This is a genomic window from Pseudomonas sp. MWU16-30316 (assembly GCF_020515645.1).
Classification (GTDB): Bacteria; Pseudomonadota; Gammaproteobacteria; order Pseudomonadales; family Pseudomonadaceae; genus Aquipseudomonas; species Aquipseudomonas cerasi.
In genome coordinates, this window is record NZ_JAIZAZ010000011.1 from 1 (window position 1) to 57,671 (window position 57,671).

Genomic DNA, 57,671 nt, shown 5'->3' on the forward strand with positions numbered 1-57,671 from the left:
TACGCGTTGAGGGTTTTTGTTTAAGTAGAAGTCACCAAAATTCGCTGGAACGTTACCTGCTAACGGATCGGCAACAGAATTTCTTGACGACCATAGAGCATTGGAACCACCTGATCCCATCCCGAACTCAGCAGTGAAACGATGTATCGCCGATGGTAGTGTGGGGTTTCCCCATGTGAGAGTAGGTCATCGTCAAGATTGAATTCCGAAACCCCTCATCGCTTACGCGATGAGGGGTTTTGTCGTTATGGGTTATCAAATAAAAAAGCCCGCTCAGGCATTCGCTCCGAGCGGGCTGTTGTGGTGCAGCATCAGTCAGCCAAACAGGCTGCGCACGTTCCCCATTGCGCCATCTGCAAACCCCTGAAGAAACGCCTCAAATGCATCCCCCTCAGGCCCTCCCTCAACAGGGTCGGCAACAATCGTCCAGCTGGCGAGGCAGGTATCGCCGTCGCCGATAGCGTCAACAGTCATTGCTGCCCACAGATTGCTGACTGGCAAGCTGGTGTGGATCAGTGACCAGGTCACATAAAGCGCTTGATCGTCCCTGGAGTTCAGTTGTTCGATAGCCACGTTGCCATCCTTGAACAGCTTGCTGCGAACCGAGCCCGGACCTTCACCGGTGACCTCAATGCTCTCCAGTGCCGGTATGAATGCCTGGAAGCCACCGAAATTGCCGACAACAGCCCACACGCTGGCCGCATCACCTGGGACTTCCACGGCGGACACCACTCGGCACGTCACCGGGTTCTTGATGAGTGTGTCGGGTTTCAGATTGCTGTGAAATGTGTTCATGTCGTTCTCCATTTATCTCAGTGGGTAGTGGCTCAGATGAAGTCGATTTCTTTCAGGTAATCGCAGCCCCTGCGCAGCAACGCCGGAGTCTTTTGCGGGTATTGCTCGCCCATGCGACGAATGCCGTTCAGGGTGTTGCGGTGCTCGATCATCGAGATATCGCCGATGTCTTCTTCAAACCCATCGAGGTAAAACCCCAGCACGCCAAACAGCGCGTTCTGGCTGTCGACGCGCCGGAGTTGCGCCTGCCATTGCTCGACGCTGACCAGCTCGAACTGACGCCCGGCCTCGCGAAAGGCGTGCACGTAGTCGCTCCAGCTCAAGGGCTCGGGGTTATGCAGATTGAATACCGCATGTTCTGGCTGATAACGGCTGGCATGGAAGCCGATGAAGCGCGCCAGAAAGTCCACCGGCATCAGGTCGAAGTTGATGGCGAACGCCGGAACCTGACCCAATTGCAGCGAACCCTTGAGCATCAGCATCAGGCGGTTTTTCTGTGGCTGACACACGCCGGTCACGCTGTTGAAGGCGATGTTGCCGGGGCGATAGATGTTCACCCAGGCACCTTGGTCCCGGGCACATTGCAGGATGCGCTCAGCCACCCACTTGGAGAGGTTGTAGCCGTTCTTGATGTAGATCGGCGGGGTCGCGGCAGCGGGTCGTTCAAGCACATTGCCAGCGGCATCGATGGCACTGCAGGCAGACAGCGTCGAAACGAAATTGAAGATCTTTTTACTGCGCCCCTCACACAGCTTCAGGCATTCAAAGACCGGGGCCACATTGTCTTTGACCAGGGTTTCGTAATCCTGGACATGGTTCACATTGGCAGCGTTGTGCACCAACGCACCAAACTTGAGATCCAGTCGTTCATACACCGCTTCACTGAGCCCCAGCCTTGGCTTCGTCAGGTCCGCGGGGTAGACCTTTACGCGGCTCAGGTCCAGGTGATCCAGACGGTTTTCCCGCAGGGCATGTTCGAAACGCTGCTGTGCGCTTTGTCCAGAAGTCTCCCGCACCAGGCAGGCGATCTCTGTCGCTCCCCAACTGAGCAGCGCTTGGACGATATGCACACCCAGAAAGCCATTGGCACCCGTGACAATCACCTTATGAACATCACCCAGCCTGCTGACGGGCAATGTAGCCAGTTGAAAGTCCGGGTTGGCATCCCGCAGCGCCTGAGCGCTGAGGACACCCGCCGAAGTGCCGTCGCTGTCGATCAGGCTGGCCAGCGTCAGTACTGTCGGTGCTTCGATAAAACGATTGATAGGAATGCTGCGCCCAAAGCGTTCACGAACCCCCAGCAACAGGCGCGACAGGAGGATCGAGTGGCCTCCGAGATTGAAAAAGCTTTCATCAGTCGAGATGTCGTCTGGCAGCAGCTCCAGCAGCTCGCCCCATAGCTCGAGCAGTGCCTGCTCCTGCGTAGTCTCGGGCAGACGGCGAGTGTGCTGCCCGGTAAAGCTCAGCGGTATTTCCAGAAGCGCTTTACGATCTACCTTGCCGTTGCTGGCGAATGGCATGCCGGGCAACATCGTGTAGACGGCGGGGTGCATGTAATCAGGCAGCAGACGTTGTACATGGGCCTTTAGCGCCTGTTCGTCATGCTCAATATACGGTTGAGCGAGAAACGCCAGAATTCGCCGTTGGTTGTCGATCACCACGGCAACCTGTCGATACAGTCCGCTGTCGCGCAGGCAATGCTCGATCTCCTCGGGCTCGACCCGAAAGCCGCGAATCTTTACCTGATTATCACGACGTCCGCTGAGGACGATGCCGTCAGCCGTCCACTTGGCGATATCGCCGGTGCGATAGGCGCGCATTAGCTGCCCATCCGGTTTCGTCAGCCACACATAACGCTCGGCGGTAAGCTTTGGGTTGTTGACATAGCCCAGGCACACACCGGGTCCGACGATGTACAGCTCCCCCTGAGTCTGCTCGGCCACGGGCTGCAACTGCTCGTCCAGAATCCACGCCTGGCTGTTGGCGATCGGTCGGCCCAGATGGCGGTTGCTGCTGGACGGCCCGAACTCGCAGGCGGTGACCAACACCGTGGCTTCGGTGGGGCCGTACAGGTTGTGGAAATGACATTGCCCGGTGAGTTGCACAATCACATGCGGCTCGCAGACGTCGCCTCCGGTCATGACATGCTCAAGCCCCAGCGGCTGATCCAGCGGCAGGATGCTCAACAGCGCCGGCGGCAGGAATGCATGGGTGATGCCTTGTTGCAGCATGCGGACCAACTGCAACGGATCACGCCGCTGATCCTCATCGGGGACCACCAGTTCGGCGCCGCTGAGCCAGGTGGGGAAAATGTCGATGATCGACGAGTCGAAACTCAGCGTCGAGAACTGCAGCACCCGGCTATGTTCGTTCAGGCTCACATGCTCGGCATACCAGGCGGTGAAGTGGCTGAGATTGCGCTGGCTGAGCAATACGCCTTTCGGCTGCCCGGTGGTACCCGACGTGTACAGCGCCATGCAGGGCGCATCCTGATCGGCAGCGGCGCCTGTATGCGCTGAAGCTACGTCCTCGACAGGCACCGCCGCGATATCCAGCGCCGGAAACTCCGCAGCGGCCAGTGGGTGCGAGCCATCGTGCAGCAACAGCATCGCCCCCGAGTTTTCCAGAATGTACTGCTGACGCTGCACAGGCTGGCCGGCATCAAGCGGCAGGTACACCGCACCGCAACCCAGAATAGCGAGGATGCCCGCGTACAGCTCGGCTGACTTGCTCAGGCAGATACCAATCACCGGAGGTGCGTCGGCTTTTGCGTGCGCCAGCAACGGCTGCAGCAAGCGCTGGATAGCGAGACTGTGCGCGTGCAGTTGCCGATAGCTGAGCGTCTGGTTGCGAACGGACAGTGCCGGGCGTTCGGCAAACGTCAGCAGCGCCTGCTCCAGCCGCTCGGTGATGGGTGTTTCGGCCCGTTTCAGCAGGTGTGGTTGATCTGTCTGATTGAGACGATGCTCGAACAGCAATTGATCAACCGCCTGCAAGCCATGCTGTCGATCACTCTGGGCGGGTGTGACGCTTGTCAGACCGTTGAAATAGTCGTCGTCTCTGGATAACCGGCTGATCTGTAATGCCGTCAGATCAACCATGCCTGCGACAGCCGCATCGCGCAGTACGCGCCCGTTGCCTGATTCCTCGACCGGCAGCCATTCATGAACGATCAAGCGTCCAGCTTCGGCAGCACCATGCCAGCACAGCAGCTCCAGCCGGGGTAACCCGTACTCCAGTTCCCCGCTGATACCGAACCGCAGGCTCAGATGCGTGAAGTGGCCGAACGCAATCAGTTGTTCCTTTGTCAGGTCCAGGCTGCCGTCTTCGATCAGCACGCAGCCATCAGGCATCGTCAGCGCGTCCAGCGCCTGCTGATCGGACAGATGCCGCACGCCATGCCCGTGGTCCTGCAGCTCGGTATTCAGTTCAGTCAGGGTCAGGCTGTGACCCATGAGCACAATCTCCAGGCGCTTCATTGCAGTGTCCCCCGAGTCGGCAGATAGTCCACCAGCGCCCGCTGCACACAAGGATCGTCCAGCATCGAGCTGTTCTTGAAGAAGCGCACGATGTTGGCAACCAGTGGGTGATGGCGGTTGACTGGGAAACTCACAGCCCTGGTTTCGTCCCTGAGCGCCTGCTTGACGGTGTCCGGCACCTGCAGGTGTTCGATCAGGGTGAAGTCGAAGCCATTCTGAAGATCGTTGGTCAGGTATTGAGCGATGAACACCGGCATGATGCGGGCGATGGATTCCCGGTCCTGTTGGGGAGCGGTGTGCCAGTAGATGCGTACCAGCCGCGCCCAGAAGCCCGAGTGGCGCCCCTCGTCCAGCAGGTGGTCGGCCATCAGGCCCTTGACCGATTGCTTGACCGATTCGTCCTTGGCAAACGCCGCCACGTCATTGGTCACGGTGTTCTCCGCGATGGCGACACAGATCAGCTCCACTGCGCTGCGCAGATGCTCCGGGGCCAGAGCCAGTGCGGCGGGAATGGCCCGGCTGAGTTCAATCTCGTCCGGCAACGGGATAGGCGCTATGCCCGTCAGGGCGATGGTCTGTTGCATGAAGTCCATCGCGACCAGTGCGTGATAGTCCTCATCGACCACCACCGTCATCGCGTCATAGCGACAGGCAAACGGGAAGCGAATCGTAAAGTGGTCCTTGGCGATGCTGCGTGCGGTCCTGTCGACGATCTCGGTCTCGAAGATCACCACATCGTTGATGAACTTGTAGAGGCTCTGTACCAAGGCATAATCGCGCAAATGCGCGCACTCGCGGATGAATGTGTCACTGAGCACCAGCGGCTGACGGCTGAGGGGGTAGATCAGTTTTTCATCGTTCTCGACGATCCTGCGTGGACGAGTACGAATGGTGGCGCGACCTTCCCACGCATCGATGAACGACATGTAGTCTTCTGCTTTCATGATGGCTTCCTTGTAAAGGCTTCAGGGTGTTGCGAGCGGGACTTACGCGCTGGCCTGCACCAGCGGCGTTCGCATGCTCAGGCGCAGCGTGTCCCATAGCCGGATCCTGCTTTCCACAGCGGCGATGGCGGTCTGATAAACCTCTCGTTCGCGCTGCGCGTCGCCAGCGACCAGACGAGCCAGCAACTGCTCTGCAGCCGGACCGTGGTCCTCGGCGTCCACTTCGATATGGCGTTCCAGGTAGTAGCGGAAGGTAGGGGCCTGGTCGGCGGTGATGCCCCAGTCATCGAGAATGGTCTGGAACATCTGCGGGATGACACTCTCGCGCCCATGCAGAAAGGCCGCCGCAACGCTGTGTGCTGGCGCATGCAGGGCGATGTCGAGCGTGTGTGTCACGAATGCTGTTGCTGCCTGCCCCGCGTCGACTTGCTGCAGTGCAGTTGTGTAACGCAGGCCCTGTCTCTGCAGTTCGATGAAGCGCTCGATCTGCACCGTACTTGCGCCGATCTCGCGCATCGCATCCAGATAGAGCTCGAAGTGGCTGTAGTGACCCGCGTCCAGTCGGTTATCGGATTCCTCACCCAGGACAATCTCGTTGATCAGGCGGGCAGCGGAAGCATCTGTCGGCGGCAGCCACGGCAATTGGGTGCAGGTCAGCTCCTGTTGCAGACGCTTGGTCAGCGACATGAAATCCCAGACCGCGAATACGTGGGTCTCCATAAAGCGCCGGAGTACATCCAATGTGGTGATTTCTGCAAAGATTGGATGACGGCCAAGTTCAACTTTCTTGTGTGCAAGCAGCGTTTTTTCACAAGGCATGATGACGGTCCTATTGAAAGAGAACGGTAAGTAGCAATGCAGTTATTTGCGATATAAAAGTGTCGGCTGTGCAGCGGTGGAACACAATGAAATACGTGGGAGCAAGGCAAGCGCAGGCCTTAAGTGTGAGGGCCCATTCGCCGCAAACATGCAACGGTTATTTCACATCCAGGCACAATGCAGTGTCGACGTTTCGAGCGCTAGCCCTTATACAGCGAGGGGGCACCCCGGTAAGCCATCAATAGCACCGACGGCGAAGAAAACTTAAAACAAATTTATCAGGGGGTGCAATCATTTTTTAATAATATTTAACTGGCTGTTTTTTTAGCATGTAAGTTGCCATATAAAACGCTCTGAATACGTTTTACAGGCGCGCAGACAACCCTCCCGACTGATAACGTCAGAATTATTAATAATGAGCGAATGCCTCGCCCAGCGTTGCCGATATGCTGAATAATCAGGGTTCTGGATTTTTTAATGGGCGAAGTTGGAAATGACTTCCAATGTCTGTTTGCCCCGTTCAACAACTCCTTATCCATTGAGTTCAGATGAACAGAGAACCGCTCCGATCCTGCGCGAGCCGTTCAGCCGTAGCCAGGGAACACCCTCCGGTTGGTGTCCTCAGCGCCTCGGCCGAGTTTGCCTCATTCCGGCGTTGGGCCATCTGGCAGATCAGGAAAATAGCGATAAAAACGCCATGCCCGGGTTGAGCCTGGCGATACGCTGACGAGATGTGGAGAGGAGGGCGGGAGGTACAAGCGGCCAATCCGCAGACGTTGTGTCATCGCCTGCCGGACAGACCGCCTTGATAATTCAGGCGGGGTTTTTCTTTATTGCGCGGGTCGACTTGGGCTTGGTGGCCTTGGTGGCCTTTTTGCTGTTCAGGTATTGAGTGACGGCCTGAACACCTCGGTTGAGGTGATACTGCAGCGCTTCGACACAGGGTTCGATCGCTTTCTGCTCGGCAAGCCGCAACAGCTGCCAATGGTCATCCTGAGAAAGCTTGCCCAGGCCCATGTCGGAAAGATTGAAACGCAGGAAGCGTTCCTCTTCGTTCAGGCCTTCTTCAACCAGACGCATGAGACGCTTGTTGTGGGTCTTGGCATACAGCGACAGGTGGAACATCCGATTGAGTCTGCCGATCTGGCCGAAATCCGTCTCGACTTCAAGCTGCTCGATATAGCCCTTCGCCGCCGCCAGATCATCGGCGTCCAGCAATGGGATAGACAGGCGCAACGCTTCGGATTCCAGCAGGATGCGCAAGGCATAGGCATCCACCGCGTCTTCGGTGATCAACGGTGCGACCACCGCACCCTTGTGCGTTTCGACACGCAACAGCGACTGCGCCTCGAGCTGGCGCAGTGCCTCGCGTACAGGCATGCGGCTGACGCCAAACAGCGTCGCCAGTTCCTGTTGGCGCAATGCCGTGCCACTTGGCAAGCTGCCATCGATAATGGCGTTTCGCAGCTTTTCTTCAATCACGGTTCTGGCAAGGTGCGCCGGAGGCTGCTCATTGCCCAGTACGGAGCCCAGAAAGGCTTCTCTATCTGATTTGCGCATTGGCCTACTTCTTCATCAACCCTGGCTGGACAACGTCCAATTAATCGCTTTGTAGCCGACAGACTAGCCAAGACTTGCCGGCACGTCGCGAAAATACAAACATCATCCTGTTTAACGGCGAACGCCGGATCGCGCTGCAGCCCGGTGAACTCGATAAGTACGCGCCTATCTTAGCGCTCATCGGCTCTGCGTACCGAGCGCGCGTTCACAGGTAACAGGAGTTTCACATGTTGTTTTTATGACGATGCGCTCTGAAACGACCGTTCCAGAGCGCATCAGGGCTTCGCTCGCGGCATAAGGCCGCAGGCGTGATCCTCTCAGCGCGTCAGGCGGCCGGAGACGAAGTGCTGAACGTCATTGAAACCGGGCGTCGACGCATGGCCGGGTGTCACCAGCGAATCGATGAACGCTTCGTCTTCAGCGGTGATATCCACCGTGAGTGCTTTGGTATAACCGTCCCACTGCTGCTCGGTTCTTGGGCCGACGATGGCTGAGGTCACGGCCTGGTTGTTGAGCACCCAGGCAATGGCGAACTCGACAATGCCGACCCCTTTGTCCTGCACATACGCCTGAACTCGCTGCGCAATACGCAACGACTCCATGCGCCATTCGGTTTCCAGCAGCCGCTTGTCCTGGCGCCCGGCGCGGCTCTCGCTGTCGGGGGCGATGTCCGGAGCGTATTTGCCGCTGAGCACACCGCGTGCGAGCGGGCTGTAGGGCACGACGCCCAAGCCGTGGTACGCGGCCGCAGTGATCTGCTCGACCTCAGCCTGGCGATTGACGATGTTGTACAGCGGCTGGCTGATGACCGGCCTGTCCACACCCAGGCGTTGCGCGACGTTGACGATTTCGGCAATTCGCCAGCCGCGGAAGTTCGACACGCCCCAGTAACGGATCTTGCCCTGCCGGATCAGATCGCCAATCGCCGACACCGTCACTTCCAGCGGCGTGTCGTGATCTTCCTTGTGCAGGTAATAGATATCCACATAGTCGGTATCGAGCCGCCGCAGGCTGTTCTCGATGGCGTTGAAAATATGCTTGCGGTTCAGACCGGCCCGGTTGGGCACGCCGTCGGCCGGGCCGATGGCGACCTTGGTGGCCAGCACCCAGTCACTGCGCTGTGCCGCGATGGCCCGGCCGACGATTTCCTCCGAACGCCCGGCGTTGTAGACATCCGCCGTGTCGATGAAATTGATGCCCTGATCCCTGGCCTTGTCGATGATGCGCAGCGACTCTTCGGCGCCGGTCTGCTCACCGAACATCATCGAGCCGAGTGTCAGTGTGGAAACCTTGAGGCCGGACTGGCCAAGGGTTCGATAATTCATGCTCAGCATCTCCATGTCATTCAGGCGAGCTCAGGTAACCCCCACGCCTTGAGCGGGAAGTCGGCCAGCGAGCCCAGCAGCAGGTCCGCATGCTCGTACTGCTCGACCGGCATGTGCGAGTCCGGCACAGCCACGGCGTACATCCCGGCAGCCTTGGCAGCGGTCACACCGAACGGCGAGTCTTCGAAGACCAGGCAGTCGGCGGGCGAGACGCCGAGACGGCGGGCGGCGACCAGAAAGATGTCCGGGGCCGGCTTTGCGGCGCCTACTTCCGGGTCGTCGGCGGTGACGACGGTGTCGAACAGCTCGAACCATGCGCGGTGCAGGGTAGTCTTGGCCTCGAAGTAATGCACAGACGAGCTGGTGCCCACGGCGATGGGAATATTGTGGGCTGCCAGATGCCGGACCAGCGCCTCGGCTCCGGGCATTGCCGGCGCTTTGGGGAAACGCTCTTCGAGCATAGGTTCACGGGTTTCGAGAAACTCGTCGATCGACATCGGCAGCTCCAGCGCCTTGATCACGTAGTCCGAGAAGTCCCGGGCACCGCGGCCAATGGTGTGCTGCTTGACGGACCAGTCGAAGGTGCGCCCGTGGCGACTGGCAATCAAGTGGGTGACTTCGGTGTAAACCCCCTCGGTGTCCAGCAACAGGCCATCCATGTCGAAAATGACGGCCTTGATCGGGCCTCGTTGTGTTTGCTGCTCGCTCATGTGATCACGTCCTGTTCCCAAATTCGTTTCAGCCTAACGTTTCCGGGAAGGCTGTGGCTAGGGTCTGTTTCAAAACCTTTCCGCGGGATTGGCGTGCGCAACAAAAGGCACAAGGCCATGTCCAACGCGCTTACAGAACGGCTACGCGCCCACAGAAATGGCCATGAAGGCTGGGCTGTCGGGATCTGCCGATGATAGTCTCTCGCGGCTTTCAATCGGCGCTGCCGGTCCCGGTACGACTTTCCCATCATCAGAACGGATATCTTCACGTCACTATGAATAAATCAGCAGGTATAGCGATTGGCGTCATCGTCGTAGCGGGCGCACTGGCTACGGCCGGTGCCTGGTACACCGGCAATCAGCTGGAAGGCGCGCTGAACGACTCGATCAGCAAGGCCAATCAGGAACTGGCGAAGTCGTTCAAAGGCACGGACACCAGTGTCAAACTGGAAATGCTCTCGCTCGACAAGCACTTCTTCAGCAGCACGGCGCACTATCGCGTCGACATCCAGAACCTGTCCGATAGCACCCAGGGCGGCCAGTTTCTGTTCGTCGACCATATTGAGCACGGCCCCATTCCGCTGTCGCATCTGAAGACCCTGAACCTGCTGCCGGTCATGGCCCTGAGCAATTTCCAGATGGAAAAAAGCCCCAGCGCCGAAAAATGGTTTGCCATGAGCAAGGACGTTCCACCGCTCACGGGCCAGGCCAGCATCGGCTATGACCGCGCCACCAAAGGCACGCTGCAGATGGCCCCGCTGGAAATGACCGACGTCGACGGCACGTTCCGTTTTTCAGGTCTGGACCTGAACGCCGAGTCGTCGGCCGACGCGGAAAAATTCAGCCTTGCGGGCAACATGGACAATCTGCAACTCAATGTCGCGTCGCCTGACGGTCCGGTCAGCATCGAGATCAAAGGCATGACCTTCGACACGGGCGGCACCAAAGGCAAGTCCGGTTTCTATCTGGGCCATACCAACATGAAAATCCAGAACGCGGGTTTCCAGGTGGTGGGCAAACCACAGGTGCAGATCCGGGATTTCACCAACACCAACCTGGCGCAGGAAGATGCCGGTAACCTTGCAGCGCAGATCAATTACGATGCCGGCATGATTGCCTACGCTGGCAAGGACGTCGGTTCTGCGCACATGGGCTTCAAGATCGCCAATTTCGATGTGCTGGCGACTCAGGCGCTGTATCAGTTGTATCAGGATAAAATCCTGCCTCAACAGCAACAGGCCGCGCTGGAGAAGCGTCCGTTCCGCCTGGAGCTGAACACGGCTGATCAGGAACTGATGAACACCCAGATGAAAACGCTGCTGGCGGCCAAACCGCACATCGAGCTGGAAAAACTCTCGCTCAAGACCAGCAACGGTGAAAGCCACGTGCGTATCGCCGTGGACCTGGCCGATCCAGGCCCGCTCGATCAGCCTTCCGATGCGCTGCTCATGAAGAGCCTGGGCGAAGTCAACGCCAGGGTCGTCCTGTCCAAGCCGATGATTCGCGATCTCGCGACCCAGCAAGCCATTCGTGAAGGCCAGACCGACCTCAAGGTCATCGCTGATCAGGCCAAGGCCGCTGGCGACATGGCCAGCGCCATGGCCGAGATGATGCAACTGGCCAAGGTCGACGGCGACAACATCGTCTCCGACCTGCATTACGCCAACCAGATGGTCGACTTCAATGGCCAGAAAATGACCGTGCAGCAGTTCATGAGCAACATCATGGGCAAGGTCGGCGTGCTGGGTAACCAGTAAGCCGCCTGCGACACGGTCTGCCGTCAGGACGGGCGATGTGCCGTCCTGACACCAGGCGCCGCTACTGAGTCAGCCCGCGCAGGGTATCCGCCAGTTGCCGGGTACGCTGCGAGGTGCCCGCCGTCATATCGCTGGAGCCTTCCAGTTCCGACAGCAGCCCCGTCAACGTTCCAACCTCAAGGGACTGCTCCTCGATGTGCTGCGCCACCTTGCGAATTTCCTCGGCCAGACGCTCGATATCGGTTCCGATGTCGTTGGCGTTCTGCGACGTCTTCTGCGCAAGCTGGCGCACCTCATCGGCCACCACTGCAAAGCCACGTCCCATTTCGCCCGCCCGCGCAGCCTCGATGGCAGCGTTCAGCGCCAGCAGGTTGGTCTGCCCGGCGATCTGCTGGATCATCTGCACCACCGACTGAATGCGCAGGCTGGACTTGGCCAGCTCCCGCGAGCCGAGCACCACCTCGTCAGCCTGACTGACCAGGCTTTTGACGGTGTTGCCCGCTTTGTCGATAACCGTTTCCTGCTGGGTGATGGTCTGCGACAGCTCATCCATCGAAACATGCAGCTCGCCAGAGTAATGGCGCAATTGAGCGGCGATTTCTTCCTGATCCTGATGGGCCTTGACCAGCACATCGCCCAAGTCGCTCAGGCCACCGAACACCGGACGGATCTGCTCGTCCAGACCGCTCGGGTCAATGGTTTGCACGAAGTTACGCTGCTTGAACTGATCGATCTGCTTGACCACCACATGGCTCAGACCGGCCAGCTTCTTGATCTGCCGACGCAGAAAGAACGCCTTGAACTCGCCGTAATAGGCGATGAAGTTATCGATGTAGTCGTCGCGGAACGGCTGCCCTTCGGGCACCTTGAAGAAGAACACGGCGGTGAGCGTCTGGTTGAGGTTCAACCCGAGAATCTCGCCAAAGGTCGAGAAGCCCACCACCGGCGTCGCACCGAACACATCGTTCATCCGGCCCAGTTCACTGCCGTTGTTCAGGCGCCGCAGGATGCAGTCGCTCAACAGGCCGAGCAGCGGCTTTCCGGACTTGCCCTGCAGAAAGCGCGCGAAGTCCTTGCGCGTGGTGTCGATCATGGACGTTCGTTTGACCATCACCAGCTCTTCGCCGGGTGCCACGTCGCAGAACAGGTGAACCCGCTCGCTTTCATAATCGATGCGCGCAATCGAGCGCACGAACAGCTCTTCGCCTACCCGGATGGCGAACGAGTACTGCGCCAGCTTGCCTTCCAGCTCATGCCGCTCGCACTTCAGCGCGTCACACAGCGCCGCAACCATCGTAGTGATCTCGCCTCTGGGGTTGACCACTTGGCTGATATAACGATCTTCCAGGGAGGCCGTCAGCACACTCAGGCTCAGTGGCGTCGGCGCGAAGTTCTGGCTCTTGAAGACGCCGAAGCGCACGTTTTTCGCGCTCTTGAGAAACACCACCTGAGCATGGTTTTCGTAGCTGCGTTTGCCGTCGTGAATCAAGGTCTTCTTGAAGTCGCCTTTGCCCCCCGCAGAACCGCCCACGAACAGGCACGGAAAGCGGCCCGACTCATACAGCGCTTCCATGAAAAACGACTCCGACGCCGACAGCCCGTCGAACGTGACGTAGGCCAGCGTATCGCGGTGGTCGATGGGGGTGTTGATCTGCGTGCGCTTGATCGAGTCGGTCAGGCGCGCAATGCGCTCACGCATCGACAGTCGCTTGCCCGCGCCGCGAATGTCTTCGCTGTGCAGCGGAATGTGCACCACCTCCGCACTCTTGATGACGCTTGAGTCAAACAGCGCGAGGACGATCCGGTCCCACTGGTTATCCGCCGCGCAGTACAGCGAATCATTGCCCGAGCACAGTTCGCCTGACGTTGTGCACAGGCTGATCTTCGCGTTGGGAAAGCGCGTAGCGACAGACTTGGCCACCTGATCGAAGTCGACGTGCGGCGAAACGAAACCGGTCAGATAGACCGGATCGAAGCTCAGCGCAGACAGCTTGGCGTTCAATTCCCGGGCGGACGTAATGACACTGATGGCGCCTTCGGTCCGCGATGTGCCGGCCCGAAAACGAGATAAAAAGCTCATGGTTAAACCCGTAAAGATAAAAAAGCAGAGGCCACGCGGAATATGGACCGATCCTTATTGATCGGCTGCCAACAGGTTCGGGTGAGCTTGAAGGGCGATGAATTTTGCCTATGCGTGCCGCTCAGGACAGGTGCAGCATCAACGCTCTGATGAGGGCGAGCGTCTGGCGATGCACCGAATCATAATGATCATTGTGGCAATAGGGCCGTACCGACAGGGTGATGGAGTCGGCCGTTGTGGAGGACAGGTGCACATCGACAGCGGGGCTGCTCAGTACATTGGGCAGGCGGGCGATCTGATCCTTGAGGCGCGGGATGATCTTCTGCTCGTCGGCGGTGCCTGGCAATGTCGCGGTCAGTTCGACGCTGCGAAAAGCATTGCTGGAAAAATTGACGATCGTGTCAGAGAAGATCTTGTTGTTGCCCACCAGATTCAGCACGTTTTCCGGCGTGTTGATCGACGTGACGAACAAGCCGATTTCGACCACGGTCCCGGTCACGCCCGCCGCCGAAATCAGATCGCCGACCTTGAAGGGCCGCAGCACGATGATGAAACCACCCGCGGCCAGATTGGCCAGCAAACCCGACCAGGCCATGCCGATCGCCAGCGCCACGGCCGCCAGCAGCGCCGCAAAGCTGGTGGTCTCGATGCCGCAATAGCTCAGAATGGCGATCACCAGAATGATATTCAGCGTCACCGTGATGAACGAGCCGACATAGCGCAGGACCGTCGGATCAAACCGCTGCCGCGTCAGCGAACGCTGTGCCATCCTGACCAGCACGCCGATCAGCCAGCGACCCACTATCCACAACAAGGCTGCGATCACCAGCCTCAGAACAACAGTCGTTCCGTACTGCAGAACGACATTGAACAACGAGTTGATTCCGTCAGTGCCGATATTGATGACATTCAGCGCATCCATCACCGCTACTCCAGACCGCAGGGCTCGCCCGGCAGATGGCCTACGGAGCGGAGCCATACATTGAAGGGCAAAGCAGGGCGGTGGCTACTGGTAGTTTTGACTGGAGGCAAAGGGCCTGCAACTGGTGTTGGGGGCTCAGCAGGTGTTGTGGGCTTTTAGCCTGCTCGTGTCTATTTTTTGTTTTTTGAGATGTAGTCAACTATGTTTTGTACCGTTTTGAATTTTTCAATTTCTTCATCCGGGATATCGATGTTGAATTCTTCTTGTAGAGCCATGCTGAGCTCGACAAGTTCTAAACTGCTACCCTTGAAATCCTTGGTTATGTCAGATGTCGGTTTTACCTCTACTACCGCTGCTTCCAAATGCTCGGCCACCAATTCTTTTACACGTGTCATTACCTCTTCCATGATCATCATCTCCTCGCTTGCGATTTTTACTGACTACTGAAATCCTAAAATTAGGCCTCAACAGAAAAGCTGTCTACTGACATTAATAACAGCTGTTCAACAGTGGGAGGTCTGAGCCGTTTGGCCATGCTCGTATTAAGCCCGTCGATAAATCGCTAAACTCGCCACCTCCCAAGGACGACTCAAGGACCTGGTATGCCGCTCCCTTCTGACACCCTGCGCCGTATGCTGGTGATCTGGCTGTATGCCGTCGCAGTTGCGCATGTGCTGGGCAGTCTGGTGTTCACTTGGGCAGGCTTTTCCGGCTTGCTCGACGGCTACCTGACTACGCTTGAGCAGGCCTTCTGGACCGATGCGGTTCCCGCCGCTGCTCGCGCGCAACAGGTCTGGTGGATGGCGCTGTTTGGCGCAACCTTGCAAACGTATTCCGTGTACATGCTGGCGCTGGTGCACCTGGGCAACCGCCTGAAAAGCACCATGCCCTGGGGCTGGCTGATTGCGGGCCTGCTGCTGTGGGCGCCTCAGGACATCCTGATTTCCGTGCGTGGGGGCGTCTGGTCGCACGTATGGCTCGATCTGGCGGCGTTGCTGGCGTTGTTGCCGCCGCTCATCTGGCTGTATCGCCATGACCGCCGCACTTCGGTTGTTCACGCGTCGAAGGACCCTCGTCATGTCTGACTTGCCGCTGCTGTATCTGCTGGCGGGCAACGGCAGCAGTGCCGAATGGTGGAACGACGCGCTGCCGCATTTTCAGCAGCATCGAGCCGTGCCGCTGGAACTGCCAGGCTTCGGCAATAATCCTCAGCCACCCTGCGAAGACCTCGCCGCCTATGCCGATGCGCTGTTGGCGGCGACCGTGAAGGGCAGCGCCATCGTCGCTGTGGGCGTCAATGCCTTGCTGGTCATGCATGCCTTGCAGCGCCAGCCCGGACACTTCTGCAGAAGCGTGCTGCTGGCCCCGGTGGGGGCTTTTCTGTGGCAGCGGCGCTTGCCTGCGCTGATGTCGCCGCTGCCCATTCGCAAGGCCATTCACTGGCTGCTGGCCAACAAGCCCACGCTGTTTGCGCACAAGTTTTCCAGGCAGACCTGGCCAGCCGAGCACTACCAGCGCATGGGCTCCGGTTACGCCCGCTGCCGTGCTTTCGTGCCGTATTGGGATCTGTTGCGTGCCGACACCGCGCTGCCCCGCTGCTGGAGTGGGTGCAAGATCCGATAGAGCTGGTCTGGGGCGATCAGGACGAGGTCCTGGGTATCGAGCAGGCGGCAGCGTGGTCGGCCATTCTGGCGCGTGCCGACCTGAGCATCAGCCTGAAACCGGGCTGGGGTCACTACCCGTGGATCGACGCGCCGGCCGAGTTTGCGCAGTGGCTGGAGTCGGGCGAGCGCGGCTTCGTTGCGCACACCAAAGGCGGCCGTCTGCGTCTGGCGGCCATCGCCGGGCAACCGGTGCCCGATGCACTGTCTCTGGTGCAGGGCGATGACTCGGCCTTGCCCGGGTTTCTGGCCCGTCAGCCTGACGCTATATGGGCCGTGCGCTCATCCAGCTTCGGTGAGGATCAGGCCGATGCGGCCAATGCTGGTCTGAGTACCACTTTTCTTCGCGAGCCCAGCCACAACGTACCCGTGCGCGTTGCAGAGCTGCACAACGCTGGCGTCGAAGAGGTGGTGGTACAGCGCTTCATCACGCCGGTGCTTTCCGGGATCGCTTTCGTGCGTCACCTGTCGGTCGAGCTGGAGTGGGTGCAAGGGCATCTGGAGTCGCTGGCCGACGGCCAGGCAAGTCCTGAGCGAGCAATCATTTCCCGCCTCGGCGCGGCCTGGAGCAGCGGCGACTTCAAGCCATCCCACGGTTTGACTGAGGAGGTGCTCTGGGACTTCCTGCAGGGCATTCTGCGCGTATTCCACTACGTGCCGGGCGACGTCGAGTGGGCCTGGGATGGCCGCCAGCTGTGGCTGCTGCAGTACCGCCCGATCAGTGACTACGGCTGGCGCCGCCACCTGACCGCCGCCAATATTGCGGAGATCCTGCCGCCACAGCCCAGCAGGCTGGTCGAGTACGCACAGCGGCGTGCCGCAGGCAGCATCCCGGCGATCATGGCGCGTTGGGATTCGCGCGTGTTGCAGGACAACGAGCCATTCACCGCACTGTTTGGCGCAGCTTCCTACATCAACAACGACCTGTTTCTCGCACGTTTGGCTGACTGGGGCATCGCCTCCAGCAGCTACGCCGATGAGGTCGGCGGCGCAGCACCGCATCTACCGTGGCGACCACTGCGTCTGCTGCGCTCATTGCCGGTGTTTCTGCGGATGCAACGTGTCGCGCGTGGCCACTTGTTGACCCTGGAAAAGCAACTGCACCGTTTCGACCGAGAGCTGCATGCCCTGACGGCCCAAGGTGCTGACGGTCAGCAATTGGCTGACTGGTTCACCCGTTTCTACGTATTCGTCGTGCAAGGCAACCTGTGCATCGCCACCTCGCTGGCCAGCAGCGGCGGAGACCTGCTGGGACGTCCACCGACCGCTTACGACGACCTGGAGCACTGCCCGCACCGGCTGCCCTGGGAAACCGACCCCGCGACCCCACGCCCGGCAGCCACTGACCTGCCTTTACAAGCTTTCCCGACCTGGCCGGGTTTCATTCGCATCGCCCACCGCGCAGGCCTGCCGGGCATGCGCGGCTACTACCTGCAAGTACGCGAGTGGTATCGCGACAACCTGATGCGCCTGTTCTTCCGCCTGCATCACGCCATGCCCAGCGCCGACCGGGAACACTGGTTTGCGCCGCATCCAGACATTCGCAGCCGTGCCGGCAGCTTCTGGCAGGACGGTCGAGAGGGCACCGAGCAGGCTAGTGGCTTCATGATCTATCCGGGGCAGGTTCAAGGCATTCTGGGCGACGACATCCTGCTGGAAGACACCCTCGACCCCGGACGCCACGCGCACTACCAAAACGCCCGCGCGGTGATTGCGCGCATGGGCGGACGTCTCTCGCACGGCTCGACCTTGCTGCGTGAACTGCGCAAACCCTCGGCCGTGCTGCCGCAGGTTGATCTGGCGTGGGTGGGGCGTGAAGTGCTGTATGTGGATGGGGAGTTGAGGTTGGTGGAAGGGCAGGCATAAAGCCCGAGGGGAATTATCCACAGCCAACCCGCACGCTCATTGAGCGGTGCGGGTGCTCAGCTGGCTACATCTGCAGGTCAGAGACGCATGCCTTTGAACGGGTTCCAGCCTTGCTCGCCTTTCACTTCCTTGAGGTAGTAGGAGTAGTTGGCCGTCAGGGCGTACATCAGAGAAAACACGACGTTCAAGCCGGTGCCCAATGCTGCCGGAACCTCCATTCCGAGGATCCCGAAGAGCAGAGCTATAACGATGTTGACCGCGATAATGACGCCGATCAGCGCCAGATTTTTCTTCCACAGACCCAGCACGAAGAAGTAAATCGGACCGAAGAAAAACGCGATGATGTTGGTGCAGACAAGCAACTTCTTCTTGAAGTCAGGCAGCGCGTTCACTGCCGGCTTGAAGCGTGGATCGTTCGGCGCACCATACGTCTCGAAAAAATTGAAGCGCTCTTGCCACTTGGCGCTGTGCTGGCCAGTGCTTTGGGTCTGATCTGTTGTGCTCATGGTGCTACTCCTTGTGTTCCGTGGGGTGACGTTTTCTTCCGGGAAATCCTGTGTCTCTGATGTTGCTGCTTTTGTAATCAGCGAGCGATTGTATGAAGTTTCCAGGTGGCGTACTACGCAATTGCGCCCCGAGCTCTTCATGCCGCCTCGACAAGGTATAGCCAAACGCTTACACGCGGTGGAGGGATTTGGCCATTTCCGATCTGGTCCTTCCTCCGTAGTATTGGATCCATCAAGTGGTGAACAGGCGTTCACCAGGATCAAGGATGATCGACCATCGCCTCGGAGGCAGCCGACAGGGAGTCGGGATGGTCTTGGAAAAACCCGCTTCGGCGGGTTTTTTGTTGGGCGCGATAAAGTCCTCGTTGAGCCCGGGCTATTTGCGTAGCGCCTTTCTCTTGCGCAGGCTTTCACGATGCACCTCGAGATCCTTGCGCCGCCGCATCTCCTGACGGATCTCCTTGCGTTCGGATCGAATAATCCTCCATTGCATGCGTAACTCCCGGCCGCGCTCGCTGTTGAGCGATAAAAGGCCCAGCAACGGGAAAAGCAGCCCCAGCACGTAAAGCATCAACTCGAAACGCCGCCAGTGCGCAGGGGCAGTGGGCAACACGGCAAAAAAGCAGCTCACCAGAATGGCCGCCAATATCCACATTCCGCACGCATGCCCGCGACTCATCATGATGCCGCCGAAACTCAAGACCAGTGATACGCCCATCATGAGCATCATTGACTGGCCCGTTCTCTCCGGCTCATTTGGAAAGTACGCATCGACCACCGTGCCTGCGGTAATGGCGAGGGAAAATATGCCCATGAAGATCGGAGTCAGAAAGGACAGCAGATAACGCGAGCGGAAAGCGGCAACGTGACTGCGGTAAATCACCATAGGCTCCTGCGAGGCCCGCTTGCTGCGAGATTGTTTACCCATTTTTCTTCCCTGGTTGGGTGTGGCGGTTAGTTGTCTTCTACGCTGATGGTCTGCTACCTGACTTCATTTGCTGAATGATATTACCCATTTCAAAAACCTACCCAGCCACCAGCGACTGCGTGCTTCACGAAGCTGTTCGATGTACTCGAACGTGTAAGACCGATTGTGCTTCTTTTCCAGCGCCAGGATTTTTTTCAGTATTCGGATGGCGTCCCTGTTCCAGTAAAGAAGGTAAAGATTGCTCAGTGCTATCCAGATACTGACCATAATGATCAGTTCTATAGGCCACACGATCATTGCAGCGATTCCGGCCACAATGACGCCTCCGCTCAGTAAGTTTCCGTTTCTCGTGCTGACATAACCGTGCACTATATAGACCTTGTTATCTCTGGTCTCAAAAGACAGCTGACCTGATCTCGATTTTGTGAAGTAAATAAATAAAAATGAAACAAGCATCAGTAAGGCCGGAATCATCGCCCACGATAAAGCATCTGTCGTCGACGCGCCGTATTCAGATTTTGCTATAAGATAAATAACGCTTGTATTCATGAGTAGAAATGAAGAGAAAAGGCCTGTGAAAGAATGAACTGCGATTGCAGTGAAGCTTTCGCTCAGGTAAATAAAATATATTGTTCGCATGAGCAGGGTAAAGAGACCGAAGCATACCAGCCAGAAAAAATCCGATTTAAACGTCGACATTGTGCCAAATAAGGCAATCAGGAAGAAAGACCCGTAAAGTCCCTTTTTTATTGCGTTGGGTTGTGGTTCGATCATGTGATTAACTCAAGTTTTAGAAGCGAAATATAGCAAAAGTTAATGGCTTGGTCTGAAAGATCATACATCAAATATTTAAGTGTATGGCCAGTCGTCCCACTATTTTAGATGGTTGCATTTGACGTGTGACTTAGTCAAAGCGGCCGGTGCTGAGGTTCAGACGGTTGCCGATGTTGTAATACGGATGGTTAGGTGCTGGTCTACGCGAAGAGGCAGTGAGGTCAAATTGCTGAGTTAATCGTCCTGGCATCCTGCGCTATACAAGTCACGGTCTTTCACATAATGGCCCACAGGTCGTGTGCGAAGTCTGTCTTCTCAGCGGTGACGCCGAGTTTTCTGCCTAGGTCCGTAGGCTTATGTTTGATCGATAGCAGTCGGTCACCGTTGTCGTATGCATAGTCCTGACGCACGTCGTCGTTTAGCTTTGCCAGCAGACTGCAGATTGAAAAAAGAAGGGCTGGCACAAAGTTGACAGCCCCTTTTTTCGATCAAGATTTTAAAGAGCTATATAGTTCAGAAAATTTTGACGGCATCATGGCAGAAAACGAAAACCAATAGCTTGGAGACTAAGCAACGCCCTTAACCAGTGACTGTCCCTTTACCCCACCCCATGGATCATCCATAAGATATTTTGCATCAAGCTCATCATTGGAAGGCACAAACGTGAACTTATAAAAAATTTCATCACCTTCACAAATTTCATAGTAAAGAGCATATTGGCGCTCTTCGACATCTAGAACGACTTTGGCTTTTTCAGCAGCTGAGGCAACCTCTAATTCGTTTTTTTTTGAAACAAAAAAGGGGACTACTATGCAGCGTTGAGTTTGTGTGTCCAAATTAAATTTTGTGTCTAGAGTCAAGCTTATATTTGCACCAAATGCGTCATCTGGTAGGGGGGCAAATATTACGTAGTCTTTATGTATTACAGCGCCTTGATCAATATTTAGCTTGCCCCATTGGCTCGAAGCTTCGTCATAGGCGCGTGACCGAATTTGAATTTGGCTATGAGATATGAGTAAATCTACTACTTGATTAGAATTTGCCATTAGAAAAACTCTACTTTAATTTTAGTTCCATTTGGAAGACCTGAAAGCACATTACCAATACTGGATCCTGCTCCTCGATTATCACTAGGACCGATGTGTCTAGCACTTGCACCGTTCCCTCCCTCTTTAAACATGGCCATAGGCCATTCGTCGCGATCTTTTGACTTCATTGTTTTAACGTCTTTGAGGCTTGTCTTTCTATTTAATTTTGCTGCATCTCTCTGAATGGTTACTATGTACTGCTGCCCGCCATTGATTGCGTCTTGTATGTGACCAAAGGTTTCTGGATATTCGGAGCGTTTTAACCTTAAAAGGTAGTCGTGATCAACGGCATCTGCTTTTATCAAGGTACATCCGGCTAGACCCGTCACGTCAATCCAGCGAATTGGATTTATATTGTACTGGTACAGGTTATACCCTCCAGCCAACCCAATCGGATCCTGCGTTATAAACCGCCCAATCTCCGGGTCATAATACCGAAACGTGTTGTAGTGCAGTCCCGTCTCGACATCAAAATACTGCCCCTGAAACCGCAGGTTCTGCTCAACCTCGTTCACCACCAGCTTTTCCACCGCGCCCCACTCCCGGTATTTGGCCTGCCAGACGATCTGCCCTTCGGCGTCGGTCATTTCCAGCGGTGTACCGATCTGGTCGGTGTGGAAGTAGTAGACCTTGTTCTCGACTTCGCCTTCTTTCTCGTCCACACGGGCCAGATGCACATAGCTGCCGGGCTCGTAAAGGTACAGGCTGCTCTGGCCCGGACTTTCCTCACGCAGCATCCGCAAGCCTTGCCAGAGGAAGCGTTTGTGTTCGGTGTAGCCTTTGATCTCGGACTGTTTGGCGACACGCCTGCCCAGACTGTCGTACTGGTAGCTGCTGGTGCTTTCCACGTGCGTGTCGGCCATGGTTTCGGTTTTGACCAGGCGGTTTTCGCAGTCGTAGGTGAACGTCTGCCAGCGCACGATGCCGACGACTTTTTCGATCAGGTTGCCCTAGGCGTCGTAATTGTATTCGTGGCGCTCCCACTGTTTGAGGCTGTTTCACATACTACCTAATGAATAAGATTAGCTTGCGCACGAGCTAGCAAAGTGAAAAGTCATGACTCTCAACTGATGTAGATGTATCAAGATCAGGCAACTTGCCGACCTGCCTCATGTCAAGCCCATACCCTAAGTTATTATATGGGGGTTTTAAATTGGCGCATCCCCTAATGGTCATGTCATACAAGCCACTTGAAACTTCTATATAGTCATTATTGGAAAGTCTTTGCTCATAATTTTTTTTGTAATTTGTGAAGAACTCAGGATCCCAGTCAAGTAACGCATTTAGGTCGGAAGCTATTAGTATGCCGGATTCAACTTTTAAAGGGAATCCTGCATAAGAAAATTTTACGGTGTAGAGATGCTGCTCTGATGCAGGTGCACCTAACAAAAATATCGAATATTCATTTTCTGGAATTTGATAGATCGGACAAAGAATGCCTTCTTCGATAGCTAGACGCCCTAAGGTGTCATGCTGTAGAAAAAATTCAAAAACGTTAGGTTCTGTTATTTTGTTTTTTTTCAGAAACTCATTCAAAACCTCAGGATCGAATATAACGATACCTGGGCTATATAGCTCAATACTTGCATGATGTTTCATTAGCCGCATCCTCCTGCCGATTTAATGTCTGCAGACTTTCCAATTGATTTGCTGAGGGCTTCGCCTATAGTTACGTTTTTTGCTATAATCTGCCCCGTTCGAGGAACTTTTAGCGTACCCTTCTGAGGAAGCTTTTGATAAGCTTTATCTAGCTTGCTTACTAGTTCTTCGGGTGTGCCGTCAAATTTCTTGTTAAAAGGAACTCCTTCTTTTTTGATGACATCGTGAAATTCTTGATGAAGCTTATCAGACCCATCTACTTCATTTGGAAACCAAGAAGGTGAATCTAGCTTCGTCCCTAATTCAGGAAAACCATGAGTATTAGCATGAGCTCGCGGAAAAGGATGATGCCCCATTCCATCAGGTTTTAGAGGTTTCCAGAATGGCATCCATCCCCATGGATCCACCCAGGATGAAGGATTTGGCGCATATTGATAAAGATTGAACCCACCTGCCAACCCAATCGGATCCTGCGTAATAAACCGGCCAATCTCCGGGTCATAATATCTAAACGTGTTGTAATGCAGCCCCGTCTCGGCATCAAAATACTGCCCCTGAAACCGCAGGTTCTGCTCAACCTCGTTCACCACCAGCTTTTCCACCGCGCCCCACGCCCGGTATTTGGCCTGCCAGACGATCTGCCCTTCGGCGTCGGTCATTTCCAGCGGTGTACCGATCTGGTCGGTGTGGAAGTAGTAGACCTTGTTCTCGACTTCGCCTTCTTTCTCGTCCACACGGGCCAGATGCACATAGCTGCCGGGCTCGTAAAGGTACAGGCTGCTCTGGCCCGGACTTTCCTCACGCAGCATCCGCAAGCCTTGCCAGAGGAAGCGTTTGTGTTCGGTGTAGCCTTTGATCTCGGACTGTTTGGCGACTCTTCGGCCTAGGCTGTCGTACTGTTAGCTACTGGTGCTTTCCACCTGCGTGTCAGCCATGGTCTCGGTTTTGACCAGGCGGTTTTCGCAGTCGTAGGTGAAGGTCTGCCAGCGCACGATGCCGACGACTTTTTCGATCAGGTTGCCCCAGGCGTCGTAGCGGAATTCTTCGCCGTCGACCACGCGGCCGGTGTTGCGCGCCAGCAATTGGCCGTTGGCTTCGTACTCGTACTGGGTTTCGCCGCGCAGCTTGTCGAGGGTGCGGCTCAACTCGTCAGCCGGGTCGTATTCGTAGCGGCGGTGAATGGGGTTGTAGGCGTGTTCGACGTAGCGTTCTGGTTTTATGAGCGGGTTCTGGATCTGCGACAGCTTTTCCGCGGGCAGGGTGGTTGCGTACTGCCACGCTTTGCGGCCCATGCTGCCGTAGCCGAAGCAACTGGTGAGTTTGCCTTGGGTGCGGTAGACCTAGCGGTGCAGGTCGTCGCGCTCCATGTCGCTGATCAGCTGGCCTACAACAAGAGACATGTAGTGCAGGTTCGCCCAGACACCGTTTCTTAAAGCCTCTGACCTCGTTCTTTAAGAAGCGGTAACCGAGCTCAACTGTAAAACCACCAAGTTTTTAAAAAGCAGTAATCCGACATACTCGCCTAGCCGGATAGTACCCACAGGATGTGACACTCTCTTGATAGGTCGTCAGTATTTCAACATCATACCTTCCATCCTGGCCGAGGCCAAAGCAAGCAATGTTTCCTTTGTTTGTTTCAAGTAGCTCATCTTCTGCAATACTCCACCAATCGCAGCTATCTTCCACCCTGTGTTTGAGGGCGTCGAGATCGAATACCGCAAGTGTGACGGTGCCCGTAAAGAAAAAACCATCAGTATAGGCCTTTTAGGAAGGCGTGGTTAGCATGTACGAATATCAAATTCTGACAGTTCAGGTGGGTGAGAGCATAGGCTATCTATTTACGTAAAAGGTAGCCATCACTGTTCAAGCTGTATTAACAAAAAATAAGTCTTGGCAGGAGCCATCGCCTTTTCGAGGATCTCCATCCTTCAGATACGGCTTACGGTGGGAGATAATCACCCGGATCCGCTGTAATCGCGGCAGGAGGCGCCGCGGCGTTCTTTGTTGTAATGAATCTCAAATTTACGCCCAAGCATATCGACTGCCCACGATGTACTCTGTTTGAAGTCGTAACGGCAATCGAAATACTCACTATCGCTTATCCCGTGCTCAACAACGCCAGTCTTGAACGTACGGCGATGAAGATCAATCCACTGAGCTATTCAGTTGTGTACTGCTTATTCAAATAGCTCATATGCTTTTTCTTGTAGTGCTATTCCAATATCTTCGTATCTTTGAGTTTCGCTTTCATCGTAAAAGTCATCCGAGACATTGAAGTTGACATATATGTCAACGAAAGCTAGCGCTATCCTTTTGGGGATAATGTCTTTTTCACTGTAGTAGCTAATTATAAAGTCAATGGCTGAAAATAACTCAGCAACTTCTTTTTCAGAAACTTTGGCCCTAGTTCGTATTTTTACTGGAATAGAGTCTGCTCCCAAGAGTCTTGCATCGATCAGATCAACGGCGATTTCAGCGTTCATATTTATTACCTTAGCAAATAGTGATCTTGCTTGATGGAACATGCCCTTCGACTAATATTTCTCTTGATGCCGCCGCATAGTGAGCGGCTGGACCTTTCAGTCCCGCCGAGGCAGCCTTGTCAGGAGTAGAAATATCTACAATACTTTTGTTACCGTGGCTGTCGTGTACTACATCATCAGTATCAAAGCTTATAGTGGTTTGTCCCGTTCCTTTATACTTATTTATAACTTCCATGTCTGTGGTCGTAGAGACATACTGAGAACCTTTGAAGTTAGGTGAGCTGCCGTTGCGAACATGGCCCGCGGGTGACATGCCTCTTCCAGGATTTTTGGCAGAGATACCGTCGCTTACAAGCTCGTCGGGTCTTAGGTTCCGGTATACCTTTACCCAGCCAATGGGGTCTATCCAGCCTGTAGAGTTTGGAGCGTATATGTATAAATTAAACCCACCCAACAAGCCAATCGGATCCTGCGTAATAAACCGGCCAATCTCCGGGTCATAATATCTAAACGTGTTGTAATGCAGCCCCGTCTCGGCATCAAAATACTGCCCCTGAAACCGCAGGTTCTGCTCAACCTCGTTCACGACCAGCTTTTCCACCGCACCCCACGCCCGGTACTTCGCCTGCCAGACGATCTGACCTTCGGCATCGGTCATTTCCAGCGGTGTACCGATCTGGTCGGTGTGGAAGTAGTAGACCTTGTTCTCGACTTCGCCTTCTTTCTCGTCCACACGGGCCAGCGGCGCATAGCTGCCGGGCTCGTAGAGGTACAGGCTGCTCTGGCCCGGACTTTCCTCACGCAGCATGCGCAAGCCTTGCCAGAGGAAGCGTTTGTGGTCGGTGTGGCCTTTGATCTCGGACTGTTTGGCGACTCTTCGGCCCAGGCTGTCGTACTGATAGCTACTGGTGCTTTCCACCTGCGTGTCGGCCATGGTTTCGGTTTTGACCAAGCGGTTTTCGCAGTCGTAGGTGAAGGTCTGCCAGCGCACGATGCCGACGACTTTTTCGATCAGGTTGCCCCACGCGTCATATTTGTATTCGTGGTTTGCCAACTGTTTTAGGCGGTTGTCTTTGACGTGATCGAAGCGGCTGGTATTGAAGTTGAGGCGGTTGGCCGCAGCGTCGTAGCGGAATTCTTCGCCGTCGACCACGCGGCCGGTGTTGCGCGCCAGCAGCTGGCCGTTGGCTTCGTATTCGTACTGGGTTTCGCCGCGCAGTTTGTCGAGGGTGCGGCTCAGTTCACCGGCCGGGTCGTATTCGTAGCGGCGGTGAATCGGGTTGTAGGCGTGTTCGACGTAGCGCTCTGGTTTTATGAGCGGGTTCTGGATCTGCGACAGTTTCTCTGCAGGCAGGGTGGTTGCGTACTGCCAGGCCTTGCGACCCATGCTGTCGTAACCGAAGCAACTGGTGAGTTTGCCTTGGGTGCGATAGATCTCGCGATGGAGATCGTCGCGCTCCATGTCGCTGATCAGCTGGCCATCGAGATTGAGCTGATGCAGATGACCGCTGCCGTAATACAGGTGGTTCAGGTGCTGGCCGGTAGGAAGCGTCAGCGTGGTCAGGTTGCTCAGTGGATCGTACTCGTAGGCCAGCGCGCCTTGGGGTGTGGTCTCTTTGACGAGGCGGCCCAGCAGGTCGTAGACAAACTCCAGTTTCTCGGCGGTCACGCCGAGTTTTCTGCCGGTGTCCGTCGGTTTGCGCTCGATTGACAGCAGTCGGTCGCCGTCGTCATAGGTGTAGTCCTGACGCGCGTCGTCGTTGAGTTTGGCCAGCAAACGGCCTATCGGGTCGCGCTCCAGATGGGTGCTGCGCCGTGGCTGTTCGCCTTTCTCGCCGTAGCCGATTTCCTCGACCTGTGTCAGGTGCCCGCCGAGGTTGTAGCTGAAACGGCGGGTCAGGTTGTCGATGCGTTTTTCTTCGATCAGACGGTCTGCGTCGTCGTAGGCAAAGCGGTAGGTCGCATCGTTTTCGTTGGTCAGGGCGACGAGGCGAATGGCCTTGTCGTATTCGTAGGTGATGGTTTGCCCTTTGGCATCCTGTCGCCATTTGGGCAAGCCACGACCGTTGCGCAGCAGCTGGGTGGTCTGGCCTTTGCCATCGGTGTGGGTCAGGACCTGGCCCAGTTCGTTGTAGGTAAAGGTCTCGCTGGTGCCATCCGGGTGGTTGATGCGCAGCACTTCGCCGTCGGGCTTGCGTTCCAGCGTGGTGGTGTTGTTCAGGGCATCGGTGACGGCCACCAGGTGGTGGCGCTCGTCATAGCGGTAATGCGTGCTTTTGCCCGAGCAGTCCTGAAAGCGCTGCACTTGCGCCAGGTTGTTCCACCACAGGTATTTGGACTTGAGCGTCGGGTCGACGATGGTGTGCGGCAGGCCGTCCTCACCGTTGAGGTATTCGGTCTTGTGGCCCAGCGCATCGATCTCGGCCACGAGATTGCCTTTGGCATCGTAGTTGGCCTTCCAGGTACTGCCATCCGGGTAATCGACCTGAGTGATCAGCGTCGTCAGGTGGTGGTACTGGTAGCGAATACTGCGGCCCAGCGGATCGGTCTCCTTGAGCAACCGGGCGAACTCGTCGTACTCGAACGCCAACTGGTTGCCATCGGGCAGGGTCAGCCCGGTCATGTTGCCGGTGTCGTCGATCTCGATGACGTAGTGATCGCCACTGTAGTCGCGGCTCGAGGTGACGCGATGATCCTTGTTGTAATGAATCTCCAGCTCGCGGCCCAGTACGTCGGTGACCCAGGTGGTGCGGGCCTCACGGTCGTAGCGGAAGTGGAAATGTTCGCCATCGCTGGTCTGGTGTTCGACGACGCGTGGCTGGCCGTCGATGATTTCCCAGCGGTACTCGCAGGTCAGGCCCAGTGCGTTGCAGTGGCGGGTCATGACGCCATCGGTGTAACTGAAACGGCGCACTGAATCACCGTTGCGGTTGAACACCTCAGCGAGCTGACCGTTGCTGTCGTAGTGGTATTGAACCAGGGTTTCGACAGCCTCGTTGTCGACGATGCGCTTGACCGAGGTCAGGCGCGTGGTCACTTCGTCGTAATGCAGGTGCACACGCACCCCGCCCGTCGCGCTGATGTCGGTCAGCGTGCCTTGTTCGGTGCGGGTGAAATGCAGGAAGTGACCGAGTGCGTTTTCGATACGATCCAACGGAACCGGTTTGTTGTCGTCAGGCACTTCGCCGAAGTAGAAGAAGATGTTGTCCAGCGTCTGCAGCAGGTAGTGACCACCCTGCGTGCAGACCAGATAAACCTGTTCGTGAGGGTTGTAGATGCGCTGGCCGGGCGCTATGTCCACGAACGGTACGGTGCGGCCCTGGTTGTCCGTAAGGTAGAGGAAGCTGCCGCGCTTGCGCAGGCTTTGCTCCCACGGCAGCACCCAGCCTTTGCCGAGTACGCTGTCGACATTCAGATTGCTGGCGTAAAAACGCGACCATTCGATGGGCATCAGGCCCGGCAGGCTGAAGTCGATCTCATCCGGGATCAGCTTGCGGCCAGTCGTGGTGTCGACCGGGTTGCCGCTCAGGCCGCCGATGGCACTGCGCATCACAGGCTCAACCACATAGCGACTGCCCACTTCGCCGGCGACGAAACCTGCGGTGAACTTCATGGCGCAGGGCAGCACTGCTTTCATGCCTGCCTGCGTTCCGGCCTTGATCAACTGGGCTATACCACCTGCCGCACCCGCCACGGCCATCAGCACATCGACGGTAGTGCGCAGCCAGCCTGGAATTTCGTCGTCCACTGGCAGATAGCGATACCTGCCGCCGCCGATAAATACGTTGTCGGAGCCGCCGGAGATGGTCGCGCCACAGGTCAGCTTATCGCCTTTGCGCGCCGCCGCCACACTATTGATGAAGACGTTGGTCGAACCCTCGGCAATCTTTACCGGCCCCGGATGCTTGTCACAGGCACCAATGCTTTTTTCAACATGCGCTGCCTTGCGGTTGTTGATGTATACATTGGGTGAGGCCGTGATGATCGTGCCAGAAGGGGAGGAAAACATACTCCCTATCGCCTCTCCTGCGGCGGTGAGCAGGCTACCTCCGACGCCTGCTGCAAGTCCTGCCAGAAGAGCCACGCCGAACCCGCACGTGAAGGTTGCGATCGCTACCGTCGCAATGAGCGCAATACCGAGCACAGCCCCGATCAGGAAGCCCCCGAGGGCGCCGGTATGCGATATTTCGTCACCAAAGCGCGCGGCCTCGAACATGAGCGTTACTCCTGTTCGCTACCGTTGGCTGGAGAGGTATCAGACACGCGAGGCTGGAAACTGGCCAACAAGTTTTCCCAATCCTGGGTCTGCTCGACACTGAAGTCCGTCTGGGACGTGGTCGAGAATACGATCGCGCGCTCAGGCTCGATCAGAAACGCCGCCTGACGTTGATAGTAAGGACGCCCTTCGGTCATGTAATACGCGTCGATCTGAATACCTTCGAGAGGGGCCACGGTCGATAGCGAAACTGCTTTTCTGTTCAGCAGCGTGTAACCGCGCAGCTTGGACGAAAGCATTTTGACCTGGCGATCAACATAGGTTTTCAGGTGCTCGGAAGGTAGCAGAGTGTCTCTGGAGACCGTAATGCTCAGCGGGGCAGGCAGCGTCGAGCCCATCACGAACATGTTCACTGTGCGGTCCTGAAATCCCTCTGGCAGCTTGATACTGCCTTCGTGCAACTCGTAGTCCATGTGATAAGAATTCCTGAAATCAAAAAAGAAACAATCACTGTGCGGCGAGACCGCCCAGCATGCTATCGAAATCCGCCAGCCAGAGGCTGAGGTCCGGCTTGGTCGGATCGATCAGGCAAGAAATTTCCAACCACTGCAGCACATCCTTTCCGGCAAGCGGAACAAGCGCACCTACCAGTCGTGCGTGTTGTTCTGCGCTGCCTTCTTTGAAGTGGAAATCCAGCGCTTTCGCAGTGCAGCCCACCAAGGTGCAGTCCCGCCGACGAATAATACGGAGTTGAGGGTCGCGCTCACGAAAGGTCTGCACCGAGCTTTCGAAAAGTGCTTCCAGCGCCTCACCCTGCATTACGTCTCTGCGTTTGACAGACAACATGAGCGGCTCGCCTTTGTACTCAAGCGTAACCTGGACATCACGAAACAGGACGCCGTCAGGAAAGGCCAGATTAAAGCCACCAAAATTGAAACTGCTGGGCACGTCCTGCAATGGCGTGATCGGTTCTGGCTCAGGCTCGGGGACAGCTTCAACGACCGGAGCTTCCAGCGCCGCCTTGCGTGCTGCCTCCTCATCCGCAATACGTTTTGCGGAAATACGGTCGTAGAGACTTGTTCGTTCCATGCCCTGCGTTCTCACTTGTTGATGTCGACTCGGTCACCTTTGACGAAGGTGCTCTCGCCAAGAACATTGATCACTTTGCCTTTTATCTGGATGCCTTCCGGAGTGATCGAGATGCTGCTATCGCCCACTTTGAGAAGGATGTACTGCTTGGCATCCACCTGAATGAATTGGTTGTCGACCTTTAGCGTAAACGACCCCTGCTGCACGTTCGTCACAGTATCTTTCTGGATGATTTCCGTATTCGTGCCGCCGACCGTCACCTTGCGGTTATTGCCCACCTCGTGCTTTTCATCCAGCTCGATCTCGGTGTCCATGTTGCGCTCGGCATGCACGATCACCTGTTCAGCACCGGCCTTGTCTTCGAAGCGGAAGAAGTTGGCTGTACCGCCATCACCCTTGGCCGAACGCGTCAGGAAACCGCTTTGGGTCTTGTTGGCAGGCAACGACCACGGCGGCGTGTTCTGGCTGTTGTACAGACTGCCCATGACGAGCGGACGGTCAGGGTTGCCATCAAGGAAAACGACCACCACCTCGTCACCGACGCGCGGGATCTGAATGCTACCAAAACCGCCACTTGCGCCGGATTGAGCGACGCGGACCCAGCAGGAGCTTTTGTCGTCAAACTTGCCGTAGCGATCCCAGTGGAACTGCACTTTTACACGGCCCATTTCGTCGGTGTAGATTTCTTCGCCTGGGGGGCCGACGACGATGGCGGTTTGGGGGCCGCCTATCAAAGCTCGTGGTGTGGTTAGCGGAGGCTTGAACGGAATTTTGCGGCGAATGCAAATAAATTGGTTCTGGTAAAAAGCTTCTCCTGAGCCGGAGTAGTTGTTTCGGCCTGAATGTTTTACGCTTAACAATAGAAATTGCCGGTCTTCAACAGACCCATTGTCGTGATCATAGTGTTGAGTAAGTTCGAAATAATAACCCGGCTGCATCGCACGACAGTTGCTCCTACCTTGAAAGGTTTTGCCCAGAACTTCCATGGCTTCAAGCCGATTGCGAGCAATTTGTTGCCCATGCTGTGGATCTGAATAACCGTAAAGTCCCTCGTATTCAAAAACTTCGTACTCTCCAACATCCCCCTGCTTGGCTAAGGTCTCAAGCTGTACTTGGTTGGAAAACCCAGGCTGTTTGTAATCGAAAGATTTTAACGACAGCCGTGTCGAGTGAAGGGCTCGCTGGGATGACCATTCAGTGATAGAGTCAGATTCTTCAGTTACCGATGCTGTATGATAACGGATCGACGGCTGCCCCGGCAGTGGCTCGAAATTCAGACTATCGTCAAAGACAACTAATTTGTGCCCATCCTTACGATGCTCAAAATTGAAGAAGAGTCCCTCCTGTTGAAGAAGTCTGAGTACAAAATTAAGGTCCGACTCTTGGTATTGCGTACAATAGCTAATTGGCTTCAATGATCGACTTAGGCGAAACTCATAGTCGGCCAAAGAAAGGTAATAGGCAAATACTTCTCTGATTATATCTTCGACAGTTTTGTCTTGAAAGATACGTGAGTCTCGTCGACGACTGAGTATCCACAACCAAGGTACTACGGTCGCTGCATAATTAGCGATCCCGCCATTGGCGCCAGCATGGTTGAAATGTGAGCAGTGTCCACTGATCACTTTCGTACCACCATCAGCCAAGGTTATTTCCATCGAGACTTTTTTGCCAATTAACTTTTTAAGCTCGATTTTCGCATCGCTGGATAGCAATTGAAGCTCATATTCGAACAGGATTGAAAGCCCTTCTTCGCCACTGAAGCTTTCAAGAACAAGCTCCTGCTCAGGAGGCAGAGGCGAGTCGAATGTGATGAGTCTATTATTCTGAGCTGCAAATTGCCCAATGAGATCCGAAATCACTAGCTGCCTCCTGCAAAATTGGCATTAAATCTAAGATGGAACCTGCTTAAAAGTCATTTGTCAAGTCAAGTCATCCGATAAATGATGGCCTTATGCCCATTTGATTTTATTTTCTTCTCGGTGCACCCTCAGGGTCTGATGCTACCCCCGCGGGAGCTAACAGCCTATAGATACAGGGAGTACGCCATGAGCTTGAGTGATACCCAGCTCGATCAGCTAGGTCACGAGGTAGATCAAAATCAGCGTGAGATGGTTGTGTTAGGCATAGAGCACGCCAACATGCTGGTAATGGAGCGTAATGCATCCTATGGCCTCGGCACGCAGCAACCACAGGTTTGCCCACGAACTCAACCTAGTATGTTGGACGGCCTACGGGGGGGCACTCAGTCTATATACAATGCAACATTACATCCTTTAGTCAATACGACTTGGGCAGTGCCTTCCGCTCTGGGGGCGTATGATGCTTACAATATAACTCGCTTGCTAAGTGATATCGGCGGGTTTGGGACCAAGGTGCGCATTTCGGTAAAGAATGGAAAGGAATATGTCGTAATTACCGGTTATCCAGGCCTTAGAAGACGACTGAATGGAACACGCTACGGGATACGGAATGCTCAGCTTGTCGAGATGGGCATAGGTAGGTACGGCTTACAAAAAGGTGTAATCAAGGGGTTTAAAATATCTTGCTATGTAGCCGTTATTATTGAGGTGCTAGAGTGGGTATTCAACGATGAGCGCGTATGGTCTGATTTGTTCGCCGGAGTCGGTGTCGAACTTATAAAGGCGGGTATAGCGACTGCGATAGGATATGCCGCTGGAGTGGCGGCCGGAGCCTTTTTCGTAACAGCAGCACTGCCCGTGGTAACGGTAGCCATAGTTGTATTGGTCGTTGGGATTGGCTTAAACGAATTGGATAACCGGTATAATATAAAAAGTAGTGTGAAGTCGGGGATGCGCTATGCAGTGGATAACGTAGCTGAGCTACACGAGAAGCTCTCAAAAATAAGCGCGAAAGATTTGCAGGTTTATACAGAAGAGTTGGCGACGAGCATTATACAGAAATTGATGGATACGGCAGTCGACGAGACTAAATCGTGGATTCTAAAAAAAATTCAGCCTGGCGAGTTACCTCTTCCAAATTGGCCTAATGCTCCTGAATTGCCTAATTTCTCAAATTTCAAACTTCCAAGGTTTTAGAATTTTTATGAGCAATGGTTTAAATGTGGAGGTGCGTTCTGTGTCACCTATTTTGTTCAGAGTGGGGGCGGCGATATTCGTTTTTTTTATGTCGTTGGTCGGTGTGTTTTCAATTTACTGGATTTGGGAACATGTGCTGCCTTTGTATGGGCGCCTATACAGAAATGCACCTGTCGTAGAAACTCCTTACCTTGCCTTTGCCCTGCTAATGGTTCCGCCGACCGTGTTGCTCATCGCAGTTGGAGGCGCTATAGCAATATGGACAGGAAAGAAATTTGACCCTCCCAGCAACTCTTTCTTGCATCGATTTCAAAGCTTGATGCTCTACCTTTCTGTCAAGATAATAATCTATGTTGTGCCCGCTATAATTATACTAACCACGATCATGCTACTTGCTAAAGACTACACGCCTTGTCCTAAACTGCTTATTTCTGGTTCGGCATGGCAATTATTTTGGGTGAACGATGAGCGGGTTTGCTTCAAGCCTACGCGCTATATCAATGATCATTGGCCTTGCAAAATGGTTGGCGATCAAGAGTATTGTGTACAGGTGGATGGACGGTAGAGTTTGAATTGTGGCGCGCTTTTAATTGATGGTTAAAATATTTGGGCTGTTTTACCTTCAGTGTTTGGTAAGCCCAGGTGCCAAGCTTGGCTCGTTGGGATAATTGAAAACTGGGTGAGTAATGAACGTCGATGCTTTAAAACAGCAGCAGAAAAGCTTCGGAAGCTAATTGAGTTTTACAGGGATATTGATGCAGCGGCATCAATATTGCTGTCTGAGCTTGGCGGTCTGCTTGATCTCGCGAAACGCGGCCAAATTACAAAACTTGTGGAACCACGAGATATTCCAGGTTACAGTCTTTTCACTGAGACACGTTTACAGTCATATAAGGATTTAGAGGCTGCGTACACGAATTTCTATATAGAATTCATAGAGGCGCGAGAAACGGAAGCTTACAAAATGTTGGCGGCCAAAATGGCTAAGGACTGAAAGTCCTATCAGAGAGATATGTTTATGTGTTAGGTTTTCGACCAGTTTAGACTGTTTGGCATGGGTCGTTTATGGAATTCAAAACCGCTATGGAGTTTATAAATCACGCTATCGCCCTAATCAAAGAGCGTACAGTCCGCCATCCTGCGTTTCCAGTCTATACGACAGTTCTAAATCAACTTCTCTACATAAAAGCCGTCTTTGAGGGTATTGAAAAGGACAAATCCAGACTTCATAAACTTTCCATCGGTGCCCTTGCAGCCAAGGAATTCGAAGAAACAGATCATGAGCTAGCGCGAGCCTTGATGGATGTTTATTACATCGCGAATCAGTCAGCAAACGGACTGAAAATTCAGCTTCCCAAAGGTACATGGTGTCCTTGAGCAATCGAGCTCAGTATGCCTATTCTGAGCGCTGAAAGTTTTGAACAAATCGTTCGCAAGGCCGGAGCTAATTCATGCCGCGGAGCGCCCAGGATCGCGTCGAATGGCTGAGAGGCTCCACTGCCACGCCGTCTGGAAATGGAGCGAGACATGAAGGGCGCAACCGGGGCAAACGAATTCGAAGGCACTGACTACGAACTGGCGCCAGCAATAATGGAAGTCAGTTATATTACTTTCCAGTCTGCCAACGGATTGAAAGTTAAACTTCCTACAGGGTCTTGTATCGTGAGTGAGGAGGTATTGGTCCATTTCAATTCGGTGCATCGAGGACGATTTCGAGAGACAATATGGGTTTTAAAGATAGTTTCGTAAGTCGCGATCTCATGTTTTCCTTGGGCATCGAAGAAACCTCCGGCCGTTTTTATTTATCATTCCCGGTGAGCAATGGCTTGGTCGATTACGAGGAGTACTACGAAATCGACAAAACCAGTTTCGATCTCTTCCAGGCAGACCTGAAGGTTGCGGATGCTTTCGCCATGACATGCCGCAGGAGAGAGCGGGATGATCTTTTGATCCAGAAGCCAGGAGTAAAGCGGGGAACGGCTATTTAGCCGCTAACAAGCGGTATAGACTCGGGCATCCGGTAGCAGCTTCCATACTGCTCTACACCTTGAGAAATTATTCTGGAAGGACCCATGATTGACTTGAGAAGCTCTAACGAAACCCTCGATCGATATGTTGAGCGCTACGATCACCTGCTGCCTCCGCCATCTGCGCAGTTGCTCCAACGTATGGATTATATGCTGCAGGCTGACGCACCAAGGTTGCCTGTAGAGAAGCCCGGCTGGATAGCGTCACGGACGTGTACCCTCACCGAAGCAAAGGCGCTGGATCGTGCAAAAGGGTGCCTGCTCGGGCTGGCCATAGGTGATGCCGTCGGTACAACACTGGAATTTTTGCCCCGTGATCGTAGCCATGTCCATGACATGGTGGGTGGCGGACCTTTCAAACTCAATGCCGGTGAGTGGACCGATGACACAAGCATGGCTCTCTGCCTCGCAGATACTTATCTTGCGAAGGGCAATTTCGACCTTATCGATTACGCAGAGAGAATGGGCCGCTGGTACATAAATGGCGAAAACAGCCACAACGGTAAGTGTTTTGATATCGGCAATGCTACTCGAACTGCGATCGAAGAAAGACTGAAGAATGGCGGCATTTGGTATGGAAATGCTGCTCCATCCACCGCTGGTAATGGCTCAATAATTCGCTTGGCCCCGACTGCGATATTTTGTCGACATTCGCTCTCAGCTACTTGGCGTGATAGTGCCGCCCAAAGTCAATGCACGCATCGAGCACTAGAGGCCATCAGTTGTTGCAGACTGCTCGGCGCACAGCTGCATCTCGCCCTTAACGGCGCAGACAAAGAAGAAACTCTTTCTCCGATGATTCGCCCGTTACGACCGCGAGCTTTGATCATCAACGTTGGCGAATACAAAGAAAAAAACCGCGACCAGATCCGCTCCTCCGGCTATGTCATCGACACACTCGAAGCAGCTCTGTGGGCTGTATGGAATACCGACAATTTCAAAGACGCCATCCTGCTGGCTGCCAATCTGGCTGATGATGCCGACAGCGTAGCCGCCACCGCCGGACAAATCGCAGGCGCGCTTTATGGGGTGTCAGGCATGCCTGAGGAATGGGTCAAGAACGTTGCATGGTCCGAGCATATTCAGGGGCTGGCCCAACAGTTGTTCGAGCGTGCGCCGCTGCACGACCCTTTGGACGAGTCTATCGGCGATTGATAGGGAAGCGCGCGTACTCTCTCTGAGGGTCAGCCCGCGATCCCTGATTTTTATCGCGTCTCAAGGAATCTGACCCACATGCCCAAACCGTGTCCGCAACAGCTCTACAACAAAGCCTGGCTATTCGCATCCCATGCCCACGTAGGCCAAAAAATGACAGGCTTGGACCTTCCTTACACCACCCACGTGGCGATGGTTGCCAACGAGTTGATCTTTGCCCATCGCGAAGAGTCCGTGGGCGCGCTTGAGATAGCCTTGCCTACAGCGTTGCTGCACGACGTGCTGGAGGATACGCCGGTGACTCAGGATGAGTTGGCTGAAGCGTTCGGTGTGGAGGTCGCCTCAGCCGTGGCGTGCCTGAGCAAGAACCTGATCGTGCCTTTTTCCGAAGCGCTTTATTTCGCCGGGATCGCCAGTCATTCCAAAGAAGCTGCGTCGGTCAAGTTGTGTGATCGCATCACCAATCTTCAGTCAGCGCCGTCCACCTGGAAGAAGGCAAAGCGAGCGTCTTATCTGGTGGAGTCGGCGCAGATCCTGGCTGCCTTGGGGCATGCGAACGGGTATCTGCGGCAGCGGCTCACCGATACGATGGCGCGTTATGAGGCGCTTTATGTTGATGGCTTTGAAGGCTGAGTAATGAGCGGGCTTTCCATTTCGATAAATAGGGCCATGTAGCAATCATCGAGAGTCACGCACTCTACGATTTGTGCCGAGACGAGAACCATTTGAAAAACCTGCTCAGCCACCAACGACTGCGGGCTTCGCGAATTTCATCGATTTGCATGAACGTATAGGGAGCGAGCATGGCTTTCTCTTGGGTGCGGAGGGTACGCAGGCCTCTAATAAGATGACGGGAGTGAATGAGGATGAAAATACACCCGAATAAAAATAGCAGAATAATAAGAATGCCTGTGGTAAGCGGTGTAACAGATCGGATAACACCGGACGCGAGCAGCGTTCCACAACCTGCGATAACGCCCAACTTGAGGCTGGATGTATCAGTGGGACTGAAAGAGACCCTGTTTCCAGATAGCTCGAATGGAAATTCTTTCGCCGGTGTCAGATAGATAAAGAAATAAACCAATGTGACAGAAGTTAATATGAATAACGTGGCAAGCCCTCCCGCGAATGCAGTGCCGCCTAAATCATCCGTAACAACCGTGTAGCCGACACACGCGGGTGCAAATGCAAGGAGGAAAATCAACAGCATGAAATAGCTAGAGGCAAACAACGTGTAGCGCTCACACGTGTATCGTATATAAAGCATGTAAATAAACGCCGCCAACGATGCACATCCATAAATCCACCAGCCCCCCGAAAAGCTTAACGGACCTATGATGCCAAGGGTCACGGTCATTAAAAATATCACTACCGATGCATGCTTGACTGTTCTGGCGTCTGGATCGTATACGGTGCTCACTGGGTCGTTATTCCTTGGCTGCGCTTTCTGTCTTTTTTGTCTGCGCCGGAGTTGATCGCGGAGTGTTGCGCGAGCCAGCTAGTTTCGTCAGGTGTCGAAGACCTGCGCCAGGAAGCAAGCCACTTGAACAACCTGCCCAGCCACCAGCCACCAGCCACCAGCGATTACGATTCTCGAGAATTTCGTCGAGTTACATGAAGGTGTAAATTTCCCGACGGTCTGTACGCACCTTCATACAGACCGATCCACCAGATCGCCCTTACTGTTTAGGCTCTTTCGTGCCCAGCACATCGCGAATGCTGTCCACGACGTTGCTGTCCTTGATGACGTCGTTCAGCCAGCCTTCCAGCGGCATGTTGCCCCACTTGATGGCGCGCTCGATGAGGTACGGGACGGGGCTTTGCGGCTCGGTGTTTTTGAAGAACTGCGCGATGCCGGCGAGCATGGTGAAGGCTTCGTCGCGTGTGGTCGGGGTGGTGCGCAGTGGTGCGGACGCGCTGTCCTGGCTGGCCTGGGTCATTACGGCACCTGCGGGTTGGTCGACGACGGTTTCGGGGGCGGCCTGAGCGGCGGCGGGGGCAGGGCTCAGTTCGATGCCGCGGTCCTTGAGCAGTTTCTCGGTCAGTTGCCCGGCGCGTTGCAGGATGTCGCTGAGGGTGACGAGGCTCGGCGCGTCGCGGCCGAACAGCGTGTCGGCAGTGGCCTGGAGCTGCTGACAGGCGTACAGGCTGGCGGCGATTTCGCTGGCCTTGAGGCGCAAGTGGTCCGAGTCGGTCAGGACCACCGAGCGCTGGAAGATTTCGGCGTTGATCTTGCCTTCTTCAACAGCGGACTGCATGGCCTTGGGGTTTTGCAGCGCGAGGTTTTCAACGTGGCGCGACTCGTCGTAGCGCAACAGGCCAAAGTTCTGCCCCTGGGTGATCGGCAGCCCGCCGACGACTTCGGTCAGTGTGGTTTTCAGCCAGGCCAGGCGGGCGGCACGTTCTTCTACGCCATCCTCTAAGGATGGGTACAGATCGTCCCAGAAAGTTTGCAGGATCCGCTCGGCCACGGTTAGGCCGAAGGTGATGCCGACGAAGTGGTATTTGTGCGCCAGGGCTTCGCTGAGCCAGGCGACGAGCATCAGGTCCTTGCTTTGTTCGGCAAGGCCCTGTGCGGCCAACGTGATGGTCTGCTCCCAGTCCGAGGACTTGAGATCGGTTTGCCAGTCACCTTGGGTGAGGTAGTCGGGGTCTGCTCGACGAGCTTCCTTGACCTGATCGAACAGGGTGGAAAAGCTCAGGTCCTCGCCACTTCCCCCGTTGATGGGTGCCGTCAGATCGGCAAGCGAAAGGTCGTTGAGAAATTCAGACATAGTCAACTCTGATCAGAGGATAAAAGAACACCGTGCCTGGGCAGACACGGTGTTGAAGACGGGCCGCTTGCGCGACCCGATGTGTCACGGACTTATGCGAATACTTTGTTCGCAGTGCGGTCCCAGCCGCCAGTGACGTTACCGCCACCCTGGCCATCGGAACGGCTCTGCTGGGTGTAGGTGGTCTTGATGCGAGCGAAGTTGAAGCTGATTTCTTCAATCGGCAGATCGCTGACTGCGTTGTCTTCGCCTTTCTGGCTACCGCCAGCAACCGCCTTCACGGAAGACACAACCACTTCTTCCAGGTTGATGGTCAGGTAGGTCAGCTTGTCGCCGCCTGCACGGTTGACGTTCAGCTGGATCTTGGCGATGTGAGTGCCCTTGCAGCACGCTTCGAACAGCTTGGCGGAAGCCTTGTCCACAGACTTGCGGATGCTGAAGTCGCTCAGTGCAACGCGCTCGGACGAAGCACCGCCCGAAGAGCTTGCGGTCGCCGAGGTGGCCTGGGTAGCGCCGAACTCGTAGCCCAACACTTCGATCCAGTCCTTGTGCTTGTCGTCCAGAACTTCGCCTGGGATGCCGTCGATTTGGATGTATGCGTCAAATGCCATTTTCTGCTTCTCCTTCTTCATTTAAAGCCGTGGCGTCTGCGGACAGAACACGGCCCTTTTGATTAACCTTCCTGAAACGATCAAGAAAGGTTCTCTTGCCACGGCCAAGGTCTCATATGGACAACCCGGGCTTCGGTTTGCTCGCCAACGCGCGATCAATTGAGCGCGCGTACTTCGATCTCCACGCGTCGATTCGGCTCAAGGCACTGAATCAGCTGAGCTCTGGGTTGCTGCATATCGCATTTGACCAGAGGCTTCTCGCTGCCTTCACCAACCGCGTCCACCAGCTCGGCGGGCACGCCCTTGCCGACCAGGTAAGTCTTGATGGTCTGCGCGCGCTGTTTGGACACCTGCATGTTGCTCTGCGGGTCGCCCAACTGGTCAGCGTGACCTGCAATCACGATCTTGCCGATGTTCGGTGTGCTCAACAGCTTGCCGGCGATCGCGCTCAACTGATTTTGACCTTCGGTTTTAAGGCTCTGGAAATCGGCACGACCAAAGGCAAACAGCGTGTCCGATTCCAGCGTTATCGTTTCGATAGCCTTCAACGACTGCGTCAACAGGCTGTTGATGTAATTACGCGAACTGGATGTCAGAAATGCGTTGTCGAGAATCCGCGGCACGTCCAGTTCGTGAATCTGATCGCTGTAGAAGTTGATCTGTCGGCTGGCGTACTCGTAATCCTGATTGGAGCCTGCCTCGGCATTCGCGGTGATGGTCTTGCCGGTCTGACGCGCGATGGCCGGGTACCAGTAATCAGGCATCTTCGCTTTCAGGAACGCTGGGTCAGCCTTTTCACGCTGGGCGCGCGACAACATCACGTAAGTGTCCAGCGTGGCCTTGCCGAAGGCAGCGATGGATTGCGCGCGGTTATCCGGCGGCAGCGCCTTGGGCTCTACACTGTCGACGCCGGTGACCGGCATCAGGTCCTTGGCATTACGCTGGTAGACCTTGATGGTGGTCAGCAGGTAAAGCGAGCGCGTCAGGTTGTCTGCGGTCGGTTTGAGCATCACCGTTTCCAGACGGTTGAAGTAACGCGTGCGCAGCAGCGGCTCGACGTCATAGCCCCGGTAAAGACCCAGGCGCAAGCGCAGTGGTACGCCTTCGTCGTGATGACGATCGTAGTAAAGCGAAGTCCAGAAGCGCATGCGATCCAGCGTTTGCCACTCGGTGTACTGCCCGGTGGCCTTGCTGTCCTCGGCTGCGGCCTGAGCGAGTTCGCTGGAGATGGACTGGATGTTGTCCTTGTTGTTCCAGTACGACCAGCCCCACAGACTGCATAGCAGCAACGCGACAAGGCTTGCGCCACCGATCCAGGCGGCCTTGCGACGACGCTCTCGGTGGTTGGTGGTGTACAGCGCCACCAGATGCTGATCGGGGATGATCACCTTGCGGAACAGGCTGTTGATGAACAGCGGGTGCGGCTGGACATTGCCATCGACAGCTTCCTGCTCGCTTTCCAGCTGGAATCGTTCGGTGACCTGGCGGGTATGACCGCCCATCTCGGGCTGATCGGCGTCCAGTGCGCTGGTGAAGTAGAAGCCGCGCAGCATCTCGGCGCTTTGATACGGGTTAGCGCGCAGCAGAGCATCGACGAACAGGAGCAGGCGCGGTTTCAAGGCTTCCAGCTCCAGTGGGAAGCGATACACCGCAGTGTCCTGACGAGTGACCTGGATGTCCTGAAGCACCAGTTGCTGGTTGGCGATCTGTTTCCAGTAATTGATCAGTTCTTCCATCGCCACACCGAAGCGCTGGCCCCAGTCGGCTTGCTCGAAGCCCTTGTGCGGGAAGGTCTTGCCCATCACTTCGCCACGCGCCACATCGTCAAGCTGGCGATAGAACGGCACGAAGCCCGGGACCAGGTCGCACTTGGTAAACACCAGATACACCGGCAGACGCACTTCCAGCAGCGCGTGGGTTTCCTGGATGCGCTCGCGCAGGCGCTTGGCGATGCGCTCCTGGTCCTCCACCGAGGACTGCAGGATGTCATGAATGCTGACGGTGACAATCAGGCCGTTGAGCGGTCTGCGCTGGCGGTGCTGACGCAGCAATTGCAGAAAGGCGCGCCATTTGCCGGCTTCTTCCTGATCGTTCATGTAGCGACCGGCCGTGTCCAGCAGCACGGCTTCCGAGCTGAAGAACCAGTCACAATTGCGCGTGCCACCCAACCCGGCCACGCGTGCGCCTTCGCGTTCTGCGTAGGGGAAGTTGAGGCCCGACTGATAGAGCATGGTGCTTTTGCCCGCTGCGGGCTGACCGACCACCAGATACCAGGGCAGGGCGTATAGCGCGTCCTTGGAGTTGCTGCCGTTCGGCTTGTTGCTCTGCAGGCGCTCGAGGCTTTGCAGCAGGCGCTCGCGCAGCAGGCTGACCTCTTCACGGTCCGCCGGGCTGGCGTTGAGCACCGCCTGGTCGGCGTCGTCACGCAGCAGGCCTTCCAGGTTCTGGTGCTGTGATACGCCTCGATACAGCAACAGCACATAGGCTGCCGACAACAGCAGAAACAGGCCGATCCCCGTCAGCAGGCTGTTCATCGAGCTGAAGCCCAGGGCACGGCCGATGCTCCAGACGATAAAGATCGCCAGGAAAAAACAGACCCCTAGAACGTAGGGCTGGTAGCGCAAAAAGTAGTATTTGATCTTGTTCATACGGGCTTCAAATCCAGCACATCGACAAAGCGGTCGATAACGTCATAAAGAGGGCGGTCAATGTCTGGAAACACATGGCCTCGGTGGTGTTCGTCGAACGCGTCGAAGGGTGCCAGTACGTCATAACTCTCCGAATGCTCACTCACGCCCGTCACCACCCGGTACACGCCGGAGGTGTTGCGGGATGCAAAGCAGAACAGCCGGGGGCGCATGAAATCATCCGCCAGAATGCTGATCTGCGGCACCGCCCTGTTCGGTTCGATGCGTGTCAGCCAGTTGACCCACAGATCGGCTGTCGGGTTCTTCAAGCCTCGTTCTGCCGGCAGTGGCAGCGAAATACCAACGGGTGCCTTGGACGATGGGCGGCTCAGCGCCTGCAGCCTGGTGAGCACGGCGTTGCTGATGAACTCCGGGTAGGAGCTTTCCAGCGAGGTCGCAATGTCGCGCAGGGTGAAGTTCACCAGAAACTTCTCATGCACACGCCTGAACAGTTCGAAATCCTGACCTTGCAGCGGTCGCAAGGCCCTGATGCGTTCGAACAGCACCGCCGTGCTTTCGCCTTGCGCGGCCATGTGCAGCAGCGGTTTGATCTGCCCGGCGAACAGTTCGCTCAGGGTGAACGGGTTCACAAACAGCCCGGCGTCACTGGACTTCACCGTTTGAAAGATGAAGAACGGATAACGCCGAGCGCTTGAGTCCCTGGAACTGATCAAACCGCCCACCAGCCAGTTGCCGCTGCGTGCCCGGTAGCTGAAAAAGCACACGGGCAATCGATCGAACAGCGTGCGCCAGTCTTCGCGGTGCTGCATGTCGGCGAGAGCGCCCTGCAGCCATGCATCGAACTCGCAGACATCGTCGCTGGCACCATGCAGGCTGACGAAATCTGCGCTCGCGGGCACTTTTCCGAAGCAGCCAATCATCGACCGCCCTCCAGATCCAGCATGTGCATCCTCACTTGGTCCGCCCATCGGTTGCGTTAAGCGCGCTTAGCGCCTTGACGTTGGCCAGGTCGGTCAGCTTCACGCCGCCATAGTTGCGTACCACCAGACTGACCGGCCCTTTGGCCGTGTTCCAGCTGAATCGCTGCTGGATGCCGTCAAGGTCAGCGACGCGTGCGCTGTCGTTCATGCGCAGCAGGCCCCAGCGGCCGGTGTAGTCGAACACGGTAATGCGTTCGCCGGACAGGGTGACTACATCCAGGCGTGCGCCTGGCGCTGTGGTAGTGCCAGGCCACGAGAAGCGGCTCCAGCTGGTCTTGCCGTTGCGGTAGTGCTGCTCCTGGCCATCCAGCGTGAAGATGATATCGGTGAAGTAGGCCGACGGCTCAAGCATGATCTCGAAACCGTTGTCGCGGTCCGAGAGGCTGGCGATGACTTCGCCCAGAGAACTGGCCTTGTCGATGTTGCTGACCATTTTCGGGTTGACCAGCGGCGCCGCCTTGGCACCGCTGCCCATGCCGAGCCCTTCGCCATCGGACAGATTGCCGATTTCATTGCGTTTGAAGTTGGGCAGCAGGCCCGACTCCGGGTCGACGAAACGCTGCAGGTCTTTCACCGAGGCCTCGTTGCGGCTGTCCGCAGCAATCGGGTACCGGTGAGCCATGACCTGTTCCCAAGGCTTGGCGACCTGTTTGGCCCAGGCTTTGGCGATCTGTTCGCCAGCCGGATCACGCAGCGTTTCCCAGGCGAACTGAATCGGCAGGCTGAACAGGCTTTGCAGCGAAGTGGAAAGCCCGCCCTGGCTGGTATCGACCGTGGTTTCAACGTAGTTACGCACGTTGGTGACTTCGCTCGGCTGCCCTTCGAGGGTTTCGCTGATCAACTGCTTGCTGCTCTTGCCGACATCCTGCGAGCGCTGGATGTTGTTCATTCGCACTTTGAGCTTGCGCAGTGCTGCCAGGTAGCGATCCATGATGGTGCTGTCGGCGCCTTCGGCATTCTGTGTGGCGAAAACCCGCGATACAGGCTCGAAGCGCTTGGCCAGACTGCCGTCATCCACCGCAGGCAGCGGCGAGACCAGTACGCTGGCCGCTGCTTCCTTGTTGTCGAAGATGCCGGTGACCTTGCCCCAGAAGCCATCGTCGCGCTTGACCCCGGTCTGTTGCGCCTCGCGAACAGCAGGGACGTCCCATTGCGTGTTGTCGTTGACGGCGGCGAGCAGCAGCTTGACCGGCGAATTGCGCACGTCACTGAGCAATGACAACTGCTGCGTGGCGTTGGCCATGTCGCTGAAGCGACGCACGCCCACGCTGTCGATCATGGTGTACCAGACCTGCGTGTAGTCACGCTTGTAACGGGACATGAACTCACGGACGAAGTTGGCTTTCTGCACCACGCTGTCGCCGCCTTCACCGTCGAGCACCCAGTCCGATTCGTTACGCAGATTGCCGGACACCAGCTTGATCAGCTCCGGCTTCACGAACTCTTCCCAGCCCTGACGGGTGAAAATCGCAGGCACGGCTTCCGAACCGTACAGCAACTGACGACCCGGCATCGGCACCAGATCATTCAGGCCGATAGCGGGAAACTGACGGCTGGACTCCAGTTGCAGGCGCAGGTATTCACGGTCCACCAGCGAACTGGAGATCATGAAAAACTTCAGGCTCTTGCGGGTCTCGTCGATCAACTGCTCATTGCGTGGCATGGCCGGCGCGTCGCCGTTCTTGAGCAACTGTACGTAGACCGGCGAGTTGTCCTCGATGACGTCGTCGCTGATCGGATTGGCCTCGCTGGAAATATCCGCCCAGGCCACCGGCAACGCCGCGTTGACGAACTCGGTTTCCGGGTGCGTGGTCGGCTGAGTCAGAATCAGATAAAGCTTGAGAGCGTTGTATGACTCGATGATGGATGCCACCTGCCGTTCATCGAGTCGTCCGAGCATCTCCTCCGACAGCGACAAACCGCCCGTGGTGGCCGACAACTCGGCCGCATCGTTTGCGGTGGCCGGGTTACGCAGTGCGGCGATGGCCTCGCTGCGTGTCTGGCTGGCCGTGTTTCTCGCGGCGCCGGTCAGGCGATTGGTCACGTCGCCGGTGCTGCGCGGAATGCTGCTCAGGCTGGTCGGACGGCCTGCAGCGACGTTGCGAGCGCCACGGTCCAGCAGTTTCCGGCCTTGCGCACGCGCCTTGCCGGTTTTGCTGTCGGAACCGGCGGGAGCGGCCCCGAAGCCATACTGCGGGTCCATGGTTTTGGCGAACTCGTTGAATTCACGCATCTGCAATTGCAGTTTCAGCGTGATCGGCTCCAGCGCCTGGGTGCGCAGTTGCTGCAAGTAAGCGGTCTGGGTGGCGAAGTAGATATCGTCGCCACGGTACAGGCCGCCGCTGAGTTGCAGCGGTACGCCCTTGGTGCGGTATTTCTCGATGGTTGCCAGCTGATTGCGCAGCAGCTCCAGGCCCTGGCCCGAGGCAAGGCGTTGTGCCCGGTCCGGGGACTGCTCCAGTTCGCGCAACTGCTGGCTGATGTTGGCCAGCCACTCGCGGTTTTTCTGGAACGACAGGGCCTGCCAGCCGATGAAGGCCAGCCCGGCGAACAGCGCCGCAGCGATGACGATCGGGCCAATCGAGCGGTCGCGGCCATGCCGTGACTGGTACAGGGTCAGGTCACGGTCAGGGAAAATGACGCGGCGGAAGGTATCGGTGATGAAGTAACTGCGATCACTGATTTTCCGGTGTTCTTCTTCCTCTTCCTCCACTGCACCGTATGGCTTCGCCGGCCGCAGGACGAACGACTCTGACAGCTCGTCTTCATACACCGGTGTCAGCTGCTTGTCGGTTTGCAGGGCGCTGGTGAAATACAGGCCGCGCAGCAACAACTGAGTACCGTTGACGTTACTGCGCGCGAAATGCTGCAGGAACTGCTCGAGGATCGTCGACAGCTCGGCAAAGTAGTTGGGGAAGTTCAGCAGGGCGCTGTTGGCATCGGCACCCAGCGCGATAATCTGTGCATCGACGTGGCGACTGACATGCGCCTGCAAGTTCGCCAGCTTACGATCGAGCACCGTGCGCAGGCTTTCGGTGTTGATCTCGTTCAGCCCGAACGTCATGCCCAGCGGCTGCTGGCGCTCGTTCAGGTCCATGCCGTCGAAGGCCTGGTTGAAGCCGGGCAGTTGGTCGGTCTTGGTCAGCATCAGGTAGATCGGTGGATTGGCGTCCAGGCAATCGGTGTATTCCTCGATGCGCGTGACCAGGCGCGCACCCATTTCGTTTCGTTCGGCGGAAGAGGCGGCCAACAGCTCCGGCAGGCTGACCACCAGTACCAGACCATTGACGGCGGCCTTGCTGCGCTGCTTTTTGAGCATGCGCAAGAACGCCGCGAATTCGCTGGCGGACTGATCGTCGCGAAGGTAGCGGCCAGCGGTGTCGATCATCACGGCTTCAGGGCTGAAGTACCAATCGCAGTGCTGGGTGCCGCTTTCCGTGTCATTGGCGCTGCTGGCAATGCTGGCGGACAGGCCGGAGCGGGTCAGCAACGAGGTCTTGCCCGCTGCGGACATGCCGATGACCAGATACCAGGGCAGATCGTAGAGCGCCGAGGAGCCGCCACCACCTGCCGAACGATCGGTGCGCAGCATGGCAATGGCATGCTTGAGGCGGTCGCGCAGCACCTGCTGATCACGGAACTCGCCGGTGGACTTCAGCGAGCGGTCAACTTCGATCTGAACCAGATTCTCGAGGTTGTGTTCGGTGCGAATCCGCCGGTATTGGCGCAGTACGATCAGCAGCAGGTAGAAGGCGCTGATGATCGCCATCGCTTCGAGCGTGTAGCCTTGCAGCCAACTGATCCTTGGGGCGAAAAACCAGCAGACAGCCAGGCTGATCAGCCACAGTATCGGGACCAGGAACCAGAAACTTTTTAACAGGCGCAGTAATGTCTTCATGTCTTCCTGACTCGGTTACCTGATCGGGACTCAAGCATTGAACAGTTGGCTGATTTGTTCGGCCAACGCGGCCACGTCTTTGCCCAGCAACCAGTCAAGCGTCAGATAGACACCCAGGCATACGAGGGCGATGAGCACCAGGTAAAGCCATACCGGAACTTCATGGCGAAGCATTTGCGACACCTGGTCAGGCAGTGCCCAGTCAGGCGACAGCGCCTTTGGCGTCTTGCGGTAGCGTGCGATGTCCTGGCCCAGCGTGTTGGCCAGGTAGCGCAACTGGTCCTTCTGACCCAGCCCGAATTTGCCCTCGAAACCCAGTGCCAGGCACAGGTGATACACCTCAAGCACATCCAGGTTCTTTTTCACGTCGGCGCGCAGCAGTTCGATTTTCTCGAAGAAGCCTTCGCCCGCCAGGTGAACCCCGAAATAACGGAACTGCAACGGCTCCATTTCGAAGTGGCGACGCATGTCGTTGTCACCCGAACGCAGCACGCTCTCATCGAGGAATGCGCACAGTGCGTACTGGGCGTCCTTGACCTGTTCGACACTGTAATTGGCGCTGCGCGCCTGACGCTCCAGGTTGGCGAAAAAGGTATCGACACTGGATTCGAAGGCAGTGACCGAGATCGCCTGGCGGCCGCGACGGACAATCAGCGCCATGGTGATGAAGTCACGTACCAGGTCTTTGAGCGTAGGTTTTTCGGTTGCGGCCGTAGCGGCACCTTGCATCACGGCTTCAGTCATTTAAGCACCGCCAACAGTTCGAGCTTGAGATTGGTAAACGCGCTGGGCGCGTAGAAGGAAATGGCCTGGGCCTCCATCATGCGTTCATACACGCGGCCATGCGGCTCGATGGAGAAGTAATGGTTGTCCAGGCGCACCGGAATGGCGTTTGGCAGACGCGTCGAGTGGTTCAGCGTGACGCCCGGCATGGCGCTGTTGACCACCACTTCGATGTCTTCCGGCGAACCGACCTTGAACGCACGTGGCACCAGTTCCAGCAGGCTGGAGCCAGGCATGTCGGCATGCACCGAGATGTAAAAGTCGGCTTCGGTAAGGCGGGGGTCCAGCAACTGGCCCTGCCAGTACGAAGGCCGGACCTGACTCAGGTTGATGACGATGCACTGGTTCGGAATCACGTTTTCAAGCAGCAGACGAACCAGTTCGTCGAGCTTGACCAACGAGGCCGCCGGGTCCTGATGATCGTAATCGGGGATGTCGGTGAGCTGAGTGTCCAGCGAGAAGGTCAGCAAACCACCCGCCAGTTCCGCCAGAAACAAATACAGACGCTCCGGGTGCAGGCGTGGATGCGCCAGCAGGTGAGCCAGTTGCGGGTAGGCGCGGTTGACCGTATTCAGCAGCCAGAACAAGGTGACGTCGCTGGAGCCGAACTCGGCGATCTGGTCAGCCCGCTCGCGGCGGCGGCCTGAAAGCGCCTTGCTCTTGGCTTGCAGCACGCTGATCAAACGTCTGCCGAGACCGACCAGCGTCTCGTGGGTGCCCACGTGCAGCGTCGGGTGCACAAAATGCGCATCCAGGTTGAAGCCGCCGATGCTGTTGCGTGCCAGTCGGGCAATCGGGCAGTAGCTGTAGCCATCCAGACTGTCGCCATCGACCAGCATCACCACGTTCAGGCGCAGGCTGGTGATTTCGTTTTCCAGATCGCCTTCGTTGAGGTCCGGCAGGGTGTCGAACTGTTTGCGAAAACGTCGCGCGCTCTTCTGTTCCTGGCCGTCTTCAACGTAATTCAGGCCAAAGGGCTCAGGCAGTTTGAGCGCCGCGTAGACCTTGATTTCTCCGCCTTTGATCAGGTTTTTCAGGTCGCGGGCGGCGGGCAGCGGGTCGTGCTGCGGCGCGTCGTAAAGGCTGCCGTCCGGGAACACCAGCTTCAGACGCTTCAGTTGCAGGGAGCCTGTCGCCAGCGCCTCGACGTCGACTTCCAGCGTTTGCACGCCCCAGTGAAAGGGCGTGGAGCGCAGCGTCGACTCAGCAAGCTGATGTTGATGAAACTCATCCTGATATTGGAAATGTTGCGGCAAAAGGAACATGCCTTCCGACCACATCACGCGGCTTTGTTTACTCATTTGGCGCCTTCCAACAGAGAATTGAATTGTGAGTCTGCTGCCTTTTTGGCAGCACTGCCGGCCGAGTCCTGAACCTGCTGGACAGCTGCGTCCTGCGCGCGCTCGGTCATACTTTTACTGGCGGGTTGTTCGGGAATCGAATTGGATTTGTTGAACTGCTCTTCAGTCTTGAGTTTGTTCAGCACGTCCACACCACGCACCGCGAGGATGTAGTTGTTATCCACCAGCACACGCACGCCGTCGGACGAGAACCAGATACCGTCCTTGCGCAGCGTGTTGGCGTCGAACGCGACCTTCCAGCGGCTGTCGACGTCGGTGCGGAAGAACGCCGCGATGCCCACATACGAGGCATTCGGGTTCAGCGGCCACTGATCGGTCTGGCCCATGCCAGGCAACAGAATCAGCTCCCGGCTTTCGACCAGGGTGTTGCCCAGAGCCTTTTGCGGATCATCCCAGAGGGTGTCGGCGTTGATCGACTCGAAGCGCTCCAGAGAGGACAGCTGATAAACGCGCACCACCACCGACAGCGGTTTACCGTACTCGTCAGGGTTGAGCTGGTTGCCGCCGTCAGTGGTCAGGATGACCTTTTCGTTGTCACCGAACATCATGTCGCCAGCCCAGGTGTCATCCATGCGCTTGGCGACGCGGTCTGTCACGCCGCAGGCGGACAGAGCCATCATCATTGCCAGAACAGCCAGGCACCTTGCCAAGGCTGGCTTCGAGGAACAATTGCCTTGAAGTCTTTTATTCATCACGTCTTACCTATGGGGTGATCGATCAGGTCAGGGTGTAAGCGAAGTCGCCATCGCTGCCCAGGTCGATGGTCAGGCTCTGAATCGGCTTGTCCTGCGCCATCCGCTCCAGCACCCGCTGAGCGAGCTCCGGCATGAGGGTCTTGGACAGGATGTTGTCGATATTGCGTGCGCCACTGTCGACTTCCGTGCAGCGCGACGCGATAGCCTTGATCAGCGCTTCGTCGTAACGCAGCACCGCCTGATGATTGCGCTCGAAACGCTTGCGGATGCGCTCCAGCTTCAGGCCGACGATGCGTTCCAGAATCGCGTCCTGCACCGGGTAATACGGCACGATGGTCAGGCGCCCCAGGAAGGCCGGTTTGAATACCTGATTCAGCTCGTCGCGCAGGCCTTCCACAATGTCATCGGGGGTCGGCTTCTGCTCGGTGTTCAGGCACCACTGCATGATGCGGTCAGTACCGGTGTTGGAGGTGAGGATGATCACGGTGTTACGGAAGTTGATCTCGCGACCTTCGCCATCGTCCAGCACGCCTTTGTCGAAGACCTGGAAAAACAGCTCGAGCACATCCGGGTGGGCTTTCTCCACCTCGTCGAGCAGTACCACGCTGTAAGGCTTGCGGCGCACGGCTTCAGTGAGCACGCCACCTTCGCCATAACCGACGTAGCCAGGCGGTGAGCCTTTCAGGCTGGAGACGGTGTGTGCTTCCTGGTATTCGGACATGTTGATGGTGATGACGTTACGTTCGCCGCCATACAGCGTGTCAGCCAGGGCCAGTGCCGTTTCGGTCTTGCCGACACCGCTCGGGCCCAGCAGCAGGAACACACCGATCGGCTTGTTCGGGTCTTCCATGCGGGCACGGGAAATCTTGATGCGCTTGCCGATCTCTTCGAGTGCGTGGTCCTGACCCAGCACGCGTTCGCCCAGCAGCGCGGGCAGGCTTTGCACGGTGTCGATTTCGTCGCGCAGCATCTTGCCCAGCGGAATGCCGGTCCAGCCGGAAATCACTTCGCCAATCGTGCCGCCATCGACCAGTGCATGGACCAGCGGTTGCTCACCTTGCACGCTGGCCAGTTCGGCGCGTACGGCGGCAATCTGCCCGGCATCAGGCTCGCCGCTTTCCGGAACGCTGAGTGCGCCAAGCTTCTCGACCAGTTCGAGCTCGCGTTTCCACTGTTGCTCCAGCGACTCGCGGGTCTCCTGTTCGGCTTTCAGCTCTTCGTGCAGGGCCGTCAGACGGCGAGCGTGGTCGCTGCCCTTGGCGGTTTCCTGCTCCAGTACGGCGATTTCTGCGTTCAGGTTGTCGATGTGACGCTTGCAGTCTTCCAGCGCTCCCGGCTGTGCCGATTGGCCCAGGGCAACGCGCGCGCATGCGGTGTCGAGCACGCTGACGGCTTTGTCCGGCAGTTGGCGGCCGGTGATGTAGCGGTTGGACAGGCGTACGGCCTGCACCAGCGCTTCGTCCATCACGGTGACCTTGTGGTGCTCCTGCATCTTCGCCAGCAGCCCACGAAGCATGTGGATGGCCTTGTCTTCGTCAGGCTCTTCGACTTTCACGACCTGGAAGCGTCGAGCCAGTGCGGCATCTTTCTCAAAATACTTTTTGTACTCGGCCCAGGTGGTGGCGGCGATGGTGCGCAGCTCGCCACGCGCCAAGGCAGGCTTGAGCAGGTTGGCGGCATCGTTCTGCCCGGCTTGCCCGCCCGAACCGATCAGCGTGTGGGCTTCATCGATAAACAGAATGATCGGGTGCAGGCTGCGTTTGGTTTCTTCGATGACCGACTTGAGGCGGTTCTCGAACTCGCCCTTGACCCCGGCACCGGCCTGCAACAGGCCCAGATCCAGCGTGTGAATGGCGACGCCCTTGAGCACCGACGGCACGTCGCCCTGCACGATGCGCAGCGCCAGGCCTTCCACCACGGCTGTTTTACCGACGCCGGCTTCACCGGTCAGGATCGGGTTGTTCTGGCGGCGGCGGGTCAGGATGTCGACCATCTGCCGCACTTCGAATTCGCGTCCCAGCACCGGGTCAATCCGGCCATCGCGAGCGCTCTGGGTCAGGTTGACGGTGTACTGGTCCAGGGCTGGCGTCTTGCCGTTGCCTTTGGTGGTGGCGCCCGTGCTGGCGTCGGCGTTCGCCAGTGGCTTGCTCAGCTTGGTCTCGGGGCTGCCCTCGACCAGTGCGCTCATGTTCAGGCGCAGGTCGTCAGCGTTGATCTTCTCCAGCTCCGGCGCCGAGCCGATGACCACGCGACGCAGTGCATCGTCATCCAGCAAGGCCTGCACAAGATGGCCGGTACGGATCTGTGACTGACCGAACTCGATCGATGCCAGCACCCAGGCCTGCTCGATCATGCGCGTGATGTGCGGCGAGAGCGCAGGCGTCCGCGTGTTGCCTTTCTTGAACGTCCCCAGCGCAGTGACCAATTGTGCCTGCAGGCGATCAGGCACCACATCGTAGTGGCGCAGGATCACCGGCAGATCGTTGTCGTTGTTATCGAGCAATTGCAGCAGCAAGTGCTCGACTTCAACGTCGTAATGGTTCTCCGACAGGCACAGCGCAGCAGCGCTTTCAGTGGCAGTGCGGCTCGTTTCGTTCAGCTTGGCGAACAGGGACTTCAGGTTCACAGGGAGACCCCATCAAAAGGAATATGGAAAACGGCGCAACGGGAAGGCTCCACGTCGACACCGGGGCGTTTGAGCCAGCCAAGCCAGCCCAGCGATACATTGCCTTGGCGACCCAGACGGGCCACGGGTACAGCTTCGCGCTTGAGCTTCGGCGCAATCTGGAAGTCCAGTTCGGCACCGATGTAAAAACGCACCAGTTCAACAAGCTTCTGGTAATCCTCGGTGCCCGGCTGAAAACGCTGGTAATCGGCCAGTTCCAGAGGACCCATTTCGATACGTACACACGACTGGTAATCCCAGACGCGATTGCCGGCCACAGCGCTTTGCCCCAGCACTGCATTCTTGCGGCCCAACTGCGTGCACTGGCTGCTGTCGAGCTTCAGCCAGCGTCCGGCGAATTGCTGGATCTTGAACGGCAGCGAGAAGTAAAAACTCAGCATGACCTCAAGGTTCAGGGCGTTGCGCGGCTTCTGCGCGAACATCCCCGAGAAGTAGCTGAACAGTTCGCGGCGCAGCGGAGACTCGCCCTTGTCGAACTTCTGCTTCAGGCCTTCTGGACCGAACCCCACCAGGTTGAGCAGATAACGGTCGAAGTTCGAGGTGCCGTTGCGCTCGTACTCGATGTAAAACTTGTACTTCTGCCACGCCTCGTAAAACAGCGTGGTCATGCGATGCGAAAAAATATCCAGAAACGCATGTGCAGCGTCGTCTCGATACTGAATATGTCGGTCGATCAATAGCTCTGTGTACGGGCGCGGCAGCACGCCCGAAGGACCGACCAGGCCCATGAACGTGACCTGCACTTCGGACAGCGGCAAACCTGCCGCCGAGAGCTTGCCTTCGCGTTCGAACTGCAGGTCGCTGACTTCACTGGCCGGGAAGTTCAGCGACAGCTGCGAACGAAAGCGCAGAGGGTCTTCGTGTGGCCTGGTTTCCAGGTCCATACGCTCGTTCCTGCTGTAGTGCAGGCGAAGCAAACGCACCAACTGGAAAAATTCGAATCGGTGCGGCTCAGCCCTTGCCTGGTCGATCAGACCAGGGGTTGATCGCCTGTTCGCGGGGGCCATTGGACCACTCTCTTTTCGCGCTGCAAGGTGCGAAGGGTTAATTGGGTAAAGCTGTTCATCGAGCAGTACTGACCAAAGAAGTGATCAAGCACCATGCCGAACAGGAACACGCCACTGCCGGTGTACTGGCTTTCATCGAACTTCAGCGTGATGCCGACGCCGCGCACGAAGTTCGGCCGCGGATGGCCGATGCGTGCCACGACCGGCTCGCTGCTCACCGAAACGATCCCGTTGATCTGCTTGCGGATCGCCGACACGTTGCGGTAGTTGTAAAGCGACAGCAGCTCCAGCAGCACCTCGCGTCCCTTGGAAACCAGCGACATGTGGTTGAGTGACAGGTGCGAAATAAGCCGCCATATCACGCCGTTGCCCAGCGGCACGCGCACCGTCGCCGTCGGCTTGCGCAGGCAGCGGATGTCCTTGATCACCGAGTTCGACGGAATGTTGAAATCGCCGCGCTCGCCGCCAAAAGGCAGCATCAATGGCAGGTCGCGATTGCTGCACGTCAGACGGATACTGAGCGTGTCATTGTTGGAATCGATCAGTTCCAGATCCCGATCCACGACCCGGATGAACATGTTCGAGCCATCGCTTTGCCGGCTCTGCGTAGGGCGGCGCCGAGCGATCCAGAAACTCTGCCCCGGGCCTTGATCGCCACGTGGTTCGAAGAACGGATGGCAGGTGCCGACCTGGTCATTGCCATTGATCTTCTTCACCCGCCGCACGCGATCGATCGAAACCACTTCGGCGGAGCTTTGCAGGCGCACATCCGGCGTGACAGCGTATTCATGCTGGACGTGGGTCAGCTTGATCGGCTCGGCCTGCTGGCGGAACAGGTTGATGATCGGCGTGCAGTTGAGCTTGAAATTGTTGCGGCTGACGTTCTGCGTCAGGCGCGCCAGACGGTCCGTCAGGTCGTAGTCGGAAAAGTAGAAATTGATCTCCACTTTGGCGATCTCTTTGCCCGCCAGAATGCGCGCAAAGCCCGACAGGTCGAAGAACATGAACTTGTCCGGGAAGGTGAAGTACTCGTGCAGCAACCGGTAACCCAGAAACGAGCGCTCCGAGTAATCCACCAGCCCTTCATCCAGACCGTAACCGACAGATTTCAAGGCACCGGCTGGCAGCACCACTTCGCGAGTGCGGCCTTCGTCTTCGAAGGTCAGCGTGGCCTTGGCCAGGTTGTTGAACAGCAGCTCATACAGTTGGTGCATGAGCGTGCTTTCGCCATCGAGGAAGAAGCGCAGGCTGTCCATCTCCATCTTGCCGAACAACACGTCGGAGGTGGCCGTCAGACCAATGCGCAGACGCGCAATCAGGTCTGCGCTGTGGCCGTTGAACGCCGAGCGTTCCATTTCGATGAACGACGCGCTCTGCACGGCAATCGGCCATAACTCGACCGGGTAGCACGTCCGGAACTTGCACACGATGCCATCCACCGGATTGGCATGCAGTTCGGTGTGTCGTGCCACACGATAGGACTCGGTGACCTTTTCCTGCTTGCCCATGTTGAACTCGACGATGGACATCGACGGGGTAGGGCGCAGGTAATGCGGGTACAGCACCTCGAGGAACGACTCGACGATTTCCGGAAACTCATCATCGAGTTTCTTGTGCACGCGCGCCGACAGGAACGAGAACGCCTCGATCAGGCGCTCGGTATGCGGGTCCTCGCAGTTGTCGCCCTCAATCAGCAGTCGCGAAGCGATCTTCGGATATTGAGCGGCAAATTCCTGGCCCAGAAAGCGCAGGTGCGAGAGTTCCTTCTCGTAATAGGGCAGCAGATCGTCGAGCATCAGTTGAGGTTCTGCACTTTGTATTCCTGAGTGTTGACCTGCAGCACGGCGTCAAAAGAAACCTGACGCGAAATGTCCTGCAGACGCAGTACTGCGTCCACACGAAAAGTCAGCATGCGTTGGCCGGTCTGTTGTGCAAGCAACTGGACTTTCACGCTGCGAAAGCGTCGGTCGCCCACCGAGATGGCCTTTTCCAGCTGGCGCTGGATCAAAAGACGATCCTGTGGGTCGAGCACGCTTCTACTGGTGAAGTCGGGCATACCGTAGTCGAGGATGGTGCCGCTCAGATTGGCGAAACCTTCCAGCTCGTTAGCGACCAGAGACTGGCGAGTGTTCACCAGAATCTCCAGGTCACGAACGATGCTGGCCTTGTAATCGGCCAGCGAGCTCAACCGTTGCGATGACGATTCCACGGATTGATGTGGACGATCGTCGAGCAATCGATCCAGCAATGAAGGCAACAGCTTGTGTTGACTACTCATGTTGCCTCCCTGGCTAAGTGTTGGATCAGCCGCGAGTCGATTGCGGCAATTCGGCGACCAGACGCAGCGATGCCGTCAGTTCATCCAGTTGGTAATGCGGACGCAGGTAAGTCACGGCCTTGTAGACGCCAGGCTTGCCAGGAACTTCGAACACTTCGGCACGCGCTTCGCGCAGCGGGAACTTGGCCTTGGCTTCCTGGCTGGCGGTGTCATCCAGCAACACGTAGCTGGACAGCCACTTGTTGAGGAACAGCTCGACATCCTTGCGCGATGCAAAACTGCCGATCTTGTCGCGCATGATCGCTTTCATGTAGTGAGCGATACGCGAGGTCGCGAAGATGTATTGCAGTTGCGCCGACAGACGCGCGTTGGCGTTGGCAATGTCGGTGTTGTACTGCTTCTGCTTCTGGGTCGACTGGGTGCCGAAGAACGCGGCGTAGTCGGTACCTTTGCAGTGCACCAGCGGAATGAAGCCGAGGTCCGACAGCTCCTTTTCGCGACGGTCGGTGATGGCGATTTCAGTCGGGCATTTGAGCGCGATTTCACCGTCATCGGTCTTGAAGGTGTGCGTCGGCAAGCCTTCGACCAGACCACCGCCTTCCACACCACGGATCGCCACGCACCAGCCGTAGCGGGAGAACGCATCGGTCACACGGGTGCCCAGCGCGTAGGCAGCGTTCATCCACAGGTATTTGTTGTGGTCACGGCCATCGACGCTTTCGACGAAGTTGAATTCTTCGACGGGCGTGGTATCCGGGCCATACGGCAGACGACCCAGCACGTGCGGCAGGGTCAGACCGACATAGCGGGAGTCTTCAGAGGCGCGGAACGACTTCCACTTGGCGTATTCGACCGTGTCGAAGATCTTCGCCAGGTCGCGAGGGCCGGCCATGTCGGTGAACGAGTCCCAGCCGAACAGCTCGGCCGATGCCGCCGAGATGAACGGCGCGTGGGCGGCGGCTGCCACGTGAGAGATCTCTTCCAGCAGGTACATGTCTTCCGGGTTGCGGTTGAACTCGTAGTCACCCAGCAACATGCCGAACGGTGCACCACCGAAGGTGCCGTACTCTTCTTCGTAGATCTTCTTGAACAGTGCGCTCTGGTCGAA

At 56.6% G+C, this 57,671-nt stretch carries 44 protein-coding genes, 1 rRNA gene and 4 pseudogenes (1 of these 49 running past the window's edge); 11 read left to right on the plus strand and 38 right to left on the minus strand.

Annotation, left to right across the window (positions count from 1 at the left end; genetic code table 11):
- The first annotated feature begins 82 nt into the window (after nucleotides 1–82).
- A 5S ribosomal RNA gene (rrf, locus tag LCH65_RS24720) occupies nucleotides 83–198 on the plus strand.
- A 117-nt stretch (nucleotides 199–315) separates the two neighbouring features.
- Here the strand turns inward: rrf and LCH65_RS24725 are convergent.
- From LCH65_RS24725 to LCH65_RS24755, 7 genes are all read right to left on the minus strand, one after another.
- Nucleotides 316–795 carry an SRPBCC family protein gene (locus tag LCH65_RS24725; RefSeq protein ID WP_226439881.1) on the minus strand — a complete coding sequence of 160 codons (480 nt, stop codon included), beginning with the start codon at nucleotides 793–795 and terminating at the stop codon, nucleotides 316–318.
- A 32-nt stretch (nucleotides 796–827) separates the two neighbouring features.
- Entirely contained in the window at nucleotides 828–4,274 is a 3,447-nt protein-coding gene (locus LCH65_RS24730; RefSeq protein WP_226439882.1) for a non-ribosomal peptide synthetase, read from the minus strand.
- On the minus strand, nucleotides 4,271–5,218 hold the full coding sequence (locus tag LCH65_RS24735; RefSeq protein ID WP_226439883.1) for a diiron oxygenase: 948 nt from the start codon (nucleotides 5,216–5,218) through the stop codon (nucleotides 4,271–4,273). The genes LCH65_RS24730 and LCH65_RS24735 overlap by 4 nt, the downstream gene beginning before the upstream one ends.
- Before the next feature lie 42 nt (nucleotides 5,219–5,260).
- A complete protein-coding gene (locus LCH65_RS24740; protein ID WP_226439884.1) occupies nucleotides 5,261–6,037 on the minus strand; it encodes a DUF3050 domain-containing protein in 777 nt (258 codons plus the stop codon).
- Between the two features lie 813 nt (nucleotides 6,038–6,850).
- On the minus strand, nucleotides 6,851–7,597 hold the full coding sequence (locus tag LCH65_RS24745) for a GntR family transcriptional regulator (RefSeq protein ID WP_226439885.1): 747 nt from the start codon (nucleotides 7,595–7,597) through the stop codon (nucleotides 6,851–6,853).
- 317 nt (nucleotides 7,598–7,914) lie between these two features.
- The gene (locus LCH65_RS24750; RefSeq protein ID WP_003434940.1) at nucleotides 7,915–8,922 is read right to left on the minus strand and encodes an aldo/keto reductase; all 1,008 of its coding nucleotides are present in this window, start codon (nucleotides 8,920–8,922) and stop codon (nucleotides 7,915–7,917) included.
- Nucleotides 8,923–8,942: 20 nt separating this feature from the next.
- Nucleotides 8,943–9,632, minus strand: a complete 690-nt coding sequence (locus LCH65_RS24755) for an HAD-IA family hydrolase (RefSeq protein WP_003372998.1) — start codon at nucleotides 9,630–9,632, stop codon at nucleotides 8,943–8,945.
- Nucleotides 9,633–9,907: 275 nt separating this feature from the next.
- Here LCH65_RS24755 and LCH65_RS24760 point away from each other — a divergent pair, with 275 nt between their 5' ends.
- Nucleotides 9,908–11,389, plus strand: coding sequence for a YdgA family protein (locus LCH65_RS24760; protein ID WP_226439886.1), 1,482 nt, complete (start codon nucleotides 9,908–9,910; stop codon nucleotides 11,387–11,389).
- Between the two features lie 61 nt (nucleotides 11,390–11,450).
- On the opposite strand, the gene LCH65_RS24765 is transcribed toward LCH65_RS24760, so the two are convergent.
- The 3 genes from LCH65_RS24765 to acpP form a co-directional block, all read right to left on the minus strand.
- Entirely contained in the window at nucleotides 11,451–13,469 is a 2,019-nt protein-coding gene (locus LCH65_RS24765; protein ID WP_226439887.1) for a methyl-accepting chemotaxis protein, read from the minus strand.
- Between the two features lie 121 nt (nucleotides 13,470–13,590).
- Nucleotides 13,591–14,391, minus strand: coding sequence for a mechanosensitive ion channel family protein (locus LCH65_RS24770; RefSeq protein WP_003434930.1), 801 nt, complete (start codon nucleotides 14,389–14,391; stop codon nucleotides 13,591–13,593).
- A 170-nt stretch (nucleotides 14,392–14,561) separates the two neighbouring features.
- The gene (acpP, locus tag LCH65_RS24775; protein ID WP_032609706.1) at nucleotides 14,562–14,798 is read right to left on the minus strand and encodes an acyl carrier protein; all 237 of its coding nucleotides are present in this window, start codon (nucleotides 14,796–14,798) and stop codon (nucleotides 14,562–14,564) included.
- 195 nt (nucleotides 14,799–14,993) lie between these two features.
- On the opposite strand from acpP, the gene LCH65_RS24780 reads away from it, so the two are divergent.
- Entirely contained in the window at nucleotides 14,994–15,476 is a 483-nt protein-coding gene (locus LCH65_RS24780) for a cell division protein (RefSeq protein WP_226439888.1), read from the plus strand.
- Nucleotides 15,469–17,918, plus strand: a pseudogene (locus LCH65_RS24785) (PEP-utilizing enzyme). The gene LCH65_RS24780 and the pseudogene LCH65_RS24785 overlap by 8 nt, the downstream one beginning before the upstream one ends.
- 77 nt (nucleotides 17,919–17,995) lie before the next feature.
- On the opposite strand, the gene LCH65_RS24790 reads toward LCH65_RS24785, so the two are convergent.
- From LCH65_RS24790 to LCH65_RS24855, 14 genes and pseudogenes are all read right to left on the minus strand, one after another.
- Nucleotides 17,996–18,424 (minus strand): DUF2628 domain-containing protein, encoded by a 429-nt coding sequence (locus tag LCH65_RS24790; protein WP_024643255.1) that lies wholly within the window; start codon nucleotides 18,422–18,424, stop codon nucleotides 17,996–17,998.
- A 376-nt stretch (nucleotides 18,425–18,800) separates the two neighbouring features.
- Nucleotides 18,801–19,352 (minus strand): hypothetical protein, encoded by a 552-nt coding sequence (locus LCH65_RS24795; protein WP_226439889.1) that lies wholly within the window; start codon nucleotides 19,350–19,352, stop codon nucleotides 18,801–18,803.
- Between the two features lie 63 nt (nucleotides 19,353–19,415).
- Nucleotides 19,416–20,126, minus strand: coding sequence for a hypothetical protein (locus LCH65_RS24800; RefSeq protein WP_226439890.1), 711 nt, complete (start codon nucleotides 20,124–20,126; stop codon nucleotides 19,416–19,418).
- Between the two features lie 566 nt (nucleotides 20,127–20,692).
- A complete protein-coding gene (gene comJ / locus LCH65_RS24805) occupies nucleotides 20,693–21,172 on the minus strand; it encodes a competence protein ComJ (protein WP_096105475.1) in 480 nt (159 codons plus the stop codon).
- On the minus strand, nucleotides 21,172–21,543 hold the full coding sequence (locus tag LCH65_RS24810; protein ID WP_226439926.1) for a NucA/NucB deoxyribonuclease domain-containing protein: 372 nt from the start codon (nucleotides 21,541–21,543) through the stop codon (nucleotides 21,172–21,174). The genes comJ and LCH65_RS24810 overlap by 1 nt, the downstream gene beginning before the upstream one ends.
- Nucleotides 21,544–22,212, minus strand: a pseudogene (locus LCH65_RS24815) (RHS repeat-associated core domain-containing protein); the annotation flags it as partial. It abuts the gene before it with no gap.
- Nucleotides 22,213–22,252: 40 nt separating this feature from the next.
- Nucleotides 22,253–22,813 carry a hypothetical protein gene (locus LCH65_RS24820; protein WP_226439891.1) on the minus strand — a complete coding sequence of 187 codons (561 nt, stop codon included), beginning with the start codon at nucleotides 22,811–22,813 and terminating at the stop codon, nucleotides 22,253–22,255.
- Nucleotides 22,813–24,225: pseudogene (locus tag LCH65_RS24825) on the minus strand (RHS repeat-associated core domain-containing protein); the annotation flags it as partial. The gene LCH65_RS24820 and the pseudogene LCH65_RS24825, both read right to left, overlap by 1 nt.
- 82 nt (nucleotides 24,226–24,307) lie before the next feature.
- A pseudogene (locus LCH65_RS24830) lies at nucleotides 24,308–24,544 on the minus strand (DUF6386 family protein); the annotation flags it as partial.
- Nucleotides 24,545–24,990: 446 nt separating this feature from the next.
- On the minus strand, nucleotides 24,991–25,296 hold the full coding sequence (locus LCH65_RS24835) for a hypothetical protein (protein WP_016981973.1): 306 nt from the start codon (nucleotides 25,294–25,296) through the stop codon (nucleotides 24,991–24,993).
- A gap of 10 nt (nucleotides 25,297–25,306) precedes the next feature.
- Nucleotides 25,307–29,512: an RHS repeat-associated core domain-containing protein gene (locus LCH65_RS24840; protein WP_226439892.1), complete on the minus strand. Its 4,206-nt coding sequence runs from the start codon at nucleotides 29,510–29,512 to the stop codon at nucleotides 25,307–25,309.
- A gap of 5 nt (nucleotides 29,513–29,517) precedes the next feature.
- Complete coding sequence (locus tag LCH65_RS24845) at nucleotides 29,518–29,985, minus strand: DUF1795 domain-containing protein (protein ID WP_003434883.1); 468 nt, start codon at nucleotides 29,983–29,985, stop codon at nucleotides 29,518–29,520.
- Nucleotides 29,986–30,019: 34 nt separating this feature from the next.
- Nucleotides 30,020–30,601 carry a DcrB-related protein gene (locus tag LCH65_RS24850; RefSeq protein WP_024692893.1) on the minus strand — a complete coding sequence of 194 codons (582 nt, stop codon included), beginning with the start codon at nucleotides 30,599–30,601 and terminating at the stop codon, nucleotides 30,020–30,022.
- 11 nt (nucleotides 30,602–30,612) lie between these two features.
- Nucleotides 30,613–32,463, minus strand: a complete 1,851-nt coding sequence (locus LCH65_RS24855) for a type VI secretion system tip protein VgrG (RefSeq protein WP_226439893.1) — start codon at nucleotides 32,461–32,463, stop codon at nucleotides 30,613–30,615.
- 186 nt (nucleotides 32,464–32,649) lie between these two features.
- On the opposite strand from LCH65_RS24855, the gene LCH65_RS24860 reads away from it, so the two are divergent.
- The 7 genes from LCH65_RS24860 to LCH65_RS24890 all read left to right on the plus strand — a co-directional run bounded on the left by LCH65_RS24860 (nucleotide 32,650) and on the right by LCH65_RS24890 (nucleotide 37,475).
- Nucleotides 32,650–33,660, plus strand: a complete 1,011-nt coding sequence (locus LCH65_RS24860; RefSeq protein ID WP_226439894.1) for a hypothetical protein — start codon at nucleotides 32,650–32,652, stop codon at nucleotides 33,658–33,660.
- Nucleotides 33,661–33,667: 7 nt separating this feature from the next.
- Complete coding sequence (locus LCH65_RS24865) at nucleotides 33,668–34,225, plus strand: hypothetical protein (RefSeq protein WP_226439895.1); 558 nt, start codon at nucleotides 33,668–33,670, stop codon at nucleotides 34,223–34,225.
- Nucleotides 34,226–34,339: 114 nt separating this feature from the next.
- Nucleotides 34,340–34,654, plus strand: coding sequence for a hypothetical protein (locus LCH65_RS24870; RefSeq protein WP_226439896.1), 315 nt, complete (start codon nucleotides 34,340–34,342; stop codon nucleotides 34,652–34,654).
- A gap of 71 nt (nucleotides 34,655–34,725) precedes the next feature.
- Nucleotides 34,726–35,037, plus strand: coding sequence for an immunity protein Tsi6 family protein (locus LCH65_RS24875; protein WP_226439897.1), 312 nt, complete (start codon nucleotides 34,726–34,728; stop codon nucleotides 35,035–35,037).
- Nucleotides 35,038–35,384: 347 nt separating this feature from the next.
- Complete coding sequence (locus LCH65_RS24880; protein ID WP_226439898.1) at nucleotides 35,385–35,648, plus strand: hypothetical protein; 264 nt, start codon at nucleotides 35,385–35,387, stop codon at nucleotides 35,646–35,648.
- Between the two features lie 84 nt (nucleotides 35,649–35,732).
- The gene (tri1, locus tag LCH65_RS24885) at nucleotides 35,733–36,842 is read left to right on the plus strand and encodes an ADP-ribosylarginine hydrolase Tri1 (protein ID WP_226439899.1); all 1,110 of its coding nucleotides are present in this window, start codon (nucleotides 35,733–35,735) and stop codon (nucleotides 36,840–36,842) included.
- A 78-nt stretch (nucleotides 36,843–36,920) separates the two neighbouring features.
- Nucleotides 36,921–37,475, plus strand: a complete 555-nt coding sequence (locus LCH65_RS24890; protein ID WP_122266494.1) for an HD domain-containing protein — start codon at nucleotides 36,921–36,923, stop codon at nucleotides 37,473–37,475.
- A gap of 64 nt (nucleotides 37,476–37,539) precedes the next feature.
- On the opposite strand, the gene LCH65_RS24895 is transcribed toward LCH65_RS24890, so the two are convergent.
- The 14 genes from LCH65_RS24895 to tssC all read right to left on the minus strand — a co-directional run.
- Nucleotides 37,540–38,262: a hypothetical protein gene (locus tag LCH65_RS24895; protein ID WP_226439900.1), complete on the minus strand. Its 723-nt coding sequence runs from the start codon at nucleotides 38,260–38,262 to the stop codon at nucleotides 37,540–37,542.
- A 259-nt stretch (nucleotides 38,263–38,521) separates the two neighbouring features.
- Nucleotides 38,522–39,616, minus strand: coding sequence for a type VI secretion system protein TssA (gene tssA, locus LCH65_RS24900; protein ID WP_024649545.1), 1,095 nt, complete (start codon nucleotides 39,614–39,616; stop codon nucleotides 38,522–38,524).
- A 92-nt stretch (nucleotides 39,617–39,708) separates the two neighbouring features.
- Nucleotides 39,709–40,227: a type VI secretion system tube protein Hcp gene (locus LCH65_RS24905; RefSeq protein WP_003318810.1), complete on the minus strand. Its 519-nt coding sequence runs from the start codon at nucleotides 40,225–40,227 to the stop codon at nucleotides 39,709–39,711.
- A gap of 155 nt (nucleotides 40,228–40,382) precedes the next feature.
- Nucleotides 40,383–42,875 carry a type VI secretion system membrane subunit TssM gene (tssM, locus tag LCH65_RS24910; protein WP_003434838.1) on the minus strand — a complete coding sequence of 831 codons (2,493 nt, stop codon included), beginning with the start codon at nucleotides 42,873–42,875 and terminating at the stop codon, nucleotides 40,383–40,385.
- Nucleotides 42,872–43,795 carry a type VI secretion system-associated protein TagF gene (gene tagF, locus LCH65_RS24915; protein ID WP_003318808.1) on the minus strand — a complete coding sequence of 308 codons (924 nt, stop codon included), beginning with the start codon at nucleotides 43,793–43,795 and terminating at the stop codon, nucleotides 42,872–42,874. The genes tssM and tagF overlap by 4 nt, the downstream gene beginning before the upstream one ends.
- Nucleotides 43,796–43,826: 31 nt before the next feature.
- On the minus strand, nucleotides 43,827–47,753 hold the full coding sequence (locus LCH65_RS24920; protein ID WP_044310338.1) for a type VI secretion protein IcmF/TssM N-terminal domain-containing protein: 3,927 nt from the start codon (nucleotides 47,751–47,753) through the stop codon (nucleotides 43,827–43,829).
- Between the two features lie 30 nt (nucleotides 47,754–47,783).
- On the minus strand, nucleotides 47,784–48,497 hold the full coding sequence (icmH, locus tag LCH65_RS24925) for a type IVB secretion system protein IcmH/DotU (protein ID WP_003318805.1): 714 nt from the start codon (nucleotides 48,495–48,497) through the stop codon (nucleotides 47,784–47,786).
- Entirely contained in the window at nucleotides 48,494–49,837 is a 1,344-nt protein-coding gene (gene tssK, locus LCH65_RS24930) for a type VI secretion system baseplate subunit TssK (protein WP_003434831.1), read from the minus strand. Before tssK ends, icmH begins: the two co-directional genes overlap by 4 nt.
- A complete protein-coding gene (tssJ, locus tag LCH65_RS24935) occupies nucleotides 49,834–50,589 on the minus strand; it encodes a type VI secretion system lipoprotein TssJ (RefSeq protein WP_004415260.1) in 756 nt (251 codons plus the stop codon). The genes tssK and tssJ overlap by 4 nt, the downstream gene beginning before the upstream one ends.
- A 25-nt stretch (nucleotides 50,590–50,614) precedes the next feature.
- Nucleotides 50,615–53,218: a type VI secretion system ATPase TssH gene (gene tssH / locus LCH65_RS24940; RefSeq protein ID WP_003434829.1), complete on the minus strand. Its 2,604-nt coding sequence runs from the start codon at nucleotides 53,216–53,218 to the stop codon at nucleotides 50,615–50,617.
- The gene (gene tssG / locus LCH65_RS24945; protein WP_226439901.1) at nucleotides 53,215–54,285 is read right to left on the minus strand and encodes a type VI secretion system baseplate subunit TssG; all 1,071 of its coding nucleotides are present in this window, start codon (nucleotides 54,283–54,285) and stop codon (nucleotides 53,215–53,217) included. Before tssG ends, tssH begins: the two co-directional genes overlap by 4 nt.
- Nucleotides 54,249–56,081, minus strand: coding sequence for a type VI secretion system baseplate subunit TssF (gene tssF, locus LCH65_RS24950; protein ID WP_003434826.1), 1,833 nt, complete (start codon nucleotides 56,079–56,081; stop codon nucleotides 54,249–54,251). Before tssF ends, tssG begins: the two co-directional genes overlap by 37 nt.
- On the minus strand, nucleotides 56,081–56,563 hold the full coding sequence (gene tssE, locus LCH65_RS24955) for a type VI secretion system baseplate subunit TssE (protein ID WP_003420335.1): 483 nt from the start codon (nucleotides 56,561–56,563) through the stop codon (nucleotides 56,081–56,083). The genes tssF and tssE overlap by 1 nt, the downstream gene beginning before the upstream one ends.
- Nucleotides 56,564–56,588: 25 nt before the next feature.
- Nucleotides 56,589–57,671, minus strand: partial view of a type VI secretion system contractile sheath large subunit gene (gene tssC / locus LCH65_RS24960; protein WP_003434824.1) — the 3' portion only. Its footprint extends 420 nt past the window's final position; 1,083 of the gene's 1,503 nt are visible here — the last part of the coding sequence; the start codon falls outside the window, past its right edge; the stop codon is at nucleotides 56,589–56,591.

What these genes read in the sequence shown, in the direction of transcription:
- LCH65_RS24835 (WP_016981973.1), bottom strand. Translation starts at nt 25,296, where the DNA reads ATGAACGCTGAAATCGCCGTTGATCTGATCGATGCAAGACTCTTGGGA.
- LCH65_RS24850 (WP_024692893.1), bottom strand. Translation starts at nt 30,601, where the DNA reads ATGGAACGAACAAGTCTCTACGACCGTATTTCCGCAAAACGTATTGCG.
- acpP (WP_032609706.1), bottom strand. Translation starts at nt 14,798, where the DNA reads ATGGAAGAGGTAATGACACGTGTAAAAGAATTGGTGGCCGAGCATTTG.
- tssG (WP_226439901.1), bottom strand. Translation starts at nt 54,285, where the DNA reads ATGGCCCCCGCGAACAGGCGATCAACCCCTGGTCTGATCGACCAGGCA.
- LCH65_RS24820 (WP_226439891.1), bottom strand. Translation starts at nt 22,813, where the DNA reads ATGAAACATCATGCAAGTATTGAGCTATATAGCCCAGGTATCGTTATA.
- LCH65_RS24865 (WP_226439895.1), top strand. Translation starts at nt 33,668, where the DNA reads ATGAGCAATGGTTTAAATGTGGAGGTGCGTTCTGTGTCACCTATTTTG.
- LCH65_RS24725 (WP_226439881.1), bottom strand. Translation starts at nt 795, where the DNA reads ATGAACACATTTCACAGCAATCTGAAACCCGACACACTCATCAAGAAC.
- LCH65_RS24795 (WP_226439889.1), bottom strand. Translation starts at nt 19,352, where the DNA reads ATGGGTAAACAATCTCGCAGCAAGCGGGCCTCGCAGGAGCCTATGGTG.
- LCH65_RS24905 (WP_003318810.1), bottom strand. Translation starts at nt 40,227, where the DNA reads ATGGCATTTGACGCATACATCCAAATCGACGGCATCCCAGGCGAAGTT.
- LCH65_RS24880 (WP_226439898.1), top strand. Translation starts at nt 35,385, where the DNA reads ATGGGTTTTAAAGATAGTTTCGTAAGTCGCGATCTCATGTTTTCCTTG.
- tssJ (WP_004415260.1), bottom strand. Translation starts at nt 50,589, where the DNA reads ATGAATAAAAGACTTCAAGGCAATTGTTCCTCGAAGCCAGCCTTGGCA.
- LCH65_RS24860 (WP_226439894.1), top strand. Translation starts at nt 32,650, where the DNA reads ATGAGCTTGAGTGATACCCAGCTCGATCAGCTAGGTCACGAGGTAGAT.
- LCH65_RS24920 (WP_044310338.1), bottom strand. Translation starts at nt 47,753, where the DNA reads ATGAAGACATTACTGCGCCTGTTAAAAAGTTTCTGGTTCCTGGTCCCG.
- LCH65_RS24750 (WP_003434940.1), bottom strand. Translation starts at nt 8,922, where the DNA reads ATGAATTATCGAACCCTTGGCCAGTCCGGCCTCAAGGTTTCCACACTG.
- tssF (WP_003434826.1), bottom strand. Translation starts at nt 56,081, where the DNA reads ATGCTCGACGATCTGCTGCCCTATTACGAGAAGGAACTCTCGCACCTG.
- LCH65_RS24780 (WP_226439888.1), top strand. Translation starts at nt 14,994, where the DNA reads ATGCCGCTCCCTTCTGACACCCTGCGCCGTATGCTGGTGATCTGGCTG.
- LCH65_RS24735 (WP_226439883.1), bottom strand. Translation starts at nt 5,218, where the DNA reads ATGAAAGCAGAAGACTACATGTCGTTCATCGATGCGTGGGAAGGTCGC.
- tssA (WP_024649545.1), bottom strand. Translation starts at nt 39,616, where the DNA reads ATGTCTGAATTTCTCAACGACCTTTCGCTTGCCGATCTGACGGCACCC.
- tssK (WP_003434831.1), bottom strand. Translation starts at nt 49,837, where the DNA reads ATGAGTAAACAAAGCCGCGTGATGTGGTCGGAAGGCATGTTCCTTTTG.
- comJ (WP_096105475.1), bottom strand. Translation starts at nt 21,172, where the DNA reads ATGGCAAATTCTAATCAAGTAGTAGATTTACTCATATCTCATAGCCAA.
- icmH (WP_003318805.1), bottom strand. Translation starts at nt 48,497, where the DNA reads ATGACTGAAGCCGTGATGCAAGGTGCCGCTACGGCCGCAACCGAAAAA.
- tagF (WP_003318808.1), bottom strand. Translation starts at nt 43,795, where the DNA reads ATGATTGGCTGCTTCGGAAAAGTGCCCGCGAGCGCAGATTTCGTCAGC.
- LCH65_RS24760 (WP_226439886.1), top strand. Translation starts at nt 9,908, where the DNA reads ATGAATAAATCAGCAGGTATAGCGATTGGCGTCATCGTCGTAGCGGGC.
- tssE (WP_003420335.1), bottom strand. Translation starts at nt 56,563, where the DNA reads ATGAGTAGTCAACACAAGCTGTTGCCTTCATTGCTGGATCGATTGCTC.
- LCH65_RS24770 (WP_003434930.1), bottom strand. Translation starts at nt 14,391, where the DNA reads ATGGATGCGCTGAATGTCATCAATATCGGCACTGACGGAATCAACTCG.
- LCH65_RS24755 (WP_003372998.1), bottom strand. Translation starts at nt 9,632, where the DNA reads ATGAGCGAGCAGCAAACACAACGAGGCCCGATCAAGGCCGTCATTTTC.
- LCH65_RS24745 (WP_226439885.1), bottom strand. Translation starts at nt 7,597, where the DNA reads ATGCGCAAATCAGATAGAGAAGCCTTTCTGGGCTCCGTACTGGGCAAT.
- LCH65_RS24790 (WP_024643255.1), bottom strand. Translation starts at nt 18,424, where the DNA reads ATGAGCACAACAGATCAGACCCAAAGCACTGGCCAGCACAGCGCCAAG.
- LCH65_RS24875 (WP_226439897.1), top strand. Translation starts at nt 34,726, where the DNA reads ATGGAATTCAAAACCGCTATGGAGTTTATAAATCACGCTATCGCCCTA.
- tri1 (WP_226439899.1), top strand. Translation starts at nt 35,733, where the DNA reads ATGATTGACTTGAGAAGCTCTAACGAAACCCTCGATCGATATGTTGAG.
- LCH65_RS24845 (WP_003434883.1), bottom strand. Translation starts at nt 29,985, where the DNA reads ATGGACTACGAGTTGCACGAAGGCAGTATCAAGCTGCCAGAGGGATTT.
- LCH65_RS24840 (WP_226439892.1), bottom strand. Translation starts at nt 29,512, where the DNA reads ATGTTCGAGGCCGCGCGCTTTGGTGACGAAATATCGCATACCGGCGCC.
- tssM (WP_003434838.1), bottom strand. Translation starts at nt 42,875, where the DNA reads ATGAACAAGATCAAATACTACTTTTTGCGCTACCAGCCCTACGTTCTA.
- LCH65_RS24740 (WP_226439884.1), bottom strand. Translation starts at nt 6,037, where the DNA reads ATGCCTTGTGAAAAAACGCTGCTTGCACACAAGAAAGTTGAACTTGGC.
- LCH65_RS24800 (WP_226439890.1), bottom strand. Translation starts at nt 20,126, where the DNA reads ATGATCGAACCACAACCCAACGCAATAAAAAAGGGACTTTACGGGTCT.
- LCH65_RS24765 (WP_226439887.1), bottom strand. Translation starts at nt 13,469, where the DNA reads ATGAGCTTTTTATCTCGTTTTCGGGCCGGCACATCGCGGACCGAAGGC.
- LCH65_RS24890 (WP_122266494.1), top strand. Translation starts at nt 36,921, where the DNA reads ATGCCCAAACCGTGTCCGCAACAGCTCTACAACAAAGCCTGGCTATTC.
- LCH65_RS24730 (WP_226439882.1), bottom strand. Translation starts at nt 4,274, where the DNA reads ATGAAGCGCCTGGAGATTGTGCTCATGGGTCACAGCCTGACCCTGACT.